The sequence below is a fragment of the Bacillus sp. HMSC036E02 genome (assembly GCF_001836235.1).
In the GTDB taxonomy this organism is placed as follows: Bacteria; Bacillota; Bacilli; order Bacillales; family Bacillaceae_G; genus Bacillus_A; species Bacillus_A cereus.
Map to the genome: position 1 here is coordinate 1 of NZ_KV827813.1, position 57,671 is coordinate 57,671.

Here is a 57,671-nt window from a genome sequence, read left to right on the forward strand (position 1 = left end):
TTCTGTTCTTCGGCTTTCTTCTGTTCTTCTGCTTCAATTGCAACGTTTAATTGTTGCTGAAGAGCCTGAATTTGCTCATCAATAGCTTTCAAGCTAATTTCTTTCTCAATATAGTCACGCTTCTCTTTGATACTGCGGAAGCCTTCATTTACATATATGGACACTTGCTGCATCGACTCATCTTTATTTACCTTTAATTCTTCTTGTATTTGATTGTAAGGAGCTTCTATTTCAGTATATACATTTTGCAGGGCTTCCTTCTCAGCAACAATTTTCTCACGCCCTTGTTGCCATACAGAAATCGCCTGTTTTATTTCTTCAATAGAAGTTGCTTTCGATTTTCCCTTCATCGTTCCATACTCACGCTCAATAAACTGTTTATGTTTCTCAGATTGCTCTTTTAACGTATTAACTGTTTTCGGAAATATAATTGCTGTAGAAAGCGTCGCTTCTACTTTCGTTTCATGAATGAACGCCGCTTCTGTATGCGTCATAATTTGAGATCCTAAATAAAACGTAATAGAACACATACACGGCAATATAAGCATCTTTTTAAAATTACGCGGTCTTTTCAGCATCTTAATCTCTCCCATCGAACATTACGTTCTTTATACAGAACATTATCTATATTATAGTAAAGAACTATTAAAATTGATAGACAAATACTAGAAAAATAGAAAAAGGGCTATCCATGTGATAGCCCTTTTTCTTATTATCTTTCTTCACCTGCTGTTTGTTGTGCATCAAACGTCCAATTTAATTGTAACTTATCGCCTTGGAATTGATTTTGATCTTTTCCATTATCAACGAACTCGAATTTCACTTTGAATTTATCAGATTTACCTGCTGAAATACCTTTTTCATCCCAGAACCAAGCCGATAAATCATTATCTACAGCTGTAAGTGTGTCACCTTTTAATTTATCTAAAGTAGTTTGTTTCACAATTGTCTCATGCTTATCTACATTTTTTAAGAATGTTACTTTAATATGTTTACCAAAATCATCTTTATTGTCTTTCTTTACATCTTCTACATTATAATCTGTTTTCAGTAGAACCTTTTTAATATTTAAAGAGCCTTTATTTTCTAGTTTAAATTCTTTTTCAATTGTATCCCCAGGTTTTAAATTCGATACGTTAACAACTGTTGATGGATTTAATGCTAAATCCAGTGTTCCAGCCGCAAATGTATTATTTGACACTTCTTTATCACTGAAAAATGCAAATGTTCCTCCACCAACTAAAGCTGCTCCTAATACTGCTGATGTAATACCCATTCCTAATTTTTTCTTTAAAGTCATGTCCATATCCCCTTAATATATATTTGTTAACTTCCTAAACGGAAAGTATAACCAAACGAACTAGACGGATTGTTCTACTTTTTTATCTTTCTTTTCTCCGTCAATGCTACGAATAGCACCAAAAATAGAAATCGCGGAATACCCAAGTAAAAAGACTCCTGGAATAATAAGAAGCAATGCTGCTCCCGCTTTTGAATTCGCATAATTCAGTAAATAACCAACATACGGAACTGTAATATCTGCATACTTTCCAACTACATTTTCTGCAAGTACTGGCTCTAAATCTGGTCCGTTGTTGTTATCCCCTTTTGTTTCATACATTACTTTTCCATTTGTATCTTTCACACCGATAATACGGTGAGTGATAATTTTTTGATCTTTCTCTTTAAAGGTAATAACATCACCTTTTTGATATTTAGAACCATCTTTGTTTGGTTCTATTGCAATGATTGATCCTGTTAAAAACGTCGGCTCCATTGATCCTGAAAGAACGCTCTTAAATTGATATCCCATCACTGTCGGATCACCACCGCTTGCTTTTGAAGAAATAACTACAAAAGCTAAAAAAACCATCAATGCAAATAAAACAAATGAGATCGCGTTGCTAATTATCTTCCATATTAATTTCATCGTCTCTCTCCCTCTCCGTTGTTTTATATTATTTGAAGTATGCAATATCCACTTTGTTCTTTAACAAGAACACAAGTAAATGATATAACGAACTTTAAGTTATTGCAATAAGAAAATTTACAATTATTAGTTATTTAAAATATAGAAAAAAGACTGTTCCAAAATTTTACACAGTCTTTTTATTAGTAATTTATTTACCTTCTGATTTCATTCCTTTTGTATTTCGGCGCAACACTACATATAAAATTGCTCCAAATAATATAATCGCACCTATCCCAACACTTATTACTTTCACATTTGAGTCTTTTACTTCAGGCATAGTTGTATCTTTTTTAGGCATCGTAAAAGTGACATCTTCTGTTGAAAGAACATTTACCGTCGCAATTGTTTGATTATTTTTCGTAATATCAACTGCACCAACTACCTCACCACGATGTATCCCTTTATGATATAAAGATTCTTTATCTAATGAAGCCGCCCGGAAAATAGTTTTCACATTTTTCCCTTCATCTTTCTTAAGCATAAGCTCCGCACTTTGTTCCAACTCAGAATTAACATCTTTATTTAAATATGTTGTTTTTTGATGCCAATTATGTTTATCAAGCACCATTTGCTTCGTAAATTGACCGAAAGAATATTCCGCCATCTGCTTCAAATCTTCATAAATTTCAGGTCTTTGAGAAGCCATTACTACGCTTATAATACGATTTCCATCTTTCTCATTTAATAAAACAAGTGTATTACGTGCTTCATTCGTAAACCCTGTCTTACCGCCAATGCTATATGGATTTTCAAAAAAATTAGATTTATTAAAAATAGACACCGTCTGCCTAGACGTCGTAACTGTCGTTCTTTTCGTATTCATCGCTTGTAAAATTTCAGGATACTTTTGCACACCCTTCGTAATCATAGCCATATCATACGGCGTCGTATAATGGTTCGGATCATGCAATCCATTCGGTGTTACAAAGTGGCTATCTTTCGCCCCTAATTGCTTCGCTTTTTCATTCATCATATTAGCGAAATTCTCAACACTCCCGCCAATCCGCTCCGCAATCGCATACGACACATCATTCGCACTCAGCACCATTAAAATCATAAGCGCAGTATTTCTATTAATTGTCTCTCCAGGTTGAAACTCAATTTGATAATTACTCTTCTCTTGATCTAATGCTAATTGTGAAAATGTAAATTGATCCTCTGGCTTTGTATGCTCCATGAGTAAAATCGCTGTTAACACCTTCGTCGTACTAGCAGGAAATGCGCGGTGATATGCGTTTTTGTCATACAAAACATCTCCTGTTTTTGCATCAATTGTCGTTGCAAACTGACTAAAAACATTCGGTCCTTCCGCAGGTGGTGGTGCAACTTGTTCTGGATTTACTCCAATATTCGTCTCAGCACGCAATGTTATGGGCGTCAAAAAAAACGAACAAATAACTGTAATAAAAACCAAAATTTTCTTATAATTTACCATATGACTCTCCCTTTTCCATTTACTCCTTAACAAAATAATAAATCTACCAATCATATGTAATTTGTATTATATTGGAAGAATTTTCACTATTTTTTACTATATCATACTTTTACGATAAAGAACATAAATATACAATAAAAATAAGAAGGAATTACTCTTTCTTATCCTTCTCATCAATCAACGAATCTATTAACTTTTGACTAGCTTCCTCGGGCGTAATCTCATCTGTTATTCCCATAAACGACCAACCTTTAGAATCAACCCACTCAACAAACTCTTGTAAAAATTCATCATGTGTAACATCCACATCAAGAATCGATCCATTAATCGAAATCGTTCTATTTTTAGACACGCGCATCTTGAACGTTTTTCTTACCATTACAACTTTTCTCCCTCTACTTCTGAATATTTATAAAGTGAAACTTTCATCAACCCTCACGAATCGGACTTTTACGGGCATTCCGACCCGAACCTAACTTCTTTACTTTTGCTGAATTTCGAGGTAAGGGATCTTACTGCCCGCAAATAGCGAGATAAAATAATCATGTATCTCTGTTATACATGATTTTCAGTAAATTGTAAAAAGGATATATTGGCCAATTGGTATATTGAAACTGAAAATCTATCATTCTGCAAAAATATCAAATGATATGTAATTGTTCATAAATGACTGAATAGATTCACATAAAAATAAAACAACTTACATTTTACCACACCAAATACAAATGACTTTCTTACAATGGAATGGAGTATACTAGAAGAAAACTTAAAATGAGGAGGAACCTCATGACGCGTTGTACGTATTGTAAAACGAAGTGGACAATAAAAGATGTATGGGCAATACTCGTGACATTTGAAAAGGATTGTCCGTATTGTTTTATGAGACAATATCTATCAAAGAAAACGGTGAACGCTATGCCAGAACTTATAAGCTTACCTTTACATTTCTTACTCCCTTTTCTTGTTGATTTGAGTGCTGAAGGTCCTTTGGATTGGTATCGTAAATAATATAACCACTACATCCAAAGACTACTTTCTACTAAATTCGCTTCTCATCATTATTCCTTCATACATTACTAGCATAATCGCTTATACTTTCCCTTTTGAAGATTCTGTAGCTCAGCAGGAAGAGCGTCCCCTGAACAAGGTTTATCAATTATGACTTTAATAAACGATGATATATGCATACTGTTAAGCATAAAAAATTAGCATTAAGTTCCACTCAAATATTAATTGAAACCCCACACTCCATTTAATCTGTAATCTAGAATACAAGCAGTGTTTTTTATTATGCATTTTTGCATACAGTATTATTTTCTCTTGTAAATAGATAATAATGTTATATAATAAAACCAATGTTTTACCAATAAAAGGTAATAAGAAGTAGTGAAATAAGTAAATAACCAAAGCGTATTAACAGATTTGTTCTATGTAAATCATGATACATATATGGAATCAAAACTATGAAATTTTATGTAGTGATTAGATTACTACAAGATGAAAGATTCATAGCGAATACACTTAAGGAAAAAACGTTCCATTAGATTAATGTGATATCTATCGAACGAATTGAGAATATACTTAGGGGGAATTTCAAGTGAAAACATTTGGTAAAGTATTATTAACTGGCGCATTAGCTTTAGGCGGTTTAACGGTTATGAACATTGAAACACCAAAAGCACATGCTGACGAATGGGATGGTTGTCATTACATTTGTGGTCCTGGTGAAACGGTGAACGGTGTTACAGTTCAGGTACACTCTACACAAGTTACTTTTGGTAACAGCGTAATTGCAAGAATTACAAATGACCGAGCTGAAGAAATTCATTACAATGTCAGCCTTGAAAAGAAATATGGCGATAGATGGGGAGAATTTGAAACCAACTTCCGTTGGCAAAATCAATGGGTCCCAGCTGGAAGCAATGATGAAATTGCAACTTTCACAGGATATGGCGATGATATTTATGAGGATGGAACATATCGTTATAAAGTCGAAATAAAAGGCGCTGACGGTTCTATTGATACAATTTACACAGCAGGAATGACAGTTACAGGACAATAGCTTATGAACAAGCTCCATTATTTATGATTGTATTTTTGAAAATATCATTGATAATTGCGTTGATATTATTATTAAAATAAGCTCTTCGGGGCTTATTTTTTTATACAAAAATTAGAATATGAATATTCAGAAAATTACACCTTTACACCATTAAAGTTTGTTGCTATTATAGGAATACATCAAATGTTACAATACTCAACAAATTGTACAAATTCTCCGATTACACGAATGAAATGAAAATACATTGCTGATGGTAACATTTATAGTTGGGATCCCGTAGCTCAGCAGGGAGAGCGCCACCTTGACAGGGTGGAGGTCGTGAGTTCGAGCCTCTCCGGGGTCATATTTGTAGAAACCGTGTCAAATCAACATTTGATGCGGTTTTTATTTATTTACTTTCATACTCTATAAAGCTAGTGGTCACAGAATTGGTCACATTCCCTACAAAATCTCTTCTATTTTGTTAACTGCATCCTCTTGCATCGTTGGTAATACATGTGAATAAGTGTCTAATGTGATTTTGATGTTACTATGACCTAACCGTTCAGAAATCACTTTCACATTCACACCTTTAGCTAGTAGTAAAGTTGCATGTGTATGACGTAAATCATGGAATCGAATCTTTGGTACAGCCGCTTTCTTAATCAAAGCGTTTAAACTTCTTCTAACATTAGCAGGATTGATTGGCGTTCCAGAAGGAGTACACATCACCAAGTCATTGTCTTGGTATTCCTCACCTTGACTCAGCTTCTCTTTTAATATGACTGCTCTGTGTTTCTTTAGCTTTGCTACTGTCGATGCAGGTAATAGTATCTTTCTTAAACTTGCTTTTGTCTTTCCTCCAAGCAAGAATGTTTTCCCATCATGACTTAGCGTTTGATTAATGACTAAATGTTCCTTTTCTAAATCAACATCTTTCCATCGTAAGCCTAGCAATTCACCTTGTCTCATTCCAGTTACAAGAGCTAGATGAAAGACAATAGAATACCTACTGTCCTGCGCAGATTTTAAGAACAACTGTACTTCCTGTTCGTTCCACACCGTTAACTCTTCCTTATCACTTTTAGGCAACTTAGTTTTAGCTGCGACATTTTTGGTAATCAGCTCCAAATCTATTGCATGCTCAAGGGAGTTCCGAATGATTTTGATTATCTTCTCGATTGTTCCTCTCTTTAAACCTTCGTTCCGCAGCGAATTGACGTAGTTTTGCATATGCAATGATGTTAACTTGGCTAATTTGACATTGCCTAGAGAAGGAATGATACGACTGTTTAAATACCCTTTTAGTACCTTTGCGGTTTGGATACCAACACTATGCTTCTTTGTATTAAACCAGCTCTCAAGATATTCACCATAAAGTAGCTTACTAGGTTCTACATATGTTCCAGTATGAACTTCTGAGAGTAACTTTGTTAAAGCATTTTCTGCTTCTTTTTTAGTAATGAATCCCCTCTTCTTCTTTTGCTTTCTTTTACCAGTTAAAGGGTCAATACCAATATCTACAATATATAAATACTTTCCTGTTTTCTTATCTTTTTTGACGCTTCCATTCATCGTTAAGAACCTCCTTGGAGTCCTTAACTGGGCTGTATATGGTAATTTTATTATAGCGGATATTCTCAGTGTTGTAGGATAGAATTTTACGTCAAGCCTGTATAAATACAACTGGACGTTAATGACATATATTTTCTAACAAGTGGGGAGGGAAATGAGAAGGATTTAATTCTCTTGATGCAGTTTCCTAAATTTAAAGACGACTAACTCATTTAAATAAAAGTCAATACTTTTATCAAACTTCAACAAATCGAGTAGGAGGAGGTGATTAACCTCCGACCTCTCACACCACCGTACGTACGGCTCCGCATACGGCGGTTCAATTAAGTCTGACGAATGAGTGAATATCTGTTACTCAAGCTTTTAAGCCCTAGGGAATTTAAATAAGAGTTGTCTAGGGTTCTATTTAGGATTGGGCTATTAGAAATTCTCCAATATTTCTTCCATGAATTTCCCCACTCGTATGCTTTTGCTTTTAGGACCCCTAGTGACTATAGTTTCTTCATTCTTGTCTTAAGTGTTTTCCATTGCTTCCATACTTAATAATGTATATAAGTATTTGTTCATATTTTTATTGGTAGGTAATAACATAAAACTAGCTTAACAAAGCTATTGTACCTATAAATCTATATTGAACATTACTTTAGCTCGTTCCTTAAAATTGTTATCTCTTAATTTTTTCTCTATAAAATTTGCAAGGTCGCTATTTGACAAATGTACATATTCTTCATGCACTACCCCCATAAAATTCAAGAAAGTTTCTGGCATTAATCTATGTCTAAAACGAAGAAGTTGAGCTAAAGTCATTGTTTCATCCCCACTATAAAGCAAATTTAATTCTTTTACTTCTTCAGTTTCATATTCCTCAGCCATTTGCTCGACTGCATAAAGAATATTATCCAATAATTCTACATTTTGTCTATTTAATGAAGGGGAGTGTTCATAAATTTGTGGTGTATAACGGTTAAAGTAAGCAGTTTTGATATAAGCTTTCATTAACTCCATGAAATCTTCCCAATCCATATTTTGCTTATTCATATTGTAAAAAGTAAACTCAATACTATAGCGAAGAATATCCGAAGTATTCAATTCCTTTTTTCCTTTTTATACAATTTATTCCTAATTTCACTAATCATCTTTATAATTTCCTCTGAGATTCTTAAACTCACTAATCTTGAATTATTCTCCATATATACCTCCCACATTTAATGACATAACGTAGTACAGTGTAATACAAAATGATGTCACACTTATTTTACAACAAACCTTATAATTATTCCTGCGTAATTTTAGAATTTTTCAATTATTGTAAATTATCATTAAAATAATGTAAAATTATTATAAGAAAACCTTGTTATAGGAGGCTCAATTGATGAAAGAGTATAACAGTTTAACATCAGATGATATAGTGGAAACCGATGTACAAGTGATACAAGCTACCCATAAAGGCGAATGGACTCCCTCTGGTACTGACATAAATATTGAGTGCTATGTCTTAGAGAATGGAGAACGTGTATTCTCTCTAAGAGGCACTGCCAGAACCATGGGTTTAAAAGGCGGCGGAGCTTTAGCTTTACCTCGTATGCTAAGCGCAAATTATATACAGGATTACCTTAGCGAAGAAATAAAAAAATGGATGCAAGAAACAAATGAAGGAAAAGTGCAAAAGGTCCGTCCTCCAGAAGGTGGAAATTCCTTTCATGCTTTCAAAGCATCTTTACTAGTTGACCTAGCCGACGCCTTCTATAGAGCTAGAAATAACGGTGTTTTTGATAAACCTAATATGGCTTATCAAAAAGAATTAGCAGAACGTCTGTATAACATCACCTTAGCTTTTTCTAAAATTGGGATAGATGCATTCATTGACGAAATTACTGGCTATCAAGAAGTCCGTGAAAAAGATGCATTACAAAAACTCTTAAGCATTTACGTAGAGGGACTTTTCCAACCATGGGAGCGACGTTTTCCCGAAGAATTCTATAAAGAAATTTATCGTCTAAAGGGTTGGGAATATACAGGTAGCAGCAGAAGACCACATACAGTAGCAAAGATAACTAACGAATTTATCTATAGCTTTTTGCCTGATGATGTAATGAAAGAGGTTCGGGAGCGTAAGACTGGTAATGAAAAACTCCACCAATGGTTAACTTCAGAAGTTGGATTAACCCACTTAGAAAAACAAATTACCTCAGCTACTACCTTAATGCGTGCGAGTGAAACTTGGGAAGAGTTTGAAAGACTATTTAACCGTTCATTTAACAGAAAGGTAACAGAGCAGCTAAGCTTATTTTGATAGTAGTCAAAGAAGAAAAAGTTCCTTTCTCTCCATCATAACAAAAAAGGATAGCATTATAACTGCTATCCTTTTCATACGAGTATCCAATTACACACTTTCCCTCATACAAATTAATTAATATCCCCTAAATCCTTTTTAACATTTCAATACAAGCTTGTAATCTCTCATCTCTTTCATCAAGCTTTTTAGAAAAACCTCTTATGTCTGTTTCTATGCTGTTTATTTTTCCATCTATGGTCGAGAATCCTTGTTCTACCTTATTGCTTACATACGATGTTTTTTTGCCTAAATGGAATAGTTTTTCATCTAGCACCTTTTCAAATAGTTCTAAAAACCGCTTTTCGTCCACATATAACACTTCCTTTATTAATATAGAAGTACAAAAATACATCTCCTATTTCTGTTTAGCTACTTTTACAAGTGTCATCGAGTTCAATCTACGGTAGGTGAAACCAAAATTTATAAACCTTCCCTCTTCACCGTAATCCCACATTTTCACCCAAGGATATAGCCCTTCTGGGGGAATCAACAATCTTTCTTCAAGTGGTTTCCCTCTTTTTCACACTGACCGTTCCTTTTTCACTTCAATCCAAAGTGAGTCAAAGTCATGATTGTCACGAGGATTAATTCTATGAGTCTCAAGATAAACTTTGACGTTGCTTAGGGCTTTATCAGTCTTCCTTCTCTAAAATTCTTACGCTGCTTTGTAAGAATCTTACCTTCCTGTGTACGCCCTACGATTACAAAGAACACCTATAAGAAACGCCTTACGCTGTTTAGTTTAGCAAAAGGCGTTTCTTAGATGGATTTTACTTACTTATAGGATTCGTCAGGCGTCCCCCTATATATTTCCAATGATTTCTAACTTGGCGTTCCATAAGATTATTTGTTTTAGAATTATCATCAAATATATGCTGCGCCCTAGACACATAACTCAAAAAGTTACCATGCCCTTTTCGTTTCTTCCCCAGATGAGTGTAATTTTGATAAAGACTCCTTCTGTATGATTTTTGTTTATGTTTCGCTGTTCTCCTATTACATAATCGTACCTTTTTATACGCTCTACTATAGTATTTGAAAAGACTTTTTTCTCTAATCTTGACACTGTTACCATCAAAGGTAAAGCCCAGATAGTCTAAAAAAGACGGTTGTAAGAGTTCATCCAAAATTTTGTTATCAGTATAGATGTACTTGGCTGTTTTCTCTGGTTGAATCTCCAGCCTTGGAGTTTGGTTCTTGATAGCGTCCACATAAGCAGTATGGATATCAAGGACACTAAACTGCCAGTCTTCCTTAAAGGGTATTACTATAATCAAATCATCACAGTACCTTCTGTATAGACCATTATGAACCTTTACATAATCATTTATCATTTTGTCAAAATCTAAAAGGTAAATATTCGAACAAACCGAGCTGATACCCGCTCCTTGAGGAATACCGAAGTTCTCCTTATTAACTTTGATTTTCCCTTTTTTAAACTCTCTGAATTCTTTATCACTAAAATACCGAGTTAAATTTTTACGCTCTTCTTCATCTAGATGTTTTTCATTTACAGCTTTTTCTATTTCATCTTTTTCTACAGCGCTAAATTTTGTAATGTTTTTAAATACAGCATAGTAATCCGCAGGCAGACTATCCACTTTCAATACATCCTGTAATTTGCGCTTTAAATATCTATGGTCTAAATTATCAAAGAATTTAGTGAAATCAGCAACATAAATAAATGCTTGCTGACAACTTTTAATGAAATCAATTACTTCCTTAGCAAAATTTATATTACTTTTCCCTTTGAGATTATTTCTGTATGCCGTTGCTACCTCATTGATTTCTAATTCTTTTACAGTTTCATTGTAGTACTCATTTAGCATTTCACCGTAATATCTATAAATATAACTATCGGTATGAGAAGCGTAATATATATCTCGTTTTTTTACCTTTTTCTCTTTTCCTTCTTTGTTGTATTTACAGAATTTCAATTCATAATGGATGAACGGGTAAAATCCATGCCTAGCTATCCAGCATGGATTTTGTACGTCTTTTTCAATTTTTTCAAATGATATTTTATTATCGAAGTGAGTATATCTTTTAATAGGATACTTCTTTTTATCCACTTGGGCAGAGCCAGCAAGGGTTTGTAATCGTAGCCTATTACTCTGAACCATATCAGTCACCCCTCGCCAGCATACTCCGTTTCATCTGCATCCATTTCTTGAATACAAAGGGACTACTTCTTTCACTAATAAGTTATACTATAGAATATATAGTAGATTGGTTGTTGAATACAAATGGAGGTGTTGATGTCCATATGCAGTGTTGCTTAGCATTAACCTTAGTAATTGCATGCTGGTTGATTACAGCAAGAAATACTCAGTGGTTTAGGCTTGACAACAGTTCACTAATCTCCCTCACAGCAAGTTCTATGAGACTATTACATTATACTATTATTTGGTTTATTTTCCAAGTCGAAAAATTCAAATGATTCAATTTTATTATTCTAACTACTTCTCCTCAAAGATGACTTCGCAGCCTTCCTTCTTCAGCACCTCTGTTTGTACTGTCAGTTCTTGCGCTACTGTCGATACCTTTGCATAACCATATTTCATGGGATTCTCCCCCTCTTATTTATGCCACTATGTTATGATATATTCTGATAACTTGATTTTACTAGGTCGAAAAATCAGTATCAATACTATTAAGTTTTGGCATTCTATATAAAAAAGAGATTAGGTCATTGGACCTAATCCCTCTAGGATACCTCGTTCCTTCACTTAATAGGATTCCTAATTTGACGAGCAATCTGATAATCTGACAAATACCTCTTGATACTCGTCTCTCCTAAATATCCTTCTAAAAACCAATTTAGTTTGTCTAATCCAGCCCTCAAACAGTTGCACCTATGTCCTTTTCTATTTCTATTTTCATCTGTTCTTCAAAGTTCTTCTCATCAACGAACAACAATCCGTAACCCTTTCCTACCTGTTTAATTTTCCCTAGTGTATAATCAAGGTACTCTTTATCTAGGAAAGCTAAATTAATGCTAGATAACGGCTGATGACAAGTCTTGTAATATTCTGTGAAGGTCAGATGTTTAATACATATATAATACTGTTGAGCATAGATAAGAATTGCTAACTTCTGCATACAGTAATCTAATGACTGTTTATTGAATAAGATATCTGTGTACATTTGAGAAATCATAGAAGAATCTGGGCTGAATGCCTCTTTCAATTCTTCCTCCTGTAAAAAAGAAGCTTTCTTCATCTGCCCTTCTGAACTTCTGAACTCCTCAAAAGTATTTCTAATTGCTAATGCGTCAAAGTCTGTTGTAATCCGCTTGACCAATTGCCCTACTAATTTATAATGGTTTAATTCCACGGCTTTTAAAGCCATCTGAAATAGTATAAATAGCACTATCTTCTTTATATGTCCATGTTCCGAATAGTTCGATTTTGATTTTGCCTTATTCATGTGTTCTTGCATAGCAGTCAACACATTATTATTTACCCCTTCAGCAACTCCATTTGATTCAGGTTCATGTTTAACTTCAGACTCTTGACTATCCGCAGTTATTTCCTTAAAAATTCCACAAAGTGAATAAGTGATGCTTGTAATGTCTTTAACGCTATCTGCCTCCACAGCTTCTTTGAGTATAGACTTATATATGTATATAACTGCTACAGTCTTGGCTATATTGAAATCCCGTTCTTCTTCAAGATGCTTTTTGTCACCCTCAGAGAGATAAGAGAGCATTGTACTATTCAATAAATCCAATATACGCCCAATAGGAAGTGATTTTTGCTTATAGGACTTAAGAATCATTTCATCAAGTGAAGTTATGAACCTAGGATAGAGTCCTTTAACTTTGTTTGGCTCTAAAGACTTTAATGCTTCTAAGGCGTCATTTATTTTGACTAATCGGTTTTTTGCAACTAATTTAAAGAGCAAGTCTCCTTGCTTGTTTAAAAGTAGACTATAGAATTCCTCAAAGCCTTTTCTGGATTTATCTGATTTTTGAAATAACCTGTTGGCAGTTGTTGTAAAGTGCTGCTTTTGTCGGGGTGCTTCATCCATTATTAGCGAAAGTATTGCTCCCCATCTCTGTAATTCATGTTCAAACAACTTGTCTAGCCCTTTGTCTAAGGTGTATTCAAATGACTGAAAAATTGATTCTAAATAAGTATTTAACTGCTCGTAGTTGTCCTTCGAATTTACATTTGTATAATAGAGTTCTCGGATTTCCCCTTTAAACTTTCTTCTCTTATGTCTAAATAATAGTCTTATATCAAGGCTCTCAAGCAATTTATGTATTAATCTTACAAAGAAAAGGAAAGATAATACCATTAATACAGACCAAATAACTATAGGGAAGAAGTAGTCTCCAGAGAAGAAATTCCCACTATAGTAACTCTTATTAAACAATATATAACTACCTAAAATTAAGGCAATAATTGTTGTTGACAAGTATCGCCACAGTGGAAATCCTTTTGCTAAATTAGATGAAATACTTTTCTGTTCCTTGTAAATAAAATAGTAGAAGGTTAGTGTAGCTGGTAAACTTATTTTAAATAATTGGGTTACAGAATCCAAAGAAGTAAATACAGCATTATCAATCTCTGCATAGCCCTTTATACTTCCCGAACCGAATGTGAGGAAATTGTATATTGATTCAAAGGATTCTAATGAGTCTTTATGATTATAGGATTTATCCATGAATACAACCATAACTGTTAGCACACTAGAAAGAACTAGAAAACTAAGGAGGGGATGTTTTTCTATAATACCCCTTATCACTAATGTTTTGATTGCTGTATATGTATAAAAAATGCTAAGACATGCTTCACTAACCTTGTCATATAGTTCTTTCCATTTTTGTTTTATAACTTCACCTATCTTTTTTATACCCTCTTGAATCGATTTACTCCTCTCTACTCCCATATTATCCCCTCTATCCCCAAAAAAAATAGGAACTAGTCCCTTTTCAAATACTTTGAATAATAACTTTTCATATCTTCTATATATATTTCATTGTCAGAGGATACATCAGGTGCAACATCCTGTCTTGCCCTTAGCCAAGGTTCTTCTGAATGTGTTAACTTTTCTAATTCCTTAGCATCTTTATCACCATAAATCTGCCAAACTCCATCTAACACCATTAAGGATTGCTTACTAAATCCTTGAACATCTGAATTATGGATATAGGCCGTTATAACTTGATAACCGTATGGACGATAGGTTCTGTAGAGGTCGGGGGAGGCAGGTCCATGAACCCAAGCCTCTAGTCTTTCATTGAATAGTCTTTTCCCTAATATAGCCAAGTGCCACGCTTGAGCATAATAAACCAATTTTTGTAATTTCAAATGTGTTATACTAGTATTAGGTCTTAGGTCATTTTGACTTTTGTACAAAAAATAGACAGCTACCTTAAATACACTAGGAGTCGATTCAATAGTTTCTTCTTGGTCTCTTTTTAGTGTATGCGCTATCATAGTGAACACCCCTCTCTTGAAATTTACAATCAATCGGCTGAATAATCTCTTCATACCTCATCTATATGCTGATAGAGATATAATGTTTCGTATAAGAATTGATTATACATCTTATAAATTCTCCAAAACATTGTAAAATCCTCCAATTGTGGATTCCCGTAGGAATATTTTGTTACAAAAATCCACTCACTGACATTAGACTAACTATTACACACAATTATAACAAATCTAATGATTTTATGATGATATTTAAATGCTTTAATCCTATAGAATCTAAGCCAACAAACCTGTTTCTTTTAGGTTGATACTGGGACAAAGTATAGATTGACCATTAATTAATTAAAAGTATCCCCAGATTTGTTAAAGGAGATACTAATCTGAAACATTCAAATTCTTAGGTTAAACTTTTCAATATATATTTAAAACGGAGAGGTTAAATTGAGGTAAAAGGCGATTGAACATTTAAGCCTATTTCTATAGTAGTGAAAAGGAATTCCCTCCTTTCTGCATAATAAAATCAAAATTTTATTAATCTTTAAAATTCAATTTGGCAATTACATTTATTTTTTATAATTTAATGACCGTCTTTCATAGGTTTCAAGTATTAGGTTATCTAGTAAATTAGCTTTCATTTTTTTTTGAATTATATTGCTTGTGAAGATATTATATTCAGTTAGCAATATCTTACTCACACTCGGTACAGGTATGTACTTGCAAGAGTCATTTACTTCTTGTCTTTCCCCATTTATTAATACTATTGCTTTGAAATTATCTTTCCCCCAAATATTAATATATGCTCCATACCTATAATTTAAGGGTTCTCTCATCCAGTCCTCCTTTAATTTACATATATCAGATTGATTATCATTTTCTGATTTTTTCAATTCAACTACTAAGTAATTCAAAGAATTCGTCCTTCTCTTATGAAAAATAATATCTGGTCTCCTATTATTGTAATTACGTTTTGATACATCTAAATCAACATTTAACCAAAAAATATACTTTGCAATTTCGTTAGACAAATGATAATTAAGATTCCATTCGGTAAAATTCGTCTGGTCAGTATTCTCAAAAATATCTGGTTGATTTCGAAATAGATTTCTTATAGAAGAGTACACTATATCTTTTATTAAATTATTCATATAAAAATAACCCTCCACGCAACTTATTAAATTGAATAGGACAAACAAGCAACTTTTAGCAGTTAATCAAATTCTAAATAGATTTTCCTGATACCACTTCATATACCACTTTTGGGATTCATTCATTAAGATTTTCATTTTATTTTTAATGTTTAAGACCAATCTTGAGTTATCATCTAAATTCGTTGAAAGCAATACTACTCCATCATCATCAAAGCTAATATATGTATCTATTCGTAACCGCTCTTGTGACCTGAAAAGCATTGGTAATACTTTGCTTTATCTCTACTTTAGCACCTATAATAGCAACCAAAAATACAACCTGAAATCTGTAAGTAGATTTTCCTTAACTGTAACTTTAATCTCTGAATCAAGACAGAGAATTATACATTGTTCTCTGTCTTTTTGTATGTACTCTATTCTACAGAAAGTCTTCACTTGTTCAATTCATTTTACACATCTTTGTCTTTGTATCATTCTGGAACATACATCTTCTGTAGCGGCAATAATGAACGAGTTTCATTTGGCATTTTGTCATACCAATACACTATTGAATTCACTAATTCTTCTAAATCAAGTAACTTTACATTATTGTTTCTCGCAATTGATTCTGCTTGTGATGTAAATCCTCCTGTAGATACAAATAGCGAATTAGCATCTATTGGGTGCGCCCCTAACAGTTGTTGGACTTCTGGTCCTCCAGACGTTGATTTGCGATGTTTTACTTGCACCTTTATTATTGGCTTTTCAAAACCAAAGGCATCTCTATGTGCCAATATATCTACTCCACCATCTGGTCCTTTTTTACTTACTTTTACGTTATATCCCATAGCTTGCAGTAATCCTGCAACTAAATCCTGCATTTGCCAAGGGTCTAACTTATCTACTTTATCCTGTATCATTGTTAATGCTTTTTGTACAAGGTCTTCTTTAATAATTTCTTCTTCCTCTGCTTCAACTTCATTAGATTTTGTTGGTATGTCTCCTTTTAATAGACCCTCCAACTCATTCCCCCAATCATCAACTCGAAATACGGTTAATGTTGAGCCTAACGAGTTCTTTGCACCTTGAGACAAATCATCCCGTGGAATTTGTTTACCTTCCCATTCTACACCAATAACATTAGGATAATGGTTGCTAACTACATCAATATCATGTTGATGTGTTGCTATAACTGTTCCAATTAGATACTCCCTTTTATCCTTTGTAAATGTAATTACACGGTCACCTAATTCTACCTCATGACTAAAACGCCAAACTTGGCTTGCCCAATTGAGACGAGTAGGTGGCTTTTCATCTTCATATACCTCATGCGCTTTTTGTATTAATGCTTCTCGAGTTGAATAGCCGTGGGGATTTCCTAACTCTGCCCATCCAATTGAAGCTACTCCCCTTTGTCTCCAAATTGGAACTAAATTGTTATTACTACCTGCTCGAACCATCCACCACTTTGTCATTTATGTATCTCCCTCCTTATTCACACATACAATGAATAATTTACATTTGTATTTGTATTTCTACCACTAAAATAGAATGGTCTGACAAACCATTTAAACGCTCTTGATGTGAAAAATAAGATTCAAGTATGTTTCCTTTTAAAGCTGGGGCAACAAAAACATGGTCAATTCGGAATCCATTCCCCTTCGTGCTGTACCATGAGTAACCAGAATAAGAGCCATGTGTATATCTCCAAGTATCAGTCCAACCTAAATCAACTAATTCTTGCATATACTGTGGTCCGACAAAAGGAGCGCCTTGTGTATCTTCTGCTAGTCCTGTATTATAATCTCCCATTATAACAGCTCTAGAATTACCATTTTCTTTTGCAAAGGCATTTAATTCTTGCCAAAATTCCAGCTTCTCTTGTACATCATTGTTATTAGTTGGAATATGGACTCCAACAATATGTAATTCATATTGGGGTATTCTAATCTCTAACCAACGCTGTCCGTTTCTGTTTTTTTTGTAAAAGGATGGAACAACTTCAAAAGGATAACGAGAAGCAAATAGTAAACTATTTTGCTTAATATCGCCATTACTAGAAATCATATATTCATACCCATTTTCTCTTAGTAATCGCTTAATCTCTTTCCCCTTTTCTCCTTCCCAGTATTCTGTTAACAAGAGTACATCTGGTGAATGTTTACTTAGTTGCTCTACAATTCTTGGGATACGCTTCACTGAACCACCTTGTCTTATATTCCAAGTTAATAATTTCAAACCAACACTCCTTTCACCAATTACGTTAATTGTTAATAAATTTAAGATGAATGGGTAGTCTAACGCATATCAAAATACAATATTCCTGCCGTCCTATCCATGTTTTTTGTTCATTCTGTAATTACCCTTCGGGGTTAATCAAACTTTTCCTACATTAATATTCTATCAAATTCTGCCTCCTTTAATATACCTAACTCCCTTTAATTGAAGAGTTAAAATATGCACACCACACAAAAAGACTGATGAAAATCAGTCTTTAACTCTTGCTTCCTGTTCATTCTTCCTACGAATAAGGGTTCTTTTCGTAATACCTGTCATGGCTTCAACTTCCTTATACGTATGGTTCTTTAACAGCTTCAAGGCATGCTCTACTTGTTGCTTGGAGTGCTTTCTTGGTCTGCCTTCTCTAAAGTCATCTTTCTGCTTTGCAAGAGCCTTACCTTCCTGTGTTCTCTCTACAATAAGGTTTCTCTCCATTTCAGCCACAGCAAGCAGCGTAGTGAGAAAGAACCGCCCCATTGTCGTGTCCTCCAGAAGTCCCACATTCAGCACATGCACCCTTACACCCTTCTGGAACAGACCCTCAATTACTTCAATGCCCTCTTTTGTATTACGGGCCAGACGGTCTAGTTTTGTCACTACCAAGGTGTCACCCTCTTGTAGTTCTTCGAGAAGCTGTATAAATTTTGGACGGTCTGTCTTTGTACAAGTGAACTTCTCTTCGTATATGACCTCGCAACCTTCCTGCTTCAGCACCCCTGTTTGTACTTCCAATTCCTGTGCCACTGTTGAAACCCTTGCATAACCATATTTCAAACCATTTCCTCCTTTAATTTATGTCACTATGTTATGTCACCAATCTATACCTTGATTTTACTGCATCAGAGAACAAGTGACAATACTATTAAGTTTTGTCACTCACAAAAATGGTACTAGTTAGAGTTTACTTTAATCATGAATTGTCAATGATTGTAACATCATATTATAAATATCCGAAAATTTACTTTTGAGGAGTACACTTACATGAGAAAGAGGAAGTATAATTTCTCAACAGAACAATTAGAAAGAATGAAGGTTCTATATGAAGTGGGAAGGAATACAATTGAAATCGCTAAGGAGTTTAAGGTAAGCACGCAATCAATTAATCGTCGTCTAAAAGAATTAGGAGTGAAGATGAGAAAAAAGGGGAAATTAGCGTATTTCTCAGAGCAAACTCTACAGAGTATGTGGAACGACTACTCCAGTGGTAAAACCGTATATAACATTGCGAAAGAGTATGGAGTCAAACCAATTACTATCTATCGGAAATTTAAAGCCGCGGGCTTCAGTGTTTATAGTGCTGGTAATCGCCCCAAGTCTACTTTTAATCAGAAATTTTTTGATAAAATTGATACCGAAGAAAAGGCTTATTGGTTAGGGTTCATCTATGCCGATGGTTGTATCACTAACAATAGAGATTCGTATCTCCTCAAAATTGGACTCTCATCAGCAGATACTGAGCATTTAGAACTTTTTAAACGTGCTGTAGATTCTAATCATCCTACGTACTACTCTTCCTCACATTTGGGCAACAAGAAATTCCTTAACTGTCAAATACAAATATACAGCAAATATCTATGTAGGCAACTAATTGAGAAGGGAGCATTCCCAAGAAAGTCGTTGGTTTTAAAGTTTCCTTCAAGTGAAGTTGTACCTAAAGAATTACTACACCACTTCATTAGAGGATTCTTCGATGGGGACGGATGTCTTAGTTTTCCTCAACGTGGAAAGTCTAATACACTAAGTGACATGATACCAGTTGTTACATTTACCTCTGCCAAGGAAATGTTAGAGGAACTGAAAAAACACATCCCCTCTGCAGGGATTATTAAGGTCAGAAAGCAATCTGGCAAAAGGAATAGCTACGAGATTAGACTAAGTGGCATACGACAAACAAAAGCTGTCTTAGAATACATGTACAAAGGCGCAACAGTTTATCTGCAGAGGAAGCACGAGGACTATCAAAAATTACTTAGTATAGTCGACAGTATAGATGAAAAGCTTGCATTCAGACAGTTAACTACTAAGCAAGCAACTACAATACAAGCTGTTTTCAATAAATATATGGAACTACAGTCTATTCCTGCTGTACTTCGGTTCTTAAGAGAAAATGAATATACAACTCTTCGGGGGAAGCAGTTTTGTTATACTACTCTTTCCTATATGCTAAGTCAAGAAAGCTACACAAAGCCAATGAAAATTGATAATCATATTCTTACTTTAATTAGTACAGAGGATTTTCAAAAAGTGCAAGAAAAACTCAGTGCTAATAGAAACATGTAAGTATCCTAAACAATAAAATCAACATTTTATTACGATTATATAAAAAAAGGATAGCATTGTAGTAGCTATCCTTTTAATTTGTTTTAGTACTATTTATTTCTTTTAATTCCCTTTTCTATTTGCTATATTTCATCCTCTAAACCTCACCCATTATTTACCTGAGGTAAAGCTAGCTTTCTTTCAATTCGCACAAAAGTTTTTGTCATTTCAACTAACATAATAGCTTCTTCAGCTTCAATATTAGGAGGCTGAGTACTCCCGTGTCCTGCTAACGGCTCTGTGTTTCTTCTTCCGTATATTTCAATTATATAATCCAAAATAGGACCTGGAAGATTAGAATCCCTTCGATACCTATCAAAAAAACCTCCGAGTGATTGGTTTTCAATAGTTGTTAAGCCTATCACAACTTTCGCCAATGTTTCAAATATTGTTGCACTTGTATGTAAAACAGCAGCGTAATCCCTCTCAGCAAGTGCATTATCCATTCTCTTAACTAATTTTCTAATATTTGGATGTTCGTCCGAATCATTTACATCCTCTATTTCTTCAATAGGCGTAATGTACACTTTGATATTATTATTATAATTTTCCGCTTCAAAAAAAATAGAAGTCCCATCTTCAAGTAGAATTTCATTAATAATATTAATATCTAACAATTTTTCTTGCAGCATATCTGCCAATATTTCCACTAATTGTGTTGTGTTAGGTCGCCTCATTATAATCTCAATTTCCCCAAGATGCCAAGCATGCTCGGCATCTTGGTATTCACCCATATCGTCTGGCTCTAGTATATAAAGTGGTTTACCAAGAACATTGTTTGCTATGTTTACAAATCTGTTTTGTCTTAATAGATGAAGGTTATTATCATCATTATTAGATGCAACCCTAATCAAACGGGTTAACTTTAAACGTGCCTTGTCTGAAATTACTTCATATTGAAGCCTCTCTTCATCAATTTTTGTTAGTCCTAAAAATTCCATTTTTAATCCCCCTTTATTGTATACGAACAAAAATTATTTTACTTTAATACTTTTCATTTGTACAATAATTTGGTCTTTTATTAATCTTCAAAATACTCTTTTACTGATTTACATTCAGAAGATATAGAACCTGTTCCCATATAAACAGAAAAAGCAGGAAAATAACAGGTCAAATCACTTTGTAATTGATATTAAAAAGAACTTGAAGAGGTTTCCAAGTTCTTTATCACTTATTATGTAACAAAAGCCCCCTCTGTTAATTAAAGAAGATATTTTAATTTGAGTTTCTAATTTCTTCTACAAAGAAGGAGGGGTTGGAAGGATAGTTCCACATTATGGTAAAATAATAGGGTCATAGAATGATAGAATGGGGGTATCATATATAATGGATTACAATAGACTGATGAGAGAAACACCTAAAGGTTATTCAAGACTTGATGATGAAAGTTTTCAAGAATTAGTCCAGTTAGATATTAAAAACAAACTGAATGAACAATCAGCACAACAATTAAGAAAAAATGAAGACTCCGTGGCGAAATGGTTAAAGGAGCTGAAAGCCTTGCACGCTGACCTTTTAGCTCAGTTTATACGGCGAAAAAATGAAGACGATGAATACAAGGCTGAATTGAAATTACGTTACGATGAAAAAGAATTTACTAAGAGGTGGGCAACACGAAAAGCCGAAACTAGCCGTTGGAAGAAAAACGTGGGAAGATATAAAGAAAATTTAGAATTGAGATTGAACGAAGCAAAAGAATTAAACAGTAAATTTAAGCAACCACAACCCATGAAGAAGTCTGATGCCAGCCTTGAACGTGTAAAACTAAAGAAGGCTATTGCGGAAATTGCGGATTTGATGCGTCACGAACAATCTTTTGATGAATTTGAAAAAAATCGCAAAAAAGTCCTTTCAACCATTGAACGTGCGGTTGGAAAATCAATAAGCGAGATGTTCGATAACCAAGACCGTAAAGAAAAAAGAAATGCAGCAAAAGTTCAATAATCATTACACTGAACCGTTATTTATCCATAACGTTTTTTTATAATTGTTTCTGAATAGGCTTATGTAATGATTATTTGAGTGTTGCTTCATGAAACTATTCTGCTTCGTTAGTAAAAAACGTTCCTACTTATTATAGAATTACACCTACAGTTTAAGTACATTCCTTCACAATCAAATAACTTTATCAGATGAAATATGAAATGGGGGAATTAATCCCCCTTAACTTTATTAAGCTAGAATAAAGTTTCAGTTATTAAGAAGCTTTTTGTGAAAACTCCCTAGCAATGTCTGGTAACCTCGAGATTAAGTATCCCGTTGGATTATCTGCGCCACTTGCTTCAAAACCAATTGCACCAAGAGCCTGAACAAGAATGTCTTTACCAAACTCCTTGTATACATTATTAACTACACCAACAGAACGAGCATTTAATTCATAATTAGTATCTCCTAGGATTTCACCATTGAAATATACATGAATTAAAAGATTGTATACATCTTTATCTTTTGCAAATTGATGAGCATAAAACATCTCATCAATTTCATCATCGTATAGCGAAACGATGATATCATAATCATCATGTTTAATAGCACACTTGGCTCTAGCATCAAGTTTACCATATGCTTTAGCCGTCTTCACTGCCATTTTAACCTGTTCAGAATCACCAAACATGGAGTAAATAAGATGTTCTTTCTTCTTGCCTTCACCAAACTCAAATGTAAGCTTTTCAAAGTAGATAACCTCAAGTTCCTTAAGACCATTAATCAATTGAAGTAACCTAGCTTTTCTGATTTTAAGTTCTTTTGTAAGCTTATCAGTAGAATGCCATGTAACTTGTAATACTTCATCTTTTCGTTCAATGTTACGGCTTAACAACAACACGATTGCCATCATATCTTCTCTCTCAAGTTCAGATTCATTTATCATAGTCATATCAACATACTCAGCCTTAAGTAATGTATAGTTATCTTCTGACACTGATTCTTCTGCGACGATATACATAAAGTCATTCTTATTTAAAAAGTCAATATCAGCCTCATTCTTCAATGTGATTTCTGAGTACACCTTAATTAATTTCATCTCTACAAGTATTTTTAATGAATTTCTAACTGATTTGATGTTCGTTGCTACAGGTTTCTTCCCTAATAATTCTAAAATAAATGATATTGGCGTTGGTACACATAATCTCTCAATATTCCATCTCAACGAATATGTGTATATAAACAATGCTCTTTTATCATTTTGTTCAAGCAGCTTTGTTATAACATGATTATCAAGTTTAATATTGTGTTCAAATTTGGTTTCCATAAATTTGTTACTCCTCTTAATTTAGTTTTTTTATGCTGAAAAAGTCGACTGTCTTAGCGATTGTCGCTTTATCTCTATTATACTAAATCGGGGTTAAAATCTTCGAAAGAGCAATGTTTTCTTGATGTTTCAAACATTTTTAGAAGAAATCGAAATCATGAGTTTTAGCAGTAAAATACTGCTGTTTCTCAATATCTGCTTTCAATTGGTCGTGTCAAGGTTTTTTTAAAAAAATATTATTTTCTCATCATTTTTTTCAAATGCTTCATCTCTTAAAAACTCTATCAATTCCCTATTAGTTTACTAAACATGATAAAAACGTTTCAGAATGTGAAACTACCGTTAACCAGACCTCTTTTTAAGTCGACGTAGATTAATACGGTCTATTTAATTCTAATTCAAAAACATTTCAGTATATTTTGATTGTAAAATCCAAAAACTAGGCATCTCTCTTCAGATAAACTCGTTCCTTATAGTTCATTTTCGAGACTAAAGGGAACTATAATAATATTTATTTATTGTTTCCGTTATTTTTTGAAAACCCGAACAACAAATATATTATTATAGTTCCGTTAAGTTCATTTTCGAGACTAAAAGGAACAACAATTAGACAACTGTACTTTCTAGACGTCCATATATAAGCTAGATAAAAAACCAAAGCACAAACTACCTTTGAGTTCCCTGCTTTCAAAAAGCCCTTATGGTTTACTCATGTATGTAACCATTAACATTTCACTTTTCAATTTGGATATAAAATTAATTTATGGCTTATCGTCATTCCAGAGGAAAATTAATGCTAAACCCCGCTCATCCCCGTATATAGGTCGTCTTTTATCCGTCTCGTATCGGAATTTTTTCACATCGTATTGGTGTGTATGTAGGTGCTACCCTCCCTTTTCCTAACAAGACCACTATGAAATGTGGAAAACACCCCCTCCTCTATTCAACTCTTATATGACACACCCATCCTCTCATGACTACTTATAACGCCCTCAATTGCGCTGATGAGTACACAACAACGTCTAGCAAAAATTACAATTGCAATTACAGTTGCCATAACATACTTCGTTCCTTAAAATGATGATATACATGGGAAGGAGTTATAGTATGCCAACTTTTCAATATGGAACTACAGCTATTGAGTATGACATCGAATATGCCGACGATAAGAAAGACGTATCTATTATTGTTGAATGGATGGAAGGCATTCGGCTCATCGCCCCTACAGGCATTACTAATAAACAAGTTGAGGAGATTGTGCGAAAGAAAGCACCTACTATCCTTCAAAAGCTAAAAGAGGTAAATGAAATAACTGAGCCTCCCTTTCCAAAGGAACTTGTCAGCGGTGAAAAATTTGCTTATTTAGGACGAAACTACCGATTGAAAGTATATAGAGAAGAAGGACTACAGAAAGCGCAGTTAAACTTTGTAAGAGGAAGATTCATCGCAACTGTTCCATATGGAATGACTGAGAATGAGAAGAGGCAGCAATTGCTGGATTTGTTTAAGACTTGGTATCTTGAACACGGTAAAGTAAAGGTACAATCACGTTTAAAGCTATATTGCGCTAAGATGGGTGTTACACCTAATGATGTGCAACTAAAGGAGCAAAGAATGCGTTGGGGTACTTGCACACTTGAGGGCAATATCTATTTAAATTGGCGAATTATCATGTCACCAATGTCCATCGTAGACTATGTGTTGGTACATGAACTAGCACATTTAAAGTATATGAATCATAGTAATGACTACTGGAGCTTTGTACGTTCTATCCTACCCGACTATGAACAACGTAAAGAGTGGTTACGTGTAAACGGACCTACTTTAACATTGGAATAATGGGAAAGCCATCTAAAGCAAGATGGCTTTTTTCATTATCATTTTTTATTTCTTATAATGCACGGTTGCTAAGTCAATCAACTGCTGTGTTAAACTCTCCAACTTTTCTTTTGGACAAGGACTTACACGGAGTTGCTTCTTAATCTCCTTTCGCATTTCACGTTTTACATCTTCTTTAGTTGTCCATTCCACTATATCTGCTTCCTGCTGAATAATGTCCGTTATAAGATACGTTAATGCTTTTAAATCCTCTACGTCATCATATGGAGGCATTTCTTTCTCCAGCATTTGATAAAACGGATATTGCTCACGAGTAAAGCCTTGTTCTTCTCCTTTTTGTGCTGCATTCCGCATATCATTCACCATATTACGATATTCTTCCAACAACTCATCGATATCCATCTGACGGTCTCTGCGCCGTTGAAGGAGTTCTTCGAGCCGTTCCTTTAAAGATGTATAGTAGACTGGATTCTCTTCCAACTTGACTCGTATTTCATGACGAATGGCATGTTCCATTTCAGCTGCTTTACCTTCTGGTGTCTTCGTTTCATCTATCTGTTTTTCAAATCGATTCGATAGAATATCAATTGGTTCGTGAACAACATTAATACCTACTGCTGCAAGATGCTCCTCTATAAGCTGCTTTACCTTTTCTCCGCAGTCACTAATATCCATACCATCTACACGATATCGAGACTTTGCTGCTTGCCGCACTTTACCTAGAAACTTTAAATCTGCTATGTAATTATGTGCTTTAGGACTAGGCATTACCATATCCATGCTTTCTGAAAAACGTTTAAATGCTGTATCAAATTCGTTTCGTACGTCTTCTGGTTCTAACACTTGTAAACATGCTTCTAGATTATCTGTCGAGATATAGTCGAAAAAGCGCATAGCAGAACGATGACGAGACTGTAATCTTGGTATCTCAGTATCAATATTTTTTAATGCACCTTGTACATCTTCTTTATTGAAAATAGCAAGCGCTTGCTCTAGGAATCTAGAAACACCGTAATAATCTACAACCAAACCATAAGTCTTTTTATCATATGTACGATTTGTACGAGCTATGGCTTGTAAAAGATTATGTTCTTTAATTGGCTTGTCTAAATACATAACCTGTTCGATTGGAGCATCAAAGCCCGTCAACAGCTTGTCACACACGATTAAGAAACACAACTTATCCTCCGACATCGGATTCTTAAAACGAGCAATCACATCTTTTTCTTCTTCTTTTGACAAATGATGTTTTTGGAGATGTTCCCCATCATTATGACCCGCTGACATAATAACTTTAGATTCATAATTACTTAGTTCATCTAACATCTCCTTATACATAACTGCTGCTTCACGGCTAATCGCTACAATTTGTGCCTTGAAGCCATTTGGCTGGATATGTCTTTCATAATGTTCAATCATATCTAGTACAATACGTTTAATTCGTTTTTGTGATGAAGTAATCGCTTGTTCTGTCACATACTTCTTCTTAATACGTTCTCGGTCTTCCTCACTGTACTCACGGAATTGTCGTTCAAACAGTTCGTCTAACGAATCTCCTTGTACATGCAAGTCCGCCATTCTTGCTTCATAAAAAATAGGTACTGTTGCTCCATCCTCTACTGCTTGTTCAATGGTGTATTTATCAATATATGGTCCGAATGTACGCTTTGTACTCTTATCTTCCTTATCAATTGGCGTACCTGTAAATGCTAAATAACAAGCGTTTGGCATAGCACTTTTCATTGTGGTTGCTAGTCCACCATATTGTGAACGGTGAGATTCATCAACCATGACAAAGATATTCTCAGCAGTAGATAGGTTCTTGAATTCCTTTGTCTCTGCATCCTCTTGGAACTTCTGTACCAATGTCATAATAGTAGAGCCTGTACCTTGTTGAAGTAGCTGCCGTAATTGTGCAACTGACTCTGCCTGTTGTGGATTTGGGAAGCCACATCGACGGAAAGTGTTTGTAATTTGTTCATCCAAGTCTTTACGGTCTGTCACAACAACGATAGTGGGGTTCTTAAGTTCTTTAATCCGTCGCAACTTAACAGCAAGATACACCATTGTTAAAGATTTTCCGCTTCCTTGCGTATGCCATACAACACCGCCACGTTGCGTTTTATCCTCCGCACGTAAAATACGGTCAATTGCTTTATTTACTGCACGGAACTGCTGGTAACGAGCAAGTTTTTTAATTATACGTCCTTCTACTGGCTCATATACAATAAAATTACGAATTAAATCTAGTAGATTCTCCTTTGTTAACATTCCCGCTGTTAAAATATCTTGTGGTGTTGGAGAAACTCCTAATTCTGCGACTGTTTTTGGATATGGGTCTTTCCATTCACCGTAGTGTTGCGTTTTGGCTCCAATTGTTCCTACTTTAGCACGGTCATTACTCGTAACAATCATAAATTGGTTGTAATGAAATAGCTGCTCATGTGTTTCTTGATAGCGCTGTAACTGACGTACACCCTTACCTACTTGTTCATCTGGTGACAACATGGGACTTTTGCATTCAATAATAACAAGAGGCAATCCATTTATAAAAATAGTAAGGTCAGGGCGAATGCTACCTTGAGCGTTACTGATGGTGAATTGGTCTACGACAAGAAACTCATTGTTCTCACATTTTTCGAAATCAATGAGTCTAACTGTTTGGTTCTTCTTTCCTTTGCCAAGGTCCTGTTGAATAGAAATCATATTTACTATCATTTCATGGAACTTTTGATTTGCTTCCATTAAGCTTGTTGATTCGATATGAGTAATAGAACGTATGACTTTTGCCAAATTTGTATCAGAAATCCATGGGTTTAATCGTAAGATAGCTTTGATTAAGCGTTCTTTTAATACAAATTCACCTCGTGTTTCTCTTTCTATATCAAGAGAAGGACCATGAATATATTCATAGTCCAATTCCTTTAATTGTTCAATCATGCGGTTTTCTACAAGTTGTTTCTCATTCCATTTAGCGAAGGAGGTCATACTTGTGTCACCTCATCTTCATCAACCTTTACACGAACTCTTTCTGTAAGGAGGGATTGCATGAGACCTTTTTTTATATCTCTTAGCTGCATTAATCTTTTTAACTCTATTTCCTTCTTTTTGTCCACGCTCTCTATAATTGTTGTTACTTGTTTTTGCTCTTCTTTTGACGGAATTGCTACTTTTATCTGTCTTAAATTTTGCTGGGTTAATTTTAATCTCGTAGCTCCTTGAATAGATAGATATGGGGTAATGTCCCTATGCTCAAGAAATCTATATATCCATTCATTTGTTACACTAGTTTTTGCCCTTATTATATGAGCGTGATTATTAACCCAACTCTTCCCTCTAACAAGATTAGTCATTGACCAATCCCTGAATTTTTTAAAATGGTCGCCATCTTCCCCAATTAGCACGATTTCCTCATCAAATAAATAATCATTAATATAATCTACAACACCTGTTGCTCCATAATAAGGAATCTCTCCTTGCATGGTTTCTCGAACTTCTTTGCTAAGAGGAACACGTCTATTATCCAGTATTTCGCAGCATTCATCTATTGTAACAACTTCCCAATCTTTAGGGATATCTCCAATTTCCGTCTTCTTAAACTTCGTATGTCCAATTCCTTTTGCCAAAAGCTGCTGTACTAATCCTTTTTTTATTTTTTCTTTTTGTTCAATAATACCCTCTGTTTTCTCAATGGCTTTATCAACAGAAGAAAGAATTTCAGTGATTTTCTTTTGAACTACCAATGGTGGAACTAAAATATCTAACTTTAGTAATTCTTTAGGTTGTATTCTTTTCGAACCTGTACCTGTAGCTAATGACTCTAAATTTTTATAAAACGACGGTCGAGCAAAATAGTAATATAACCAGTTAACATCTACTTCTTCTGAGACATCAAAAGCAGGAACATCTTGAGTAGATTGATAACCGTTAAGTTCATTAGGTATTATCCCAATAGCACCATTATGTAGATTTTGTTTACCATAGATGAATTGTCCAGCTTTTCTTTTAAAATACACAGTAGAACCTATTTTATCAGTAGCTCTTTCCTCCCTCTTTTGAACACCTTGTAAATGCAATTTTACAGTGAGTCTTTTGTCAGTCTTTTGCTCCTTGGCTAACTCTCTACTCTCTTTAAGAATTCTATCAAGCTGAACTTTTCTCCAGTTAGTCACCAAATCCCAACTCCTTCAAATACCCATACATTACCGATTCAATTTCCTTGCGCTCTTCCTCCAACTTACGAAGTTCCACTATCGCTACACCTACATCAATTAGTTCTTCCTCTTCCCTTGTATCTATATAACGAGCAATATTTAAGTTGTAGTCATTTTCACGAATTTCTTCGATACACACAGGACGACAATATTTCTCTACTTCCTCATATTTTTCGTATGCTTCTACAATTTTTTCAATATCTTGGTCACATAATGTATTTTGATTCTTTCCTTCTTGATAATCCTGAGAGCCATCTATGAAGAAAATTTTATTTTTACGCTCTTCTGGTTTATTACGATTAAGGATTAGAATACACGCTGGAATACCTGTACCATAAAATAAATTCGAAGGTACACCGATGACCGCTTCAATTAAGTTTTCTTCAATCAAACCTTTACGAATTTTCCCTTCTGCTGCTGCTCGGAACAGAACACCATGAGGCATAACAACTCCAGCTTTACCCTCGTGGTTTAATGTTGCAATCATATGTTGAATAAATCCGTAATCCCCTGCGTTCTTTGGTGGTAATCCAAAACGGAAACGACCATATTCATCACTCTCAGCTTCCTCACGTCCCCAATTCTTTAAGCTGAATGGTGGGTTCGCAATAACACGGTCATATAGAATCAGTTCACCATCTTGCAACAATTTTGGTTCACGAATTGTATCTCCCTTTTCAATGCGATGGTCGCTTAATCCATGTAATAGAAGGTTCATCTTACAAATTGCCCATGTATTAAGATTTCTTTCTTGTCCATGTAACACAAGATTACGAGGGTTTCCGCCTTTTCCTTTAATGTAATCTACAGATTGAATAAGCATTCCACCAGAACCTGCTGTCGGGTCGCATACACGCATTCCTTCTTCTGGCTTAATCAGTTTCACGATAAGTTCTACTACTTTACTTGGCGTATAAAACTCCCCACCTTTTTTCCCTGCATCGTCTGCAAACTGCTTAATGAGATACTCATAGGCACGTCCAAGCATATCTGGCTCAGATAGGCTTGCATTACTTAAATCAATTTTAGAAAAGTGTTGAATTAGTTGTAATAAAAGATTGTCTGGTAACTTCTCTTTATCATTGAAATCAATGTTTGCTAATACTCCTTGTAACGACACGTTTTCTTCTTCTAATTTTTCAAATGCTTTGTTGATAGCATCGCCAATATCTTGTGTTTTAGAACGGATATCTTCCCATCTTGCACCTTCTTGTACAAAGAACTGATGCTCATCACGGTCAGTCCAACCGTAGTCATCTCCTTCTTCCTCTTCTATACGCTTTGCTGTTTCTACAAATACGTCATTCAAACGTTTTAGGAATAGTAACCCAAATATGTAGTTCTTATAATCGGAAGAATCAATACTTCCTCGCATTATGTTCGCAGATTCCCATAAATGGGATTCCAGTTGTTGTAATGTTAATTTCTCCATGCTCTTTCCTCCATCTGAATCACATCTATATACATGTATGTTATTAAATAAAGTTGTCTACCTACTACTATAACAAAATCCCCCCCTTACAACTAGTTTCTCCCTAATCTATATCCAAACATATGACTACTGAACCAGATACTAAAAAGTGCTGTGAGATTTCCTAATCCCAGTAACTAATAAAAGCAATATTTCATTAAATGTTTTGTGATAAGAGCCTCCCTCTTTTCATAAATAAGAGAGACACAATATACAGAAATATATTCTTCTATATCAACAAAAGGAGATTGATTTCCACATCTTCTTTTAAGAATATTATATTAATGATACAATTGGCATATAATAAAAAGGAATCGATGCGCTAACATCGAGCCTTTTTACAACTAATCATAACAGCGTGGTTAGTTCATCTAATTTAATTATTTGGAATCAGAAGAAGAACCATCGGCTTGGTCGGCAGAGTGGTTCTTTTTCTTTTCTCAAGTTCTACTGTAACAATCCTTACTAAAACGAAAGTTCTACCAAAAATCAGTATAGTTCCCGATAGCAGAACAACTATCTCTTACCATTATACAGACAGTTAAGGACATAATTTTGTGGTCACAAAATGGTCACACACCTTACAATAACCATTGCTTTTTTAATAGAATTCCATTTATAAAAAAGCGTGAAAATGCCTTTAAATCAACGTTTCCCCCGTAGCTCAGCAGGGAGAGCGCCACCTTGACAGGGTGGAGGTCGTGAGTTCGAGCCTCTCCGGGGTCATAAAAAAGAGACACCATATCAACCTTCTACGTGATATGGTGTCTCTTTTTATCTAATTCAATTACTTCCCACCAAACATCTTCTCCAAAGACTTCGCATTGGCAAACAATACTTCTTTCAAGTTATCGTCAGCAACGATTTTATAATCGCCATCTTTGTCTTTCTTTAAGTTCAATGTAACTTCGCGAGTTGCCATTGCTGCATCTTTATCTGCTAAGTTTTTGACGATAGTTGATGTCATTGTTTTTTCGATTGCTTTTTCAGATTGTTCTTTGTCTTCACTAAAGGCACTAGCGAACGCCATTGGCATAACTTCTCCCACTGCTTTTGTTACAGCAACGGATAGGTCTGCAGATGTAATTTTCACTTTCACTTCTGCTTTGTCATCCTTTTTCGATACTTCTTCTAGCTTTTCAAATTTAAAGTTCTTTGTAATTGCACTTAGCATTGCTTTTGCCTCAGCATCATCTGTTTTTTCATTTAGTTTATTAAATTCCTTGTCACTCTCAACAAATGTACGAGCCTTTTCTACATCACCTTTTTGTATCGCTGTTAAAAATTCTTCTGTAGTATCTTTCGGATTTGCACACCCCGCTAAAACACCTGCTGTTAATCCTACTACCATCATTAATAGCAATAATTTCTTTATCTTTTGCACGTTCATTCTCCTCTTATCTTTTCTAGTAAGTCAGCATCATACAATATTATGAAACTGACATTACAAACATTTTTTAGTATAGCATTTATATGATTCGTTTTCTATTAATTCCCAAAAGATAAAGGGCCTTGCAGCATTCCTACAAGGCCCCTCTTCTATCAATCTGTATCCGTAGCACAAATAAACCACATTTTACGCTCCCTACTATCTAACACCATCCAAGTAGCATCCCATGCAACATCGTAAAACCAATCTGTCCAAGGGCAATAGCTTTTGAACACTTTAATATCTTCATAGCGATCTTGGAACATATATTGACATACATTCACGGCTAATTGTTTTGCGATAACTGGTCGTTCCTTAAATCCTTCATATGCTCCGCCCGACAAAATTTGAGCGGCAATGCTACCATCAAGCATGACTGCCCATTGCTCTTTAAAATGCAACTTATATTTTTCTGACGTATGTATTTTTAACTCTTCTAAGCTATTGATTATATCTAAAGAGTTAAAGATTCTTCTAAAGAAGTGCTCGTGTCCATCTTTCCAATATGGTATTTCTTTAAAAAAATTTTCGTTATGTACTTTAAAACAGCTTATAACCACTCCGCCATTTACGTTTTGTTCCTTAAATGTATGTATGAGTTTCTCAATAGATGAGTCATTCGTTTCTATTTTTTCAAACGTTCCTGCTTTTCATCTCATAACGCCCACTACTCTCTATTCAAAATTTGTTTCTTAATTATAAATATCAAAATAAAACCCAGCAACTTTAAGATTGCTGGATTATCTCTTATTTATATTTGAAAAAACAATAACAATTGCTCCAATTATATAATGCCCTGCTACCATCCACATACTCCGATCAAAAATCATAAGCGATAACCAAAGTGATATATTCATAGTAGCAAATAATAAATATAAAATGTAATCTCTCTTTTGTATTGCTCCTCTATTCATCAAAATGTAAGCGGCACCGATAGGAGGAAAAAGACAAATATTTTTCTTAACGACTACGGATGCGGAGTTAGTGTCTGCATATGAACCTCCTTTTCATCATAATACTTGCTTCAACATCGGCCTCACTACCCTATATTCATCACTATAAGCTTCCTTTATGATTAAAGGCGGGTAATCACTTTTTTCTTCCTCAATCATTATGAATACTTCTGTTTTCTCTTGTAATGTATTAGATTCTCTATTTTTAGTAGGTTTTTTACTTGTTTTAATTTTCTTTGTTACTTCGCCAAGTTTTTGCCCAACTTCTTCTACTTTGGCAGGTTCATTCGTAACATAGTATTCTTGTTCGTCCCATACTAATATAGGTGGCACTTGTTCTCTTTTGTTACATATTATATAAGTAGTACTAGCTACAAGTAGTATACAAGTTAATAAATAGAAGATAGTTTTTTTATTCATATACTACACTCCTTATCTATCATTTCATTGGATTATATAACACAATTTATTTTCAGAAAATGGATTTGGTGGTAATTTTCAGGTTGAACAATAAAGAAAAACCTTACCAAAGTAAGGTTCCGTTTTTACATTCTATAGTGACTGATTAATTAATACGATCATTACAATAATTGCTATAAGCATAACAACTAAACAGCCGATTAATTTATAAAATCCTCGCTTCGTTAATGTCCCACCTTGAACGTCTTTACGAATAAATAAGAATACGGCTAAAAATAATACAAGCCCAATGCCAAAAGCATACATCATTTGCATATGTTAATCTTCCTTTCTCTCCTCCATCTTAATATCTTTTTGCTAAAACAACAAATGAGATAAAGACGGTACTCATTGTAAGTGCCATAAGTATATTCAATAATATAGAAGAAACTTTTTTAAATTTTAGCACGTCTATTTTGAAGCGAAACACGGAACACTGTAAATAACTGTTACTATATCTCCTCACTTCTTTTTTTAAAATTTAATATCTCCATATTTGTTTTATCCTTTTAAAATATTTCATTTATTTCTTTATTTCACGAAATGCGTTATTTGTTTTACGGTGTTTTTCGTCATATTTATAGAAACTAACTGTTTATGGAGCATTTTTTATGTTTAGCAACTTTTTTTGTAGAAATCCTTCACTTTCCTTTCAATATTTAACACTATCTAAATAAAGTTTACGATAAATTCATAATTTTTTATTTTTTATACTATATTCCGTTATATTGTTGTATAATATCTATGAAAGCGCTTATTATTTCAATATACATAATTCAAACTTTTTTTATCGAAACATTCTAACTATTATACCTATATTTAAATGCAACAATTATGGCTATTAGTATAGGCATACCAAATATATCCACCCCATTTTTCTGTAAAATTACTTTATAACATGAAAGATTAACTTGGGTGATAAGTTATTGTGAATGTTTTTTTACAAAACAGATAAGTAATAGTGTTTGGTATTATGTAAATTATTGTAATAACATAAGAGTAAAGAAAAACATTTACATTGATTATTGATTCATTACTTATTGAAAAAGAGCAAAATGCACCTTTGTATGGAAAAGGATTATATGCATTGGGAGGTTTAAACAAATGACGAGGAAGAATACAACGACAAACCCTTGGGCCAAGTTCCACGGTCCGAACCTTGGTTATGTTATTGAGCAGTATGATCTTTACGTAACTAGAGCAGGTTCTGTTGATCCGGAATTACAAGAGCTTTTTGAAATTTTTGGAGCTCCTTCGTTTCAAGATGATGTCGTAACAGGGGACAACACAGCAACACATTTTTCTCCTCAAAACACAGGTAATATTGAAAAAATTCTTAAAGTCGTTCAACTTGTTGAGCAGATTCGTTCTTTTGGGCACACGTTGGCTCACATCAACCCGATGGAAGATGCTGCAAATGGACAATCTCTTCTTGAGAAAGCAATGAACGAACTGAGCGATGCTGACTTGAAAGCGATTCCAGCGAAAACAGTATGGCCAGATGCACCAGAAGGTATTCACACTGCACTTGATGTAATTCATAGATTAAAAGACGTTTATACAAAATCTTTAGCTTATGAATTTTCTCATATACAAGATAGTGAAGAACGCGCGTGGTTGCATCAAATGGTGGAATCAAATTCATTGCGTCAACCACTATCAAATAAAAAACGAACTGCTCTTTTAAAACGTTTAACAGCTGTTGAAGGTTTCGAGCAATTCTTGCATAAAACATTCGTTGGGCAAAAACGTTTCTCTATCGAGGGCGTTGATATGCTTGTACCTGTTTTAGATGAAATTGTTCTAGAAGGTGCTAAGAACGGCGTAGAGGATGTCATGATTGGTATGGCTCACCGCGGTCGCCTAAGCGTACTTGCTCACGTATTAGAAAAACCATATAGCCACATGTTTGCTGAGTTCAAACATGCAAAAATAGAAGGCGCAGTGGCTAATTCTGGCTGGACTGGCGACGTGAAATACCATTTAGGTAGAGAACAAGTCGTTAGTAACGAAGAAGTTAGTACTCGCGTTACATTAGCAAATAACCCGAGTCATCTTGAGTTCGTGAATCCTGTAGTAGAAGGTTTCGCACGTGCGGCTCAAGAGAATCGTAAAAAATCTGGTCTTCCAGATCAAGATACTTCAAAATCATTCGTAATTTTAGTTCATGGTGATGCTGCATTCCCTGGTCAAGGTATTGTATCTGAGACACTCAACTTAAGCAGATTGAACGCGTACCAAACAGGCGGAACGATTCATGTTATCGCAAACAATGCAGTTGGTTTTACGACTGATAGCTATGATTCTCGTTCTACGAAATATTCAAGTGACCTTGCAAAAGGCTTCGATATTCCGATTGTTCACGTGAATGCTGATGATCCGGAAGCTTGTCTTGCAGCTGCTAACCTTGCGATTCAATATCGCATGTTGTTCAAAAAAGACTTCTTAATCGATTTAATTGGTTACCGCCGCTACGGTCATAACGAAATGGACGACCCGGCAGTTACGCAACCACAAGTGTACAAAAAAATTAAAAACCATCCAACTGTAAGAGCAATTTATGCAGATCAATTACAAGCTGCTGGTGTTCTAAATGCAGATGAGGTTGAAACAATTACACAGTTTATACAAGAGCAATTAAAATCCGACTATGCACAAGTACCACCAGCTGATACGAGTGATGCAACAATTCACGTTAAAGTACCAGATGTTGTTGCAAAAGGTATTCAGTCAATTGATACTGGCGTTGAGATTGACTCACTTCGTGCAATTAATGAAGGTCTACTATCTTGGCCAGAAGGCTTTAACGTATATCCGAAAGTGAAGAAAATTCTTGAGCGCCGTAAAGATGCTCTTGAAGAGAACGGCAAAATTGAATGGGCACTTGCTGAATCATTAGCATTCGCTTCTATTTTACAAGAAGGTACGCCAATTCGTTTAACTGGTCAAGATTCACAGCGTGGTACATTCGCACACCGTCATATCGTATTACACGATACTGATACAAATGAAACATATTCACCATTACATCGCTTACCAAACATTAATGCTTCATTCTCTGTTCATAACAGTCCGTTATCAGAGGCTGCTGTTGTTGGTTACGAATATGGTTATAACGTATTCGCTCCAGAAACTCTTGTTATGTGGGAAGCGCAATATGGTGACTTCTCAAATACTGCGCAAGCATTATTTGATCAATATGTTTCAGCTGGAAGAGCAAAATGGGGTCAAAAATCTGGCTTAGTTCTTCTATTACCACACGGTTATGAAGGTCAAGGACCAGAGCACTCTAGTGCACGTCCAGAGCGTTTCTTACAGTTAGCTGCTGAGAATAACTGGACAGTTGCAAACTTAACGAGTGCGGCTCAATACTTCCATATCCTGCGTCGTCAAGCATCTATCTTAGGAACGGAAGCTGTTCGACCATTAGTATTGATGACGCCGAAGAGTTTATTACGTCACCCACTTACGCTTTCAACTGCTAGTCAGTTAAGCGAAGGACGTTTCCAACCTGCTTTAGAACAAGAAAACCTTGGCATGAAACCAAATAAAGTAAAACGTCTTGTTTTAAGCACAGGTAAAATGGCGATTGACTTAGCAGCAGAAATCGAGTCTGGTAAACATGAGTACAACTTAGACGAAGTTCATGTCGTTCGTATTGAGCAATTGTACCCATTCCCTGCTGAGAAAGTTCAATCTATTATTAAACGCTTTAAAAACTTAGAAGAAATCATTTGGGTTCAAGAAGAACCTCGTAATATGGGCGCATGGCATTACATGGCTCCAATTCTGTTCGAACTTGCTGGAGATAAAGTGAAAACAGGCTACATTGGACGTCCTGATCGCTCTAGTCCATCTGGCGGCGATCCATTCGCTCACAAAGCTGAGCAAGAACTAATCGTTGCACATGCTTTAGATGTAAAGTATAACTTCCGTCAAGATAAACAAGAAATTGAAGTTTACAGCAACTAAAAAGTAACAATGAAGCTTTCTTGCTTGTTCCTTGGGCAGATATTCTGCCCAAGGCCAGGCTAACAAATGGAGATTACCGAAGACAAAAGAAGAAAAAACACACCGTTAGGCAAATAAGGGGAGGACATTTAAAATGATCGAAATTAAAGTACCTGAGCTTGCAGAATCTATTACTGAAGGAACTATTTCACAATGGCTCATCAACGTAGGCGACAAAGTTGAGAAAGGTGGCAGCGTTGTTGAGCTTGAAACTGATAAAGTCAATGTAGAAATCATTGCAGAAGATTCAGGTATTGTATCGAAGTTACTAGGCGAACCTGGGGATACAGTTGAAGTTGGCGCAACTATCGCAATTTTAGATGCTAATGGAGCACCAGTTGCAGTAAGTACACCTGCACCAGTGGCTGAGCAACCAAAACAAGAAACGACTGAAGCACCGAAAGCTGCGGCACCAAATGCTGAGCAAACTGCAACACTACAAGGCTTACCAAATACAAACCGTCCTATCGCATCACCAGCTGCTAGAAAAATGGCTCGTGAATTAGGAATCGACTTAAACGACGTACGTAGCACAGATCCACTTGGACGCGTGAGACCACATGATGTACAAGCTCATGCTGCAGCACCAAAAGAAGCACCAGCTGCTCCAAAGAGTCCTGCTCCAGTTGCAAAAACTGAATTCGAAAAACCAGTTGAGCGCGTGAAAATGTCCCGCCGCCGTCAAACAATTGCAAAACGCCTTGTAGAAGTTCAACAAACATCTGCAATGTTAACAACATTTAACGAAGTTGATATGAGTGCGATCATGGAATTACGTAAAGAACGCAAAGATGCTTTCGAGAAAAAACATGATGTACGTCTTGGCTTCATGTCATTCTTCACAAAAGCAGTTGTTGCAGCATTAAAACAATTCCCATTATTAAATGCTGAAATTCAAGGTGACGAGCTTATCATTAAAAAATTCTATGATATCGGTATTGCAGTAGCAGCTCCAGATGGATTAGTTGTTCCAGTTGTACGCGATGCTAACCAATTAAACTTCGCTGAAATTGAAAGTGAAATTCGTGAATTAGGTAAAAAAGCACGTGACAACAAACTTTCATTAAAAGAACTACAAGGTGGTACATTTACAATTACAAACGGTGGTGTGTTCGGTTCTCTAATGTCAACACCGATCCTAAATAGCCCACAAGTTGGTATTTTAGGAATGCATAAAATCCAAGTACGCCCAGTTGCAATTGATAACGAGCGTATGGAAAACCGCCCAATGATGTACATTGCTTTATCTTACGATCACCGTATTGTTGATGGTAAAGAAGCAGTTAGCTTCCTTGTTGCTGTTAAAGATATGCTTGAAGATCCAAAGTCATTATTATTAGAAGGTTGATAGATTAAAAATCTATTAAAGGCTGTAGAATGAATCATTCTACAGCCTTTTTTTATTGTGTTCATACGGGACAAATTTCATGACATAAGGTAATAATGTATGCCTAAACGTAAGGAGGATTAAAATGAATAACCTTCCAATTCATGCAAAACTTAAAGTAAATAAGGATACTTTCTTCCTCCCCGATTCAAACGGGGGTGTCTATTTTCGAAATAACGCCAGTTCATTTCGTATGGACGGTGATGGAATTTATGACTGGATTGAAAAATTAATGCCAATGTTTAACGGGAATTATTCTTTAGCCGAAATAACCGATGGCCTCCCTCTCCCCTATCAAAACCGTGTATTTGAAATTGGAGAGATTTTATATGAAAATGGTTTCGTTCGTGATGCAAATCAAGATGCACCTCATGAATTAAACAGTACATTACTCGACAGATATGCTTCGCAAATTGAATTTTTAGAAGCCGATTCTCATTCAGGTGCTTTAAAATTCGAAACGTACCGCGGAACAAATGTCCTTGTACTTGGTTCTGGGGATATGCTCACTTCCTTAGTTTCTTCTTTATTAGAATCTGGTTTACCTACATTTCATTACCTCGTTACAGATCGGGATGAAACAAACTATGACAGAATACATGAGCTAATAGAACGTGCATATGAAGTTGATAACAGTGTACTCCTTCAAGAAATCGATACTACAATTGACCGTCCCTTGCATGAAGTATTCGAACCTTTTGATTGGATTTTATATGTTTCTCAAAACGGAGACATCGACGGTTTAAAAACAGTTCACACTATTTGTAGAGAAACGAAAAAGAATTTCATACCAGCTATTTGTTTATCAACACTCGGTATAGCTGGACCTGTCGTAACAGAAAATCGTGATGAATGCTGGGAATCCGCATGGCATCGGCTACATGAAACGACTTTGCAAAATGAAAATTCATCGGATTCCTTCTCACCAATTACATCTGCCATGTTAGCAAATGTAATCGTTTTTGAATTGTTTAAACATGTCGCGGATGATTCATATCGTGAAAAAGAATCACAATTCTTTTTATTAAACTATGAAACACTTGAAGGAACGTGGCATCCTTTTATAAAACACCCTCTTGCAACTGATGAAAGTTTTACAATTGATACGATAGAAAATCTTTCTGAAAAACTTGAGCATCGGTATGGCCAACATACTTCAACTGATGTATTCCGCTTTTTCGACTCATTAACTTCTAAAGAAGCCGGTATATTCCATGTATGGGATGAACAAGATTCATATCAATTACCGTTATCACAATGCTATATTCAAGTAGCCAATCCATTATCAGATGGCCCAGCTCCCCTTCTGCCTCTTATGACTCGCAGTGGATTAACTCATAATGAAGCACGCCGAGAAGCTGGTTTAACAGGAATTGAAACATATGTAGCAGAAATCATTCACCGCCTTATTCCTGAACATAACAATATCGGTATCGGTGCTGGAGAAACGATGACAGAAGGATTTTACCGGGCACTACAACAACATTTAAACAATAAACTGTATGAGCGGCAGTCACATATGCTAGAAGAACTTACAACTGTTGATTTAACTGATATTCAAGATAAACATTGTAGATTTTATTACGATGCTCTCTCTACAATCCATGAAACACCTAAAATCGCAATGAGTGAAGAGATTCTCAGTTTTCCAGTCGTTTGGGTTGGTATAAATGATAGATGGTACGGTGCATCTAATATTAATATGACGTTAGCGTTACGAAACGCACTACAACTATCACTCTTTCACGTTCAAAATGAAGAAATTCCTTACAGAGCTAATATCTTGCCTGAATCATCTATTATTTTATATGACACGGATTCTTTTAGAGTGGAAATACAAGCGGAAGAAGAAATTCCAAGCGTACAATCTTTACAACTCGCCTTACAACATTTAGAAGAACATAATTTTTACCCCTTCGTATTTGATTTAGCGATTGAACCATTTTTGAAAGAAAACTTAGACGGTGTGTATGGGGTATTAATTGCAAAGGAGGACGGTTTATGATTCAAAATATATTGCTTATAGGAGATGGCCTTCTTGCAGACTATGTACATGATCAATTATGCAAACAATATTCCATCATTCGTCAGCATACTCTTACAGAAGAACTTCCTGAAACTATTCATCTCGCTCTCGTATTACATGATGGATCTCCTTCTACTATTCATCATGATGCTGAGCTAATTTTTCGCTCAAATCATATTCCGTGGCTACGTGGTTTTACTTCATTTGGCGAAGGTATTATCGGTCCTTACATTCATCCTCTTACGCCCGGATGTTCCCATTGTTCTGATGGACGCCGTTTTATCGCTGGCTTTGATCAAAAAGAAATGTGGGAACTACAGCGGAAATATGCCTTTAAAGCAGATAATGTAACGAGACGTGATGTACGTGCCACCCAAAATGGAATGTTGCAAATGTGTCATCTTATTTGCGCAGAAACAGAAAAAATATTAACTCATAACCATTCTTCTTTAGAAAATGAACTTATTTTACTAAACTTACAAACATTACAATGTACGCGGCATTCTTTTCTTCCAGATCCTCTCTGTCCTGTATGTAGTAATTTACCTGATGATACTGCGGATGCGGCGGAAGTTTCTTTACAACCAAGTTTAAAAGTAAGCACCGAAACGTATCGCTGCCGTTCCATTCATGAATTAAACACATTTTTAACGAGAGACTATTTAGATTATCGGGTCGGTATGTTGAACGGCAAAATGCAGCATTCTTTATTACCATTCGCTGACGTCATTATAAACATGCCATTAATGTTTGGAAATGAAGGTGTTGCAGGCCGAACTCATTCATTTGCAGTGAGTGAAGCAACTGCCATTTTAGAAGGTTTAGAACGATATTGCGGTATGTCGCCTCGTGGAAAAAAAACAAATGTGCACGGTAGTTTTCATGATTTAGAGGAACATGCACTAAATCCCCTCACACTCGGTGTACATACCAATGAACATTATAATCGTGATGGTTTTCCATTTAAACCGTTTGATCCTGATTATGAGCAAAACTGGGTATGGGGATATTCTTTATCACAAAACAGACCGCTTTTAGTTCCTGAATCAATTGCTTATTATAGCCTCGGTCATCGAGATGCTTTCGTGTATGAAACATCAAATGGATGTGCAATTGGCGGTAGTTTAGAAGAAGCGATTTTTCACGGCATTTTAGAAATTGTAGAGCGTGATGCCTTCTTACTCACTTGGTATGCCAAATTACCTCTTCCCCGCCTTGATCTTAGTTCAGCAAATGATACAGAATTACAATTAATGATTCAGCGGTTACGTACGATTACCGGATATGAATTACACGCTTTTAACGCGACGATGGAACACGGCATTCCTAGCTTATGGGTAATTGCAAAAAATACGCGTGAAAATGGAATGAACGTTGTTTGTGCAGGAGGCGCTCATTTAGATCCTATTCGAGCCTTAAAAAGCGCCATTCAAGAAATAGCAGGCATGTTACTTATAACAGACGATGAGCTCGAGCACAAAAGAGAATACTACGAAAAATGCTTACAAGATCCTTATTTTGTTAATAAAATGGAAGACCATAGTATGCTGTATGGATTGAAAGAAACGGAAGAACGTCTTCACTTCCTTTTACGGGAAGATGCACCGGTGCAAACGTTCCAAGAAATGAATGTATCACAATCATTTGATATGGATTTAACATCCGATCTCCACCAACTTTTAAATCGTTTGCATCAATCTAATCTTGAAATAATCGTTGTAGATCAAACCGTTCCCCTCATAGAAAAGAATGGATTACATTGTGTAAAAGTTATTATTCCAGGCATGCTACCGATGACGTTTGGTCACCATCTTACTCGAGTTACAGGACTGGACCGGGTATATACCGTACCGATGACACTTGGATATACAGACGAACCTTTAACGAATGAAAGATTAAATCCACATCCACATCCGTTTCCATAGTAAAGGAGGGATTTCATGCAGCTAGATACTTTTTTACATCATCTCCATTTCTCTATTGACGAAATTATGCCGAATCATGAGGTGGACTGGAAAGACGCACCGCTTCCTTATAAATTATATCGAAATGTTCCTACCATCCCGCTCTCCTTAGAAATCCCATTATCTTTATCGAACTCTTCTACTACACCTACTTTAGATGAGATTGGTCACTACCTTTGGTATTCATTTGGTGTAACACAATTATGTCAGCTAAATAGCGAGAGAAATGTATTACGTAGATCCATTCCTTCAGGCGGTGCCTTATACCCGAATGAATTGTATATCTATTTAAAGATTGACGATTATCCAGACGGCATTTACCATTATGACGCCGCGCATCACCGACTTATTTTACTTCGCGAAGGAAATTTCGATTCTTATTTGGCAGACGCACTCGGTAATCGCTGTAATATACATGATTGTTTCGGTGCTGCATTCGTATCCACTATGTTTTGGAAAAACTTCTTTAAATACAATAACTTTTCATATCGACTTCAAGGATTAGATAGCGGGGTTCTCATTGGACAATTGCTAGAATGTACAAAACAGTTCGGTTATACGAACGGCGTATACTTTCAATTTCTAGACCGTGCACTGAACCATTTACTCGGATTGTCAGAAGGTGAAGAAAGTGTGTATGCCGTTATTCCTTTAAGTACAGAACCAGAAACTAATTGGTTTCACAATAATTACCGTGAAAATAAAATAGTTACTTCTCATGAGTTGTTGCAACAAATTCCGCCGCTCGCACATGAACATTTCGTTCGCTCAAAACATGTAGGTGAATATCCGATGATAACAAAAATAAATGAAGCTTCTATGATCGAATCGACAGCACACTTCCAAACGCTACATCATGAAGAGCACTATCAACATAATACGTACGCTGTACAGCTACCGAAAGTAGAACGGTTATCGTATGATTTCCTACAACTTTGTAAAAAACGATATTCTCCTGATGCGGACTTTATTTTAACGAAATGGGATGCAGCCGAGCTCGCTACTTTACTACAAGAAGCGAGCCTCTCCTTCCCCTATTACAACGACCTTGACGGTAAGTATACAAATGAAAATGCACGCGTCTCCTTATATGGATGTTTTTATAACGTGAAAAATATTGAAAACGGAGCTTACGCTTATAACAGTAAAACACATTCCATACAACCAATTCGATATGGAGACCTTCGCTACCCACTTCAGTCTAGTATGACGATGGATAACGTAAACCTTTTTCAAGTACCACTTTGCTTACATGTAGTCGGAAAGAAAGATTATTATACAAATGCACTAGGCTATAGAGGGTACCGTATTCATCAAATGGAAGCAGGTATACTCGTTCATAAACTCGTTTTTGCAGCGACCGCGATGGGGATGGGCGGGCATCCTTTACTTAGTTTTGATACAAATTCATGTGATCAATTGTATGGAATAGATGCTGGGAATGAAACATCTCTTATTCAAGTTCCAGTCGGGGCATATCGGGCGCGGAATTGGTTAAAAGGGGCTTTGCATAGTTAAAAGCACGCCGATGGACGGCGTGCTTTTTTACTAGATTAACTTAAAAATACTCTTAATTTGTCTAGCAAATAACCAATTTTTCGTACCGTAGTTATCATTTAAACTATCTAAATTAATAGATTGTCCGTTAGCAAACTTTAATTCTAACGTAGTATTTTTGTCATTTGTTTTTAAGTTACTATTTGTAATGGCATCATACTTTAATTTTTCAATCTCAACATATTCGTCTTTTTCTTGTCCAATCACGACATGGTCTTGAAAGAAGAAAAAGACTTCTACTTTTTTACCGAAACAAAATACATTTTTCGTATAAATTAATGTCGCGTTATCAAGTCCGACACATACTTCTTTCATTTCTTCCACAACGTGTCCAAAGTCTTCTTCATGTCTTGCATTTGATTCAGCAATCCATTCTTCAATTGTTTTCATGTTAATTGCCATACTGCGCCCCCTGGTTCGTTCATTGCTTCGTTTAAAAAATAAATACTATATGAAAATATAAGCGATACGTACTATGTTTTCAAGGGGGAACGGTATATTCAAAATAAAGTGAAACTTTATTTACTCCCTCATTGTAAAAAAATAGCACTTTAAAAAGTGCTATTCTGCTCTCCTTGCCGCTTGCTGAATTGGATCCCAAACGCTGTTATATGGTGGTGCGTAACTTAAGTCGACGTCTTCTAAATCATGAATGCTCATTTTATTGAAAAGCGCCATCGCAATCACATCAATACGTTTATCTACGCCTTCTTCTCCAATTACTTGCCCGCCCAATAATTGTTTCGTATCGGAGCGATATAGTAATTTCAAGTAAAGTGGTTTTGCATTTGGATAATAGCCCGCCATATTTGTAGAATCTACTTTGACCGTTTTATACGGAATGTGTAGCCCTTTCGCTTCTTTTTCATTTAAGCCTGTTCTTGCGAGTGTCAAATCCATAAATTTAATAATGCCTGTGCCTAACGTACCTTTAAAAGCTCTTCGTTTATCAAGCATATTCAGTCCAGCAAGTCGCCCTTGCTTATTGGCTGTCGTTCCGAGCGGGATATGATCATGAATTTCCTTTATAACGTGGTAATGTGTTGCGCAATCACCGGCTGCATATACGTCTTGCACATTCGTTTGCATATATGCATTTACTTCGATTGCTCCTTTATGATTCTTACGTATATTTGTCCCTTCAAGAAAATCAGTATTCGGCTTCACTCCAACCGACACTAAAACAAGATCTGCTTTATACGTACCTTTATCCGTTTCGATTGCTTCTACTCGTTCATTTCCTTTAAATGCTTTTACATTTTCATTCGTTAAAATTTCAATATTGTGTTTATCTGCTTCTTTATGTATATATTCAGCCATATCTGCATCATAAATCGTACCGATATGATCATTTCGCTCAATCATTCTTACTTTCTTACCAAGTTCGACGAATGTTTCTGCCATCTCTAGTCCGATTGCACCACCGCCAATAATCGTTACATCTTCAACTTTATTCGTTTCTAGCGTTTTTAATATACGCTCAGCATCCGGAATTGTTTTTAAAAGATGAACGCCTTGTAATTCCCGTCCTTCCCATTCCGGCATAACAGGACGTACCCCGGTCGCAATTAATAATCGATCGTACGAAAATTCAAAGACATCTTTCGTCTTTGTATGCTCTGCGTACACCATTTTCTTTTCCGTATCTACTTTCGTTACTTCATGACGCACTTTCGCATCAATTCCATATTTCTCACGAAACGTCTTCACGTTGCGCGCGATTAACTTTTCAGTTGAAGCGATAGCACCACTAATGACATACGGTAATCCACACTGAGCATACGAATAAATCTCACCTTTTTCTAAAGTTACAACATTTGCATTTTCATCGTTTCTAACAATTTGCATCGCTGCACTCATACCAGCTGCATCTCCGCCAATAATGACATAGTTCACTTTACCACTCCTTCTTTTTTACATACTCTTTACGTTTTCCATATTTTATAGAAATAACACCTACTTCCATTGTAAAGAAAGAGAATTTCATCTTCAAATTTTGTGCACAAACTTATGTATGAATAGGTACCTGTCGTGTCTTATAAACAACATGTTTAATATCCTATAACAGTAACCAGTTGAAAGTAGGTGAAACATACATGTGCGCCGGCCTTCTCGTCCAGCTTCCAGAGGAACCGATAGAACCGAAACCCGCCCTCCCGCTTGAACAGGAGTTTACCGTTAGTGTAACTTTATACAGTGCTCGTGCTTGGTTATCTGACAATGACACTTTCTCACAAACTATTTGGAAAGCTACCCGCTTCGCTTCTGCATCACATGCTCGCAAGGCCATCTTTCCAGTCGGTACTGTTAAAATTATAAATTTTTCTGACGATACAATAACAGTTACTGCATCATCAGAATCAGATGATACGCTTAAAATAATCGTCCCTCCTCATTCCGAAGCTGCTTTAACGTCTAGTTCTTTATCTCATGTGCAAGCCAGTACATCAGGAGGGGCAAGTAAAGTCACATTTCTCTTTCATATCTTTTTCTCTAGGGAACCTCGTCCAGCCAAATAACGATAGAAAAGGTACAGTAATATACACTGTACCTTTTTCACGCGCTCTATTCTCTTGATTTAATTAGTTCAATATTATAAGTTTCGATATCTGTTAACTTTCCTGTAAAATAAGGATTTTCTCTATACCAAGACTGTTTTGCAAAATACGCTTGCATATCTTTCGTTTGAAAAATATGTCCATGCCTTGCATATATTTCATTTCTAGCAATTTTCAACTGTTCTTTCGATAAATATGTTAAATCTGTGCTCGTTAATTTTCGAATATCACTATCAGGAAAGATGAAACCATTATATACATACCCAGTCGCGGGCGTTGGAGTAACATTATAAACAACTGTTTTTTCTGCACTTTTCGTTTGGAATGGAAGATTATAAGACGAAAGTGCCGTTACCGTCTCTACTTTTGTCGTTTCCCGTCCACTTTCTCCATTTCGTTCTAAATAAATTTTCGCGCTTCCATCAGTCGCTACAGGCCCCCATGTAATTTCTTCTCCTGCGAGCGCTGTAACTGGTTTTTGATTTACGTACAATGTTGCACCAGGCGCGTTCGTTTGAACTGTAATATATTGACCTTGCAACGTTAAATCTATCGTTACGTTATTTTGGCTTTGTTTCATAAGTACAACCTTTTCCTCACGTGATAGTTTTACATAGTCATTTTTATATTCTGATTGAAACACTTGATTTCCCGGAAGAAATGGCCCATATTGCTTCTCAAACTTTTTGTCATCTGTCTTATCAATTTCTTTTCCGTTCATTTTTAACGATACGTCTTTTTCATTTGTAAGCAAAGTTGCATAGTACGTCTTCGCTTTCAATTTATATCGATCAAATATAAAGAAATACTTTCCGTCTTTCGTTAATGAAAAATCAGCTCTTTCTATTCCGTCCCGTTGTTTTTCACCTTGTCTCAAATATTCTTTTAATTCATTCACGTAAGATGGATTTTCTTTTATATATGAAAATAGAGGCGTTACGCTCTCTCTCGTTATCATAACCGATGGATCATCTGCCGTAACGATCTCAGCTAATTTCTCTCCGTCCCTCTCTTGTAAAATCGTAATCATCCGGTCTACTTGTGCCACCTGCGTATAATACGACAATCCGTACAAATACAATCCAATAATCGCTATAACAAATAGCGCTAACAGTGTAATGCCAACTTTTGCACCACCGCTCATGTTCTTCTTTACTACAGAACGTCCCCTCTTCGTCCCGCAGTTTTGACAAAACTGCACACCATCTTCAAACTGAACTCCGCACTTTGTACATACATTCATCCAGTCAACCACCTTTTCATTAGAAGCCAGTTATTCCCTGTGTTAAGGCTTGAATTATCGTGCTAATGTAAGACCAAAGTACAATGAATGTTGCAATTCCAATTAAAACATTTGCAATAATAAGTGTGTAAACGAGATCTAATCCGCCATTGTCTAGCTTTAATACGGCTACAGTTATACTAATCCCTATATAAGTTGCAGCTACGGATAATAATATCGGTAAGAAAAAGATTAATAAGAAACTAAAAAGAAAAGAAAGGACTAATATGACAATAGCCGGCGTCGCTATCGTTCCCCATATACCGAATACTTCAAGAAACGAAAAAGATGATTTCATCATCTTACCACTTACAAAAATAATAAATCCGACAAATAAAGTTAAAATTAATAAAAAGAAAAAGACCGTTATAGATTCTACAAAAAACGTGGGAGTAGATATATCTGGTGCAAATGTTCTCGTAACTGCTGATGCTGCACTCATCATTCTATAAAAAATACATGCTCCTAAAAAACAAATAAGAACAAGACTTACAATTCCATTTCGTACTTCAATAGCGCCGCTTTGCATAATTGCTGTCGGTGCTTGTAATGCATGTTTAAAAAATTGAAAATAGCCGCTCGCAAACCGCTTCGCTTGCTCTACCGTTTCATTTGGCCGAGTTTCCTTTGCTTGTGTCGCACGTGCTTGTTCCGGCCCTTCTTCTTGGCCACTACTTGCCACTACTTCTTCCGTTAACGAATGTCCACAATTCCCGCAAAATTTTGCCTCCGCTGCATTTTCTGTATGACATGACGGACATTTCATTCTCTTATCCCTCCTTAAGCATATACCATATAGGGTGTTACAAATTCAATATATGAATTTGTACATAAAACATGACTACAAGAAAAAGATTCTCAAATCCTTCTTCCGAAAGAAAATATATGTGCTAGTAATCTTGAAAAAAATGCTATTATGAAACAGAATAAATAATATTTTTAACAGATTGGATGACTGGCAATGGAATTGGGAAACTCAATTTTTCAAATACTCCTTACAAGCGTAATCCAATTATTATCTTTAATTGGCGTTATCATTGTAATTGGATTTCTATTAGGCTATTTAGAATCTCTCACACGCATGTATTGGTCGAGAGCTTTTGGAAGAAAAGGATTCCTATTAACGGCTTGGATTGGTGTTCCTATTCACGAACTTGGACATGTCATTATGTGCGTGCTGTTCCGTCATAAGATTGTAGCAACGCAGTTCTTCCCGACAGATACAAGCCAAGGGGCTTTAGGTTACGTACAACATCAATACAATCAAAAAAGTGTGTATCAACGGATTGGGAATTTCTTCATCGGCATTGGGCCTATTATTTCTGGTATTACTGCACTAATCCTTTTAATGCGCTATTTCGTACCAGAATCATATTTTTTATTTAATACAACTCTCGAAAAAACGATTGCTTCTACTTCTATTAATGTAGAAATGATCCAAAACATGCTCTTGTCGACGTTTGTATTATTGAAAAGCTTATTTACAATCGGCAATTTATTGAATCCTTCCTTTTGGTTATTTTTATTTATCGCCATTTGCATTTCCGCACATATCGCTTTAAGTAAACCAGACATTAAAGGATCAATAGACGGTGTTATCGTCATGTTTATCGTTTTATTTTTATTCAACATCATCGCGGGACTGTTTCAATACGACAGTAACCAGCTAATTGGACAGGTTATGAAATATAATATGTATCTCATTGCGTTTTCTAGTGTAGCACTGCTTTTCTCTTGTATTTCTACACTTGTTAGTTTTTCGTTTTATAAAATAAGAAGAGGGCGTTCTTTTTAAACGCCCTCTTCTTATTAATTATTCCCCTTATAATCACAATGCTCAACAGGAACGCGAGCATGCCCTTCTTCATCGGTACACCATGACTGTGATTGGAATGCAAGAAAGATACCAATCCATTCTTCTTCCTTTTCAAAGTGAATGAGTATTCCTCCGTCTTGCCATATGCCATCATCACCTTGCCATTTTTCTACATTCCCTTGATTCATATGAATATCATGTATACCGTTTCCTGGTTTGAAACGAAAATAGGAATCTGGTGTATTTTCTTCTGGTCCCCATCTTTCACCAAACGCGTAAATAATTGCTTTTTCTTCTATTGCTCGTTTTATATAACGTTCTATTTTTTCATTTAAATCATTATCTGCTCCTGCTTTTTCGGGAGGCAAAGGAATCATTTGATTTGAGTCAAATAGATTTCCTCTTACATAATCTAAAGCTACTTTCGGTTCATTGTTTTTTATTTCTGTAAAACCGAATGGTAATGTCGGTAAAATATGAATCGCCTCTGACTTAATATTGTTACTCGCAAAATATAAAACTTCTGACGGATAGCTTTGCGATTTTACGTTAATTGCAATACGATAATTTACTCCTGTCTCGCCCTGTAAATGAACTTGATAATGAGGTGTTTTCCCTTTTCCAATCTTTGATTGTATAACTGTACCTTTTAACACACCGTAGTTTTTTAGGGGCATACATTTCATCTCCTATTCATCTAGTAGAAGCTATTCATATTTAAATCATTATCCACTCATAAAAAAAATCCTCCTATGTTAGGAGGATTTTTAATTTCTCAACATATACCAAACAATAACTTCTACCACTACAAGCAAAACCGCACCAAAGATCATTAACGTCGTCTTCTTTAATAGTTCATTTTCACGGTAAGGGATATTACATAAGTAAGCACCTAGTGTAATCCGTGATGGACAAGCAATTGTCGCTACTGATGATGCGGTGTTTTGAAGTGTTGTGACATATTGCCACGGGAGTGCTACGTTTTGTGCGGTTTGCATTTGTAGTTTTATAAACATTGCATTTGATCCTGCGTTACTACCTGTTAAAAATCCACCAATAGCGCCAATAAACGGGGCAACGAAAACGAAAAAATTTCCAAACGTTTCACCAGCGGTTTTTGCAAGTAATAAATGCATACCAGATGCACCCATTAGTTCTGAAATGGCGATAAACATTGTCGTCGTAATCGCAAATGGAATCCATTGTTTTATCGTTTGCGAGAGTGATTGTTTAATAATATGAGATGGTATCCGGAAGAAAATAATAGTAAATAAGCAAGTCATACCGAGCCAAAATCCTGGTGAATATAGTAACTCTAGTTTGTAAGAGTATGATTTCAAATCAAGAACCGCATATGATCTGAACAAATCATGTAATGCTGGAACGAGGCGAGAAAGTAAAATACAAACTGTTAGAAATATATAAGGGCTAATAATTTTTATAATGGATACTTCTCTCTCCGTTGCAGCCGCATGTTCTGTTATAAGATTTTGCCCACTTTTTCCTTTTAATTTAATGATAAAAAAGCCAAAGGTAATCGTAACGATAGAACTTAATATCCCGGCTAGTTCAACACTTACGTACGCATTAGAAAGATAGATTCCGAGAGAAAATAATAGAAAGAACCCTACTCCTTCTTTCCACTTTTCTATAACCGCTTGCCAGCCGCCAACGACGTGTAAAGAAAGAATAACGAAGTAAGCAAACATCGGAATACTTAATAGCGCTGTATTTGTGCCAAGTGTTGTAAGAGGCATATTTATTAGCTGCGAACCGATAATCGTACCAGTTGCCATTGCGCCCCATGAACTAGCTAGTAAGCCGATGAATGAGAGTAGTACAGCTTGAAATGGTTTATACCCTAGTGAAAGAAAAATAGGTGCTGCAACCATAAAGCCAATACCGAATCCACTTACTGATTCAATAAGCGGGCAAATGCCAAAACACATAAGCAGCATTTGTAATAAGCGATCCTGAGTAACTGCTTCTAGAAAACGTGCTACTTGATCGATGTACTCCATTTTGTTCATGAGGTGAAATAAAAAAATACCGAAAAATAAAACGTACCCGACAATAAAACAAATTAACCATCCTTTAATCGTTGCGTGCACAGTTTCACTCATCCCTAATTGAAACATTGGCGAGAGTAAAACAATTCCAACAGACACAGCATAAGAAATTAACGAGGACCTTAATGACGTTTGTTTAAATAAAAATAAACAAATGAAAATCATCATAATTGGGATAAGTGCCAACAATATGGCCATGTTATCATCTCTTTTCATTAAAAATACAATTTTTAACTATTATATAACAGATGCCATAATTTTCAATTGTTTTTACAACAGATTCAAAAAAGGAACCAAACGGCTCCTTTTTATTCACTCCCATTTTCTATTATCCTGAAAAACTGTCTGCTTTCCGACTATTTCTTTCAACACAACAAACACAATGTAAGTACATATTGCTTGCAATATAATATTCCAAAATTTCATTAATGCAAATGAATGAATCCGTAGAAATAATTCGTTTAATAATACAATCGAAACGATACTAAATAATTCTATACTAATCGAAAATAGACATATTTCTAAAATAGACTGTTCTTGAATGCGATTTAAATTGGAAAAGATGAATACATACCCTAAAAATAGAGCCATTAACTCTATTTTCGTCATGCTAATGAGCCAAGCGTATAGCGGTACAGTTAAAAATAGATATAGTAGTTTACGTCTTAGCATGCCTTCTCACCCTCTGAATTATATGTATTTTCTGTATATTTTAACATTTATTACGCAAAACAAAAAGAAGAGACTACGCCTCTTCTTTTTGTTTTGTTGCCTGTATTAATTCACATATTTCTTCTCGTTTTTCATTTTCTAACAGCTCAATCACTTTACTTCCAACGACAACTCCGTCGCATATTGTAACCATTTCTTCTATATGTTCTTTTGTTGAAATGCCGAATCCAGCGACTACTGGTAAGTTGACGTGTGATTTTACTTTTTCTAAGTAACTATGAATCTCCTCTTTAAAGTTTTGACGTACTCCCGTTACGCCCGCTACTGTAACAGCATAAACGAACCCTTCTGATTCACTCGTAATTTTTTCAATTCTTTCAATAGGACTCGTTACGGTAACGAGTGGAATGAGCGCAATGTTTGCCTCTCGAAGTAACGGCGCAATAATATTTTGTTCTTCATACGGTAAGTCTGGAACAATAATACCATCCACACCGGCCTCTAAGCACTTCTCTACAAATCGTTCTTTTCCGAATGCAAGTACTGGATTTAAATATGTCATGAGTACAAACGGAATTTGCACTTCTTTCCTTACCTCTGCTAACGCTTGAAAAATGCCTTTTAATGTTACGCCGCTATCTAGCGCTCGCTTTCCTGCTCTTTGAATCGTTGGGCCATCCGCGACTGGATCTGAAAACGGAATACCAATTTCAACGATGCTTGCTCCAGCTTCATCTAAAAAACGAATTCTTTCTTTTAATTTTTCAAGGCCGCCATCTCCGCCCATTACATACGGAATAAATGCTTTCTTGCCATTTTCAAACGCTGCTTTAATTTTTTCTACTCCCATTTTTTACACCTCTTCCATATAACGTTTTATACTCTCTACATCTTTATCCCCGCGGCCTGATAAACAAATGACAAGCCCTTCGTCTGTCTTCATTTGCGGCGCTAATTTTAATGCGTATGCGACAGCATGTGAACTTTCTAACGCCGGGATAATGCCTTCTTTTTTCGTTAATAATTGAAATGCTTCTAATGCTTCTTCGTCTGTTATCGACTGATAAGAAACGCGGCCAATATCTTTTAGCAAACTATGTTCTGGACCAACACCTGGATAATCAAGTCCTGCTGAAATAGAGTGTGCTTCTTGAATTTGCCCTTCTTCATTTTGCAGAAGATACATCATTGATCCGTGCAGGACACCAACGCTTCCTTTCGTTAAAGTTGCTGCATGCTTTTCTGTATGAACGCCTTTTCCAGCTGCTTCTACGCCGTAAAGAGCAACTTCTTCATCGTGTACGAACGGATAAAACATCCCCATTGCATTACTACCACCTCCAATACAAGCAACGACTGCTTCTGGTAACTTTCCTTCTAACGCCTCATATTGTTTTTTCGTTTCATTTCCAATTACACTTTGGAAATCACGTACAATTTGCGGGAATGGATGTGGTCCGAGAACAGATCCCATAATGTAGTGCGTATCATGCACATGTGAAACCCAGTAACGAAGCGCCTCGTTTACCGCATCTTTTAATGTACCACTACCTGCCGCTACACTTTCTACTTTCGCTCCGAGTAATTCCATTCGGAACACATTTAATTTTTGACGTCTTACATCTTCTTCTCCCATAAAAATGACGCATTCTAATCCGAGAAGAGCACATACAGTAGCTGTTGCCACTCCGTGTTGTCCAGCTCCTGTTTCAGCGACAACTTTTTTCTTGCCCATTCGCACTGCAAGTAGTGCCTGACCGATTGTATTGTTAATTTTATGAGCTCCTGTATGATTCAAATCTTCACGTTTTAAATAAATCTTTGCACCTCCGCAATACTTCGTCAGATTTTCAGCGAAATAAAGCGGTGTTTCTCTTCCGACGTACGTTTTTAAATAATGATTTAATTCCTTTTGAAATGCCTCATCTTGCATCGCTTCTTTATATGCTTCTTCTAGTTCTAGTACAGATTGCATTAACGTTTCTGGAACGTATCGTCCTCCGTATATACCGTAATGTCCTTTTTCATCTGGATATGCGTAGTTCATTTGGAACACTCCTTCGCTTTTATAATAAATTGTTTTATTTTCTCTACATCTTTCTTTCCTTCTGTCTCTACTCCGCTGCTCACATCGACCATATAAGGCCGAACAGTTCGAATTGCTTCTTCTATATTAAGAGCGTTTAATCCACCAGCTAATATCGTTTTCTTTCGCAATTCTTTTGGCATATGCCCAAGTAGTTCCCATGAAAATGTCTTTCCATTTCCTCCATGAAACTTTTCTTTCGGGCTATCAAATAATATATAATCCGTTTCATACCCTTGAGCGTTTTTCATATCACTTTCTGAAGTTACTCCTAGTGATTTTATAGACGGAATATTCAATCTTCTGATTTGATAATTATCTTCATCTCCATGTAGTTGTACATGTGTTAACCCGCACTCATCTGCAATTTTCTGGATTACTTCTACTGATTCATTTACGAAAACACCGATTTTTAACACGTTGGCTGGAAGCTCCTGAATGATTTCTTCCGCTCTCTTTGGAGTGATTTTCCGCTTACTTTCTGCAAAAACAAATCCGAGTGCATCTGCGCCGTATTCGCAAGCACGTTTTGCTGTTTCCATATCAGTGATGCCGCAAATTTTCACTTTCATATATTCACCTTACAGTCTTCAAAAAAGTTACTAATAGAAGATGATGTCATAAGTGCCTCTCCAATTAATACACCTTTTGCTCCTGCTTTTTTAACACGAATAATATCCTCTTTTAAATGAATCCCGCTTTCACTAATCCAAAGTAGTTTCTCCTCATTCAATCTTTTTCCAAGCTTTTCAGTTTGGCTTAAATCTACTTCGAACGTTTTTAAATTACGATTATTAATGCCAATAACGTGCGGATTTAATACAATCGCAGTTTCTAATTCCTGTTCATCATGAACTTCAACAATCGCTTCCAATCCTTTTTCTAACACGTAGCTATACAACTCTTTTAACTTCTCTTTCGTTAACGCTGCTACAATTAGTAAAATAATATCTGCTCCCGCTTCATACGCTCTATCGATTTGAATCTTATCGATTATGAAATCTTTACATAAAAGCGGAATGTTACTTTCTTCTCTTGCTGTTTGTAAATCGTGAAACGATCCTTTAAAAAATTGACCATCTGTTAAAACAGAAACTGCTCCTGCACCACATTTCTCATATGTTCCCACTTGTTTTCGTACGTCAACGTGTAAATTGATATCTCCTTTTGATGGTGATGCTCGCTTTACTTCTGCAATGACAGTAAACTGCTGTAACGCTTCTACAAGTGAATGTGCCTTTCTTTTTGTTTTTACTGGTGTATATATTTCATATAACTCCGCAACTTCCTTTTTCTTCTGTTCTACAATTTTATCTAAAATCGTCCCCACTTTAGTTCACCCTTTCTAATTTTTCGTTGCTTGCTGCAATTAATAAGTTTAATTTGGTTAATGCTTTTCCAGAGTCGATGCTATGTGCCGCGAGTTTAATTCCTTCTTCAATCGTTTCCGTTTTTCCATTTGCGAAAAGAGCTAGACCTGCATTTAATAAAACGGTATCGCGGTAAACACTCTTTTCTCCGCTCAATACTTCAAGCGTAATCTTTGCATTTTCTTTTGAATTCCCCCCTCTAATTTCTTCATTTTTCACTCTTGAAAAACCATACTTTTCTGGATCAATACTCATTTCTACTATTTCATTATCTTTTAAAATGACAACGTGATTTTCCCCTTGTAATGATGCTTCATCTAAAAAACCACTTCCATTTACGACAAGCGCTTGTTTCCGGCCTAACTTTTGTAATACTTGTGCAACTGGTAATAACATATCTCGTTTATAAATACCGACAAATTGTGTTTCTAAATTCACTGGATTTGTTAAAGGGCCAATTAAGTTAAAGATCGTCGGTACGTTTAATTCTTTTCTTATTTTCATAATGCGCCTTAGTGCTGGATGCATCGCTGGTGCAAATAAAAATGCAATACCTACATGCTCTAGTAAATAATCAATTTCGCTTGGCGTACTGCTAATATTTACACCGAGTTCTTCTAATAAGTCTGCACTTCCTGTTTTACTAGAAACAGCACGATTACCATGTTTTGCAACCTTTACACCTGCTCCTGCCAGTACGAATGCTGATGTTGTGCTAATATTAAACGTT

At 35.6% G+C, this 57,671-nt stretch carries 49 protein-coding genes, 2 tRNA genes and 3 pseudogenes (1 of these 54 running past the window's edge); 15 read left to right on the forward strand and 39 right to left on the reverse strand.

The features are described from left to right. From HMPREF2590_RS03840 to HMPREF2590_RS03860, 5 genes are all read right to left on the reverse strand, one after another. On the reverse strand, positions 1 to 593 hold a 593-nt coding region (locus tag HMPREF2590_RS03840), incomplete at its 3' end, for a DUF4047 domain-containing protein (RefSeq protein ID WP_070861363.1). 119 nt (positions 594 to 712) lie between these two features. Next, the gene (locus HMPREF2590_RS03845) at positions 713 to 1,300 is read right to left on the reverse strand and encodes a CalY family protein (RefSeq protein WP_000172854.1); all 588 of its coding nucleotides are present in this window, start codon (positions 1,298 to 1,300) and stop codon (positions 713 to 715) included. 60 nt (positions 1,301 to 1,360) lie between these two features. Beyond that, complete coding sequence (gene sipW / locus HMPREF2590_RS03850; RefSeq protein WP_000767792.1) at positions 1,361 to 1,930, reverse strand: signal peptidase I SipW; 570 nt, start codon at positions 1,928 to 1,930, stop codon at positions 1,361 to 1,363. 190 nt (positions 1,931 to 2,120) lie between these two features. Further along, the gene (locus HMPREF2590_RS03855; protein ID WP_000248741.1) at positions 2,121 to 3,407 is read right to left on the reverse strand and encodes a D-alanyl-D-alanine carboxypeptidase family protein; all 1,287 of its coding nucleotides are present in this window, start codon (positions 3,405 to 3,407) and stop codon (positions 2,121 to 2,123) included. Positions 3,408 to 3,558: 151 nt separating this feature from the next. Next, on the reverse strand, positions 3,559 to 3,786 hold the full coding sequence (locus tag HMPREF2590_RS03860; protein ID WP_000251856.1) for a hypothetical protein: 228 nt from the start codon (positions 3,784 to 3,786) through the stop codon (positions 3,559 to 3,561). 407 nt (positions 3,787 to 4,193) lie between these two features. On the opposite strand from HMPREF2590_RS03860, the gene HMPREF2590_RS03865 reads away from it, so the two are divergent. The 3 genes from HMPREF2590_RS03865 (at position 4,194) to HMPREF2590_RS03875 (ending at position 5,812) form a co-directional block, all read left to right on the forward strand. Further along, entirely contained in the window at positions 4,194 to 4,415 is a 222-nt protein-coding gene (locus tag HMPREF2590_RS03865) for a hypothetical protein (protein ID WP_000196288.1), read from the forward strand. 589 nt (positions 4,416 to 5,004) lie between these two features. After that, complete coding sequence (locus tag HMPREF2590_RS03870) at positions 5,005 to 5,469, forward strand: hypothetical protein (RefSeq protein ID WP_000846654.1); 465 nt, start codon at positions 5,005 to 5,007, stop codon at positions 5,467 to 5,469. 270 nt (positions 5,470 to 5,739) lie between these two features. Further along, positions 5,740 to 5,812, forward strand: a tRNA-Val gene (locus HMPREF2590_RS03875). A 98-nt stretch (positions 5,813 to 5,910) separates the two neighbouring features. Here the strand turns inward: HMPREF2590_RS03875 and HMPREF2590_RS03880 are convergent. The 3 genes and pseudogenes from HMPREF2590_RS03880 to HMPREF2590_RS03885 all read right to left on the reverse strand — a co-directional run bounded on the left by HMPREF2590_RS03880 (position 5,911) and on the right by HMPREF2590_RS03885 (position 8,061). Next, on the reverse strand, positions 5,911 to 7,023 hold the full coding sequence (locus HMPREF2590_RS03880) for a tyrosine-type recombinase/integrase (RefSeq protein ID WP_070861328.1): 1,113 nt from the start codon (positions 7,021 to 7,023) through the stop codon (positions 5,911 to 5,913). 323 nt (positions 7,024 to 7,346) lie between these two features. Further along, positions 7,347 to 7,559: pseudogene (locus HMPREF2590_RS30630) on the reverse strand (group II intron reverse transcriptase/maturase); the annotation flags it as partial. Positions 7,560 to 7,641: 82 nt separating this feature from the next. Further along, positions 7,642 to 8,061, reverse strand: coding sequence for a hypothetical protein (locus tag HMPREF2590_RS03885; RefSeq protein ID WP_176748652.1), 420 nt, complete (start codon positions 8,059 to 8,061; stop codon positions 7,642 to 7,644). Between the two features lie 334 nt (positions 8,062 to 8,395). Here HMPREF2590_RS03885 and HMPREF2590_RS03890 point away from each other — a divergent pair, with 334 nt between their 5' ends. Then, positions 8,396 to 9,316: a P63C domain-containing protein gene (locus HMPREF2590_RS03890; RefSeq protein ID WP_070861332.1), complete on the forward strand. Its 921-nt coding sequence runs from the start codon at positions 8,396 to 8,398 to the stop codon at positions 9,314 to 9,316. Positions 9,317 to 9,443: 127 nt separating this feature from the next. Here HMPREF2590_RS03890 and HMPREF2590_RS03895 read toward each other — a convergent pair whose 3' ends face one another. The 9 genes and pseudogenes from HMPREF2590_RS03895 to HMPREF2590_RS03930 all read right to left on the reverse strand — a co-directional run bounded on the left by HMPREF2590_RS03895 (position 9,444) and on the right by HMPREF2590_RS03930 (position 18,983). Continuing rightward, positions 9,444 to 9,668 (reverse strand): hypothetical protein, encoded by a 225-nt coding sequence (locus tag HMPREF2590_RS03895; protein WP_070861334.1) that lies wholly within the window; start codon positions 9,666 to 9,668, stop codon positions 9,444 to 9,446. A gap of 460 nt (positions 9,669 to 10,128) precedes the next feature. After that, complete coding sequence (gene drt2, locus HMPREF2590_RS03900) at positions 10,129 to 11,481, reverse strand: antiviral reverse transcriptase Drt2 (protein ID WP_070861335.1); 1,353 nt, start codon at positions 11,479 to 11,481, stop codon at positions 10,129 to 10,131. A 339-nt stretch (positions 11,482 to 11,820) separates the two neighbouring features. Then, positions 11,821 to 11,922: pseudogene (locus tag HMPREF2590_RS28515) on the reverse strand (recombinase family protein); the annotation flags it as partial. 277 nt (positions 11,923 to 12,199) lie between these two features. Beyond that, on the reverse strand, positions 12,200 to 14,254 hold the full coding sequence (locus HMPREF2590_RS03905) for a hypothetical protein (protein ID WP_070861337.1): 2,055 nt from the start codon (positions 14,252 to 14,254) through the stop codon (positions 12,200 to 12,202). 32 nt (positions 14,255 to 14,286) lie between these two features. Further along, the gene (locus HMPREF2590_RS03910; protein ID WP_083325419.1) at positions 14,287 to 14,805 is read right to left on the reverse strand and encodes a Panacea domain-containing protein; all 519 of its coding nucleotides are present in this window, start codon (positions 14,803 to 14,805) and stop codon (positions 14,287 to 14,289) included. A 560-nt stretch (positions 14,806 to 15,365) separates the two neighbouring features. After that, positions 15,366 to 15,947: a hypothetical protein gene (locus tag HMPREF2590_RS03915; protein WP_070861339.1), complete on the reverse strand. Its 582-nt coding sequence runs from the start codon at positions 15,945 to 15,947 to the stop codon at positions 15,366 to 15,368. A 473-nt stretch (positions 15,948 to 16,420) separates the two neighbouring features. Next, positions 16,421 to 17,404: a restriction endonuclease gene (locus HMPREF2590_RS03920; protein ID WP_070861341.1), complete on the reverse strand. Its 984-nt coding sequence runs from the start codon at positions 17,402 to 17,404 to the stop codon at positions 16,421 to 16,423. Between the two features lie 40 nt (positions 17,405 to 17,444). Then, positions 17,445 to 18,167: an endonuclease/exonuclease/phosphatase family protein gene (locus tag HMPREF2590_RS03925; RefSeq protein ID WP_070861343.1), complete on the reverse strand. Its 723-nt coding sequence runs from the start codon at positions 18,165 to 18,167 to the stop codon at positions 17,445 to 17,447. Positions 18,168 to 18,416: 249 nt separating this feature from the next. Further along, on the reverse strand, positions 18,417 to 18,983 hold the full coding sequence (locus HMPREF2590_RS03930; RefSeq protein ID WP_070861344.1) for a recombinase family protein: 567 nt from the start codon (positions 18,981 to 18,983) through the stop codon (positions 18,417 to 18,419). A 207-nt stretch (positions 18,984 to 19,190) separates the two neighbouring features. Between HMPREF2590_RS03930 and HMPREF2590_RS03935 the strand changes: the two genes are divergently transcribed. Further along, positions 19,191 to 20,489 carry a recombinase family protein gene (locus HMPREF2590_RS03935; RefSeq protein ID WP_070861346.1) on the forward strand — a complete coding sequence of 433 codons (1,299 nt, stop codon included), beginning with the start codon at positions 19,191 to 19,193 and terminating at the stop codon, positions 20,487 to 20,489. A gap of 143 nt (positions 20,490 to 20,632) precedes the next feature. On the opposite strand, the gene HMPREF2590_RS03940 is transcribed toward HMPREF2590_RS03935, so the two are convergent. Then, positions 20,633 to 21,469: a hypothetical protein gene (locus tag HMPREF2590_RS03940; protein WP_070861347.1), complete on the reverse strand. Its 837-nt coding sequence runs from the start codon at positions 21,467 to 21,469 to the stop codon at positions 20,633 to 20,635. Between the two features lie 385 nt (positions 21,470 to 21,854). Here HMPREF2590_RS03940 and HMPREF2590_RS03945 point away from each other — a divergent pair, with 385 nt between their 5' ends. After that, on the forward strand, positions 21,855 to 22,472 hold the full coding sequence (locus HMPREF2590_RS03945) for a hypothetical protein (protein WP_070861349.1): 618 nt from the start codon (positions 21,855 to 21,857) through the stop codon (positions 22,470 to 22,472). 253 nt (positions 22,473 to 22,725) lie between these two features. On the opposite strand, the gene HMPREF2590_RS03950 is transcribed toward HMPREF2590_RS03945, so the two are convergent. Further along, on the reverse strand, positions 22,726 to 23,778 hold the full coding sequence (locus tag HMPREF2590_RS03950) for a hypothetical protein (protein WP_070861351.1): 1,053 nt from the start codon (positions 23,776 to 23,778) through the stop codon (positions 22,726 to 22,728). 1,107 nt (positions 23,779 to 24,885) lie between these two features. Between HMPREF2590_RS03950 and HMPREF2590_RS03955 the strand changes: the two genes are divergently transcribed. Further along, positions 24,886 to 25,617, forward strand: a complete 732-nt coding sequence (locus HMPREF2590_RS03955; protein WP_070861353.1) for a M48 family metallopeptidase — start codon at positions 24,886 to 24,888, stop codon at positions 25,615 to 25,617. A gap of 45 nt (positions 25,618 to 25,662) precedes the next feature. Here the strand turns inward: HMPREF2590_RS03955 and HMPREF2590_RS03960 are convergent, their stop codons facing one another. Genes HMPREF2590_RS03960 through HMPREF2590_RS03970 form a run of 3 tightly spaced genes read right to left on the reverse strand, consistent with a single transcriptional unit; the run spans position 25,663 to position 31,263 of the window. After that, positions 25,663 to 28,605 carry a type I restriction endonuclease subunit R gene (locus HMPREF2590_RS03960; protein WP_070861355.1) on the reverse strand — a complete coding sequence of 981 codons (2,943 nt, stop codon included), beginning with the start codon at positions 28,603 to 28,605 and terminating at the stop codon, positions 25,663 to 25,665. Continuing rightward, positions 28,602 to 29,789 carry a restriction endonuclease subunit S gene (locus HMPREF2590_RS03965; protein ID WP_070861357.1) on the reverse strand — a complete coding sequence of 396 codons (1,188 nt, stop codon included), beginning with the start codon at positions 29,787 to 29,789 and terminating at the stop codon, positions 28,602 to 28,604. Before HMPREF2590_RS03965 ends, HMPREF2590_RS03960 begins: the two co-directional genes overlap by 4 nt. Beyond that, positions 29,782 to 31,263, reverse strand: a complete 1,482-nt coding sequence (locus HMPREF2590_RS03970; RefSeq protein ID WP_070861359.1) for a type I restriction-modification system subunit M — start codon at positions 31,261 to 31,263, stop codon at positions 29,782 to 29,784. The genes HMPREF2590_RS03965 and HMPREF2590_RS03970 overlap by 8 nt, the downstream gene beginning before the upstream one ends. Positions 31,264 to 31,957: 694 nt before the next feature. Between HMPREF2590_RS03970 and HMPREF2590_RS03975 the strand changes: the two genes are divergently transcribed. Continuing rightward, positions 31,958 to 32,028 (forward strand) — tRNA-Val (locus HMPREF2590_RS03975). Positions 32,029 to 32,089: 61 nt separating this feature from the next. Here HMPREF2590_RS03975 and HMPREF2590_RS03980 read toward each other — a convergent pair. The 5 genes and pseudogenes from HMPREF2590_RS03980 to HMPREF2590_RS31170 all read right to left on the reverse strand — a co-directional run. Beyond that, positions 32,090 to 32,686 (reverse strand): DUF4878 domain-containing protein, encoded by a 597-nt coding sequence (locus HMPREF2590_RS03980; protein WP_001169482.1) that lies wholly within the window; start codon positions 32,684 to 32,686, stop codon positions 32,090 to 32,092. Positions 32,687 to 32,844: 158 nt separating this feature from the next. Beyond that, positions 32,845 to 33,360: a hypothetical protein gene (locus tag HMPREF2590_RS03985; RefSeq protein WP_223153422.1), complete on the reverse strand. Its 516-nt coding sequence runs from the start codon at positions 33,358 to 33,360 to the stop codon at positions 32,845 to 32,847. A 381-nt stretch (positions 33,361 to 33,741) separates the two neighbouring features. Then, positions 33,742 to 34,104 carry a hypothetical protein gene (locus HMPREF2590_RS03995; protein ID WP_001036576.1) on the reverse strand — a complete coding sequence of 121 codons (363 nt, stop codon included), beginning with the start codon at positions 34,102 to 34,104 and terminating at the stop codon, positions 33,742 to 33,744. 132 nt (positions 34,105 to 34,236) lie between these two features. After that, positions 34,237 to 34,419, reverse strand: a complete 183-nt coding sequence (locus HMPREF2590_RS04000; protein ID WP_001178294.1) for a DUF3976 domain-containing protein — start codon at positions 34,417 to 34,419, stop codon at positions 34,237 to 34,239. 28 nt (positions 34,420 to 34,447) lie between these two features. Continuing rightward, positions 34,448 to 34,522, reverse strand: a pseudogene (locus HMPREF2590_RS31170) (permease); the annotation flags it as partial. Between the two features lie 725 nt (positions 34,523 to 35,247). Here HMPREF2590_RS31170 and odhA point away from each other — a divergent pair. The 5 genes from odhA (at position 35,248) to HMPREF2590_RS04025 (ending at position 45,049) form a co-directional block, all read left to right on the forward strand. Further along, positions 35,248 to 38,115, forward strand: coding sequence for a 2-oxoglutarate dehydrogenase E1 component (gene odhA, locus HMPREF2590_RS04005; protein WP_000197175.1), 2,868 nt, complete (start codon positions 35,248 to 35,250; stop codon positions 38,113 to 38,115). Positions 38,116 to 38,248: 133 nt separating this feature from the next. Beyond that, positions 38,249 to 39,502 carry a 2-oxoglutarate dehydrogenase complex dihydrolipoyllysine-residue succinyltransferase gene (gene odhB, locus HMPREF2590_RS04010; RefSeq protein ID WP_000569927.1) on the forward strand — a complete coding sequence of 418 codons (1,254 nt, stop codon included), beginning with the start codon at positions 38,249 to 38,251 and terminating at the stop codon, positions 39,500 to 39,502. Positions 39,503 to 39,626: 124 nt separating this feature from the next. Then, entirely contained in the window at positions 39,627 to 41,546 is a 1,920-nt protein-coding gene (locus HMPREF2590_RS04015) for a putative thiazole-containing bacteriocin maturation protein (protein ID WP_001061567.1), read from the forward strand. Beyond that, positions 41,543 to 43,492 carry a TOMM precursor leader peptide-binding protein gene (locus HMPREF2590_RS04020; protein WP_000615606.1) on the forward strand — a complete coding sequence of 650 codons (1,950 nt, stop codon included), beginning with the start codon at positions 41,543 to 41,545 and terminating at the stop codon, positions 43,490 to 43,492. The genes HMPREF2590_RS04015 and HMPREF2590_RS04020 overlap by 4 nt, the downstream gene beginning before the upstream one ends. A 15-nt stretch (positions 43,493 to 43,507) precedes the next feature. Then, complete coding sequence (locus HMPREF2590_RS04025; protein ID WP_001175540.1) at positions 43,508 to 45,049, forward strand: SagB family peptide dehydrogenase; 1,542 nt, start codon at positions 43,508 to 43,510, stop codon at positions 45,047 to 45,049. 30 nt (positions 45,050 to 45,079) lie between these two features. On the opposite strand, the gene HMPREF2590_RS04030 is transcribed toward HMPREF2590_RS04025, so the two are convergent. Together HMPREF2590_RS04030 and HMPREF2590_RS04035 are read right to left on the reverse strand one after the other, a co-directional pair. Next, a complete protein-coding gene (locus HMPREF2590_RS04030) occupies positions 45,080 to 45,490 on the reverse strand; it encodes a DUF3908 family protein (RefSeq protein WP_000996782.1) in 411 nt (136 codons plus the stop codon). 159 nt (positions 45,491 to 45,649) lie between these two features. Then, positions 45,650 to 46,984 (reverse strand): CoA-disulfide reductase, encoded by a 1,335-nt coding sequence (locus tag HMPREF2590_RS04035; RefSeq protein WP_001110239.1) that lies wholly within the window; start codon positions 46,982 to 46,984, stop codon positions 45,650 to 45,652. 200 nt (positions 46,985 to 47,184) lie between these two features. On the opposite strand from HMPREF2590_RS04035, the gene HMPREF2590_RS04040 reads away from it, so the two are divergent. Then, the gene (locus HMPREF2590_RS04040; RefSeq protein ID WP_004419419.1) at positions 47,185 to 47,607 is read left to right on the forward strand and encodes a hypothetical protein; all 423 of its coding nucleotides are present in this window, start codon (positions 47,185 to 47,187) and stop codon (positions 47,605 to 47,607) included. Positions 47,608 to 47,653: 46 nt separating this feature from the next. Here the strand turns inward: HMPREF2590_RS04040 and HMPREF2590_RS04045 are convergent, their stop codons facing one another. Then, entirely contained in the window at positions 47,654 to 48,889 is a 1,236-nt protein-coding gene (locus tag HMPREF2590_RS04045; RefSeq protein WP_050821714.1) for a TcaA 3rd/4th domain-containing protein, read from the reverse strand. 19 nt (positions 48,890 to 48,908) lie between these two features. Further along, entirely contained in the window at positions 48,909 to 49,694 is a 786-nt protein-coding gene (locus HMPREF2590_RS04050; RefSeq protein ID WP_050821713.1) for a zinc ribbon domain-containing protein, read from the reverse strand. Positions 49,695 to 49,889: 195 nt separating this feature from the next. On the opposite strand from HMPREF2590_RS04050, the gene HMPREF2590_RS04055 reads away from it, so the two are divergent. After that, on the forward strand, positions 49,890 to 50,723 hold the full coding sequence (locus HMPREF2590_RS04055; protein ID WP_050821712.1) for a hypothetical protein: 834 nt from the start codon (positions 49,890 to 49,892) through the stop codon (positions 50,721 to 50,723). A 14-nt stretch (positions 50,724 to 50,737) separates the two neighbouring features. Here the strand turns inward: HMPREF2590_RS04055 and HMPREF2590_RS04060 are convergent, their stop codons facing one another. The 8 genes from HMPREF2590_RS04060 to trpD form a co-directional block, all read right to left on the reverse strand. Further along, on the reverse strand, positions 50,738 to 51,421 hold the full coding sequence (locus HMPREF2590_RS04060; RefSeq protein WP_001128614.1) for a DUF2278 family protein: 684 nt from the start codon (positions 51,419 to 51,421) through the stop codon (positions 50,738 to 50,740). Positions 51,422 to 51,511: 90 nt separating this feature from the next. Continuing rightward, a complete protein-coding gene (locus HMPREF2590_RS04065) occupies positions 51,512 to 53,011 on the reverse strand; it encodes an L-lactate permease (RefSeq protein WP_000996250.1) in 1,500 nt (499 codons plus the stop codon). Between the two features lie 114 nt (positions 53,012 to 53,125). Beyond that, entirely contained in the window at positions 53,126 to 53,485 is a 360-nt protein-coding gene (locus HMPREF2590_RS04070) for a DUF4029 domain-containing protein (RefSeq protein WP_000946130.1), read from the reverse strand. Between the two features lie 73 nt (positions 53,486 to 53,558). Further along, the gene (gene trpA, locus HMPREF2590_RS04075; protein WP_000537824.1) at positions 53,559 to 54,335 is read right to left on the reverse strand and encodes a tryptophan synthase subunit alpha; all 777 of its coding nucleotides are present in this window, start codon (positions 54,333 to 54,335) and stop codon (positions 53,559 to 53,561) included. A 3-nt stretch (positions 54,336 to 54,338) separates the two neighbouring features. Further along, positions 54,339 to 55,532: a tryptophan synthase subunit beta gene (gene trpB, locus HMPREF2590_RS04080; protein ID WP_001105017.1), complete on the reverse strand. Its 1,194-nt coding sequence runs from the start codon at positions 55,530 to 55,532 to the stop codon at positions 54,339 to 54,341. After that, a complete protein-coding gene (trpF, locus tag HMPREF2590_RS04085; protein ID WP_000865118.1) occupies positions 55,529 to 56,143 on the reverse strand; it encodes an N-(5'phosphoribosyl)anthranilate isomerase in 615 nt (204 codons plus the stop codon). Before trpF ends, trpB begins: the two co-directional genes overlap by 4 nt. Further along, a complete protein-coding gene (gene trpC, locus HMPREF2590_RS04090) occupies positions 56,140 to 56,901 on the reverse strand; it encodes an indole-3-glycerol phosphate synthase TrpC (protein ID WP_000536696.1) in 762 nt (253 codons plus the stop codon). The genes trpF and trpC overlap by 4 nt, the downstream gene beginning before the upstream one ends. 1 nt (position 56,902) lies before the next feature. Next, positions 56,903 to 57,671, reverse strand: partial view of an anthranilate phosphoribosyltransferase gene (gene trpD, locus HMPREF2590_RS04095; protein ID WP_001067368.1) — the 3' portion only. 257 nt of this gene lie beyond the right edge of the window; the window shows 769 of its 1,026 coding nt (coding positions 258-1,026); its start codon lies off the right edge, out of view; it ends in the stop codon at positions 56,903 to 56,905.

Bases quoted from the DNA above. Each gene is read 5' to 3' on its own strand.
- HMPREF2590_RS04050 (WP_050821713.1), bottom strand. From the start codon at position 49,694: ATGAAATGTCCGTCATGTCATACAGAAAATGCAGCGGAGGCAAAATTT.
- HMPREF2590_RS04070 (WP_000946130.1), bottom strand. From the start codon at position 53,485: ATGCTAAGACGTAAACTACTATATCTATTTTTAACTGTACCGCTATAC.
- HMPREF2590_RS03910 (WP_083325419.1), bottom strand. From the start codon at position 14,805: ATGATAGCGCATACACTAAAAAGAGACCAAGAAGAAACTATTGAATCG.
- HMPREF2590_RS03970 (WP_070861359.1), bottom strand. From the start codon at position 31,263: ATGGAGAAATTAACATTACAACAACTGGAATCCCATTTATGGGAATCT.
- trpF (WP_000865118.1), bottom strand. From the start codon at position 56,143: ATGAAAGTGAAAATTTGCGGCATCACTGATATGGAAACAGCAAAACGT.
- HMPREF2590_RS03845 (WP_000172854.1), bottom strand. From the start codon at position 1,300: ATGACTTTAAAGAAAAAATTAGGAATGGGTATTACATCAGCAGTATTA.
- trpB (WP_001105017.1), bottom strand. From the start codon at position 55,532: ATGAACTACGCATATCCAGATGAAAAAGGACATTACGGTATATACGGA.
- HMPREF2590_RS04030 (WP_000996782.1), bottom strand. From the start codon at position 45,490: ATGGCAATTAACATGAAAACAATTGAAGAATGGATTGCTGAATCAAAT.
- HMPREF2590_RS03935 (WP_070861346.1), top strand. From the start codon at position 19,191: ATGAGAAAGAGGAAGTATAATTTCTCAACAGAACAATTAGAAAGAATG.
- HMPREF2590_RS03905 (WP_070861337.1), bottom strand. From the start codon at position 14,254: ATGGGAGTAGAGAGGAGTAAATCGATTCAAGAGGGTATAAAAAAGATA.
- HMPREF2590_RS03855 (WP_000248741.1), bottom strand. From the start codon at position 3,407: ATGGTAAATTATAAGAAAATTTTGGTTTTTATTACAGTTATTTGTTCG.
- HMPREF2590_RS03960 (WP_070861355.1), bottom strand. From the start codon at position 28,605: ATGACCTCCTTCGCTAAATGGAATGAGAAACAACTTGTAGAAAACCGC.
- HMPREF2590_RS03860 (WP_000251856.1), bottom strand. From the start codon at position 3,786: ATGGTAAGAAAAACGTTCAAGATGCGCGTGTCTAAAAATAGAACGATT.
- HMPREF2590_RS04025 (WP_001175540.1), top strand. From the start codon at position 43,508: ATGCAGCTAGATACTTTTTTACATCATCTCCATTTCTCTATTGACGAA.
- HMPREF2590_RS03950 (WP_070861351.1), bottom strand. From the start codon at position 23,778: ATGGAAACCAAATTTGAACACAATATTAAACTTGATAATCATGTTATA.
- HMPREF2590_RS03885 (WP_176748652.1), bottom strand. From the start codon at position 8,061: ATGAATAAGCAAAATATGGATTGGGAAGATTTCATGGAGTTAATGAAA.
- HMPREF2590_RS04000 (WP_001178294.1), bottom strand. From the start codon at position 34,419: ATGCAAATGATGTATGCTTTTGGCATTGGGCTTGTATTATTTTTAGCC.
- HMPREF2590_RS03955 (WP_070861353.1), top strand. From the start codon at position 24,886: ATGCCAACTTTTCAATATGGAACTACAGCTATTGAGTATGACATCGAA.
- HMPREF2590_RS04040 (WP_004419419.1), top strand. From the start codon at position 47,185: ATGTGCGCCGGCCTTCTCGTCCAGCTTCCAGAGGAACCGATAGAACCG.
- HMPREF2590_RS03865 (WP_000196288.1), top strand. From the start codon at position 4,194: ATGACGCGTTGTACGTATTGTAAAACGAAGTGGACAATAAAAGATGTA.
- HMPREF2590_RS03920 (WP_070861341.1), bottom strand. From the start codon at position 17,404: ATGACAAAGTGGTGGATGGTTCGAGCAGGTAGTAATAACAATTTAGTT.
- drt2 (WP_070861335.1), bottom strand. From the start codon at position 11,481: ATGGTTCAGAGTAATAGGCTACGATTACAAACCCTTGCTGGCTCTGCC.
- HMPREF2590_RS03890 (WP_070861332.1), top strand. From the start codon at position 8,396: ATGAAAGAGTATAACAGTTTAACATCAGATGATATAGTGGAAACCGAT.
- HMPREF2590_RS03995 (WP_001036576.1), bottom strand. From the start codon at position 34,104: ATGAATAAAAAAACTATCTTCTATTTATTAACTTGTATACTACTTGTA.
- HMPREF2590_RS03915 (WP_070861339.1), bottom strand. From the start codon at position 15,947: ATGAATAATTTAATAAAAGATATAGTGTACTCTTCTATAAGAAATCTA.
- odhB (WP_000569927.1), top strand. From the start codon at position 38,249: ATGATCGAAATTAAAGTACCTGAGCTTGCAGAATCTATTACTGAAGGA.
- HMPREF2590_RS03880 (WP_070861328.1), bottom strand. From the start codon at position 7,023: ATGAATGGAAGCGTCAAAAAAGATAAGAAAACAGGAAAGTATTTATAT.
- HMPREF2590_RS04060 (WP_001128614.1), bottom strand. From the start codon at position 51,421: ATGCCCCTAAAAAACTACGGTGTGTTAAAAGGTACAGTTATACAATCA.
- odhA (WP_000197175.1), top strand. From the start codon at position 35,248: ATGACGAGGAAGAATACAACGACAAACCCTTGGGCCAAGTTCCACGGT.
- HMPREF2590_RS04055 (WP_050821712.1), top strand. From the start codon at position 49,890: ATGGAATTGGGAAACTCAATTTTTCAAATACTCCTTACAAGCGTAATC.
- HMPREF2590_RS04045 (WP_050821714.1), bottom strand. From the start codon at position 48,889: ATGAATGTATGTACAAAGTGCGGAGTTCAGTTTGAAGATGGTGTGCAG.
- trpA (WP_000537824.1), bottom strand. From the start codon at position 54,335: ATGGGAGTAGAAAAAATTAAAGCAGCGTTTGAAAATGGCAAGAAAGCA.
- HMPREF2590_RS04020 (WP_000615606.1), top strand. From the start codon at position 41,543: ATGATTCAAAATATATTGCTTATAGGAGATGGCCTTCTTGCAGACTAT.
- HMPREF2590_RS03940 (WP_070861347.1), bottom strand. From the start codon at position 21,469: ATGGAATTTTTAGGACTAACAAAAATTGATGAAGAGAGGCTTCAATAT.
- HMPREF2590_RS04065 (WP_000996250.1), bottom strand. From the start codon at position 53,011: ATGGCCATATTGTTGGCACTTATCCCAATTATGATGATTTTCATTTGT.
- HMPREF2590_RS04015 (WP_001061567.1), top strand. From the start codon at position 39,627: ATGAATAACCTTCCAATTCATGCAAAACTTAAAGTAAATAAGGATACT.
- HMPREF2590_RS03945 (WP_070861349.1), top strand. From the start codon at position 21,855: ATGGATTACAATAGACTGATGAGAGAAACACCTAAAGGTTATTCAAGA.
- sipW (WP_000767792.1), bottom strand. From the start codon at position 1,930: ATGAAATTAATATGGAAGATAATTAGCAACGCGATCTCATTTGTTTTA.